Genomic DNA, 57051 nt, shown 5'->3' on the forward strand with positions numbered 1-57051 from the left:
CGCGGGCGGGATGGCGCGCGAGCGCGGGCGCGCCTGCGCGGCGGCCCTCGAGATTCTCGCGGCGGTCGAGTCCTTCAACGCCGCCCGGCCGGACGGGGGCATCCCCATCCGCATCGGTCTGCACTTCGGCGAGGTCTGTCTGGGCGACGTGGGCGCCGACGAGCACTTCGAATACCGGGCGGTCGGCGACGTGGTCAACACCGCCACGCGCATCGAGCAGGCGAGCAAGCGGCTCGGCACCCGGATCCTGGTGTCGGGGGAGGTTCGGGAGGGTCTGGAGGGCTTCGCGATCCGCGATCTCGGATGGTTCGGGCTCGCCGGGAAGCGGACCCCGGTCCGTCTCTTCGAGCTCATGGGGCGCGCGGACGACGGCGACAGGGAGACCCCGGACTTCGTCAGGGCGTTCGAGGATGCACTGGCCGCCATGCAGCGCGGCGACTGGTCAGGTGCCGGCGAAGGGTTCGCCTCACTGGCCCAACGCCACCCGCACGACGGACCAACACGCTTCTTCGCCGAGCTTTGCGAGGACTCCGGGACGCACCCGCAGTTCGAGGACGGACGCCGTATCGTCCGCTTCGACGTCAGATGAGGCATTGCGGACGCGCTTGAGCACGAGGGAGGAAGAGACGACACGCCGGGCAGCGCATGAACAAAGGGCCCAGCCGCCTGGCGATGCTATGGCACAGGATCGGCTAGCATTCGGTCTTGGACAGGTGGCAATCGTAGGAATCTTTTCCGACCGAAAAAGTGCCGACCCCCTTCCAATCATCGTCGATGACAAAGCTCGCCTTGAACGAAGTCAGATAGAATCTGATATCCGGAGGCGGGAAACAGACTATCGCCTGCCCTTCGACCCCGGCCACCTTGGTCGCCGAGGTCAACCCGGTGCTGTACACGTTTCCGGAGGCGTCGGCCGAGAAACGCGGACCCTGGACTTTCCCTTCGCGAATGGTCCCTTCGGCCCGACCGCTCAGAGCACCGCGCGCCGGATCCACCGCAAGCTGAAGCGTCATCGAACTAACGCCAACGTCTTCCGGCCGGAAGTCGAGTCTGACAAGGTACTGATCAGTTTGCATTTCTCTCACCTTCGCCCTTCAGGGATCGAAAACTACGCCACGCCATGATCGGGGCGCCTGCGGGATCTCCGCGACGAGGGCAACAATCGCCACCAGCTTGTCTCGTCGTACGTCACGTCCAGGGTCCTGTCGAAGACCGTCATGGGGCCGCAAAGGCCGACGATACAGCGCGCCAGAACATGGCTGTATTCGCAAGCACTGGATCACCATCCGCATTTTCATCGGCACGCAGCTCCGCAACTCGCCACTTTTCTTACGCGTGGATCGCGAAAATTCGACAGACAGGCCCCCGAACCACTGAACGGCCGTGCCGACGGTGGGAGGAGACAGGCGTTCGGGAAGCGGCCAGGGGGAATCGCTGGTCGGGGTCAGACCAGCTCGCGATAGACGGCCAGGTTGGCCTCGACCATGGCGTCGATGGAGAACTCGCGCACCATGAGCGCACGGCCCGCTGCGCCCAGTTCGCGACGACGCTCCGGATCGAACAGCAGGCTGCCAATGGCCTCGCGCAGCGCAGCCGGATCGCCCGGCGGAACCAGCAGGCCATTCTCGCCATGCCGGACCGCCTCCGGGATGCCGCCGGCGCGACTCGCGACGATGGGTACCCCGGCGCTCGCGGCCTGAAGCAGCGAAACGCCGAGCCCCTCCATCAGGGCCGGATGCACGATGAGATCGAAACCGGGCAGCAGCACGTCCAGATCGTCGCGGAATCCGGCCAGTACGACACGGTCGGCCAGACCCTCGCCGGCGATGCGCTCGCGCAGCGGCTCGGCCAAGGGACCCTGACCGAGAAAGACGACCCGCAGATCGGGATAGGTCTCGAACAACGGCGGCAGCGCATCGAGCAGAACGGCATGTCCCTTGCGCTGAATCAGCTGAGCGACGACCCCGACCAACAATGCATCCGGCGCGACACCGAGCCGCTCGGCGACCAGAGACCGATCGCGGGGACGGGCATAGCTCTCGAAGTCGACCGCGCTGCGCGCCAGACGCAGCTTGGCGGGCGGCAGCCCCTCCCCGACCAGAACCCGTCCGATGCCTTCGGAGATGGCGATCACCCGGTCGTGCAGCCGGTATTTGAGCGCGACCAGCCAGCGCGGTTCGGGGTTGTCGACCCGCCGGGTATGGATCACCGGGACACCGGCCAACCGCGCCGCCAGACCGCCCATGACGTCCGCGCCGATACGGCTGTGCAGATGGACCAGATCCGGTCGAGACGCCCGAATCAGACGATGGAGCCGAGCCGCCATCAGCAGATCGGCATCACCGTGCATGGGCATATCGTGCACCTCGGCGACCGGCTCGGCGGCTGCGGCAAGCGGGCAGCCTCGCGGACAGGCGAGCAGATTCTCATGTCCGCGCGCGGCCAGCCCGCGCAGCAGATGCAGCACCTGAAATGAGCCGCCGTAGAGATGGCGCCCGCCCTCGACGTGCAAAATCCTCACCGGGCCACCCGCAGTACCTGACGCGCATTTTCGACGATCTCCTCAGAGGTGATGGCGCGCATGCAGTCGAAACGGCCCTCGCAGATCGGACGGCGCTTGCAGGGCGAGCAGGGCTGCGCGTGATAGAGCACCCTGGCGTTGTCCCGCGTCGTGTCGGTGTAGGGACAGGTGGAACCGAACAGCAGCAGGCTCGGGGTATCGAAGGCGATGCCCATGTGACCGAGCCCGGTATCCACGGCGATCAGCAGATCGGCCCGATCGATCATGGCGGCCGCCTCGGTGAGACTGGTCTGACCGGTGAGATCGACCAGATCCGCCTCGGCCGCGTCGGTGATGCGCTGGGCCGAGGCTTGATCGGCCGGCCCGCCGAGCAGCACCGGAGTCAGTCCCAGCTCGGCGCGGATGCGCGGCGCGAGCCGTGCCCAACGGTCCTCGATCCAATGCTTCTGAGGGCGGGTGGTGAAGGGACAGAAGACGGCATAACCGCCACCGAGCCCTTTGCGCTCGATCGTCTCTTCCACGAAGGCCGCATCCGCCGGGGCATAGTGGACGGCCATGCGGAAATCGTCGGTCGGTAGCCCAAGCTGTTCGGCCAGATAGAGATATTCCGATCCGATCCGCTCCGGGTCACCGCCGCGCGGTAGACGGCGGGTCATGAGCCACTGACTGCCTTCGCGTGAGCCCAGTCCAATGCGCTCCCGCGCGCTCGAGAGCCAGGTCAGCAGACCGCTCTTGAGCAGCCCCTGGAGATCGAGGGCCAGATCGAAATCGCGCGCGATCAGGTTCTCGCGCAGGGTCAGGATGCAATTTCGGAGTTCGCCGAAGCGGCGCTCGCGCAAGAGCTGCTGCCACCGGCGCAGGGGACAGACGATTACCTCGTCCAAGTCGGGATGGCGGTCGAGCAGGGTCGCGCATTCGGGCTGCACCAGCCAGGTGATTCGCGCCCGAGGCCATTTGCGTCTCAAGGCCGCGATCAACGGGGAGGCGAAGACGATGTCCCCAATGGCGCTGAGTCGAACGATGAGGATGGAATTCATGCGAGTCGCATCTGGCGTGGCAATCGAGGTCTCACGGTGCGGCACGACCGTCGGAAACCGGAAAGAATGGTCGGCAGTATAAACCAGCGTCCCAGGCACCGGCCGACGGCGAACGGCGCTCGCGATCTCCCCGAATCCTGCGCGACGACATGATAGGATCGCCGGCCAACGACTAGAGGCGACGCGACCGGCCTTTTCTCCGGGAGGCCCAGCATCAGCCGCCCGCACGACAATCGACAGTCTTCACTGGGGTGACACAGGTGGCCAAGCTTCCGGCTTTTCTGACGCGGATCGATGTGGAACAGCTCATCCTCCACCTGACCCCGGCACTGCTCGCGGCCAGTGCTGCGACGATCACGGCGGCCTACTACCAACTGCATGGCCCGATCCTGCACGGGATCATGCTGTTCAGTCTCCTCTGGTGGGTGCTGCGGCTGAGGTCCGGACGCGGCATCGGTGCCGACGGGGCAACCCGTGTCCTGGCCGGCATTTTCCTCCTCTATGCGATCGTGGCCGTCATCTCGGCCGGGCGGGTCGGCTTCAATCCGGATGCGGTCGACCGACTGGAGAACTTCGTCTATTTCCTCGCCGCCGCCCTGATGCTTCCCTTTCTGGTCCAGGTGCGTCCGCACCCCGCCTGGTTCTGGGTGGCCGTGGCCATGACCTCCGCACTCTCGGGGATCTATGCGCTCTGGGAGATGCCCACCTTCGCCCATGCCTACGAGCAGGCGACCGGCCTGGTCTATCGCGCGGGCGGCAGCAAGGGCAAGCCGATCCCCTTCGGTGACATCGCGACCCTGAGCTCCGTGCTCTGTCTACTCGGGGCCAGCACCTTCCAAGGACGTCGACACCTCTGGACGATCCTCTTTCTGATCGCAGCCGGACTCGGTCTCTATGCAAGCCTGGTCTCGGGCACCCGAGCGGCCTGGCTCGTCTTGCCGACGGGCCTGCTCATTATCGTGCTGCATCTGATCCACGCATATCCGAAGAGACGCCGTGCCATTCTGCTCGGACTGCTATGTCTCGCGCTGGTCGGCACGGGTCTCATAGCGCAATCGGACCAGATCCGCGAGCGCTTGAGCGCGGCGGTGAGCGAGATTCGCGACTATCGGCCGGGGGCGAACGTCGAGGCCGGTAATTCGCTCGGCGAGCGCTTCGAGATGTGGCGCGCTGCCTGGCAGGCCTACGAGGGACACCCGCTGATCGGAATCGGCGTCGGACAGCTCAACGCCTATTTCAAGCAGGACGCCAATGAAGGACGCATCTCGCAGGCGATCGTCGAGTTCGACCACGGCAACGGACACACCCATGCCCACAACGACTATATCCATGCCCTGGCGACACGCGGTCTGCTTGGACTGGGATCGCTCCTGCTCCTCTATCTGGTCCCGCTCGCCTTCTTCGTCCGCAACGCCATCCTGGGCGCCGAGATGTCCGAGCGCGCGCTGGGCTATGCCGGCGTGCTCGTCATCCTGAGCTTCATGCAATACTCGCTCACCGATTCCATCCTGCTGATGCGCTTCACCGCCGGCTATTTCGTGTTGCTGACCTGCTGGCTGCTGGCGATGAACCTGAACCGGCGGCGCCCAGACTGAGCGACGATCGGCCCAGTGCTCCTGACATGAAGGCGTCCTCGGACGCGCTGCGAGCGCCAGTACTGAATGGGCGGGACTTGGACGCTGGACAGCCCCCAAACGGACACCCCTCATGACACCCAACAGCATCGCCTTCATCGAGCCCGGACCCAATCTGGTCCAGTTTCTCGCGGCGGTCGGCGAACGGCTGGCCCCGACGCACCGAGCGGTCTTCTTCTCGACCCGAGTCAAGAGCCGCAGTCTGCTGCGCCGGCTCGGCCAGGAGGTCCTGCCGCAATCGGTCTCGGCACGCACGGCCAAGCCCGCCCTGGAGCTGGATACCGAGGCGCTGCTCGCGCGGCTGCGTAAAACAGGCGACCGAGCGCTGGTCGAACGCCAGTCACCCGCCCTCTTCCAACTAGCGGGCAAAATCGACGCCTTCCTCGATCAGGTCGAGCCGGCAGGCATCTTCCTTTGGAACGGCTCGGGCCTGACCGCCGCCATCGCCGACCAACTGGCGAGTCGACGCGGCATTCCGCGACTCTTCGCCGAGAACGGCTATCTGCCGAATACGCTCCAGATCGATCCAGAGGGGGTCAATGCCTTCGCCTCGATCGGACGCGAGCTGGATCTGGACGAAATCCGTGCACAGATCTACAGCCAGGATCAGATCCAGGAATTCGAGATCCTGCTCGCCGACTATCGCGGCGGCCGGCCGCCGCGCCGGAGCCCACCGCCAGGGGGTCGGGTGCGCCCGTCTCCCCTCGCCTATCTGATCCAGGCGTGGAACGATTGGGGCGAGCGCGACGCCCGTATCCAGGCCAATCGGCTGATCCCGCGCGAGATCCCGTCGCTACCCGAGCGTTTCGTCTTCTTCCCGCTCCAGGTGCGCAGCGACAGCCAGCTCACCATCCACTCGCCCATCTACGCCAACCGACTCGACCAGGCCATCGCCGACGTCAGAGCGGCGCTCTCCAGGGTCGCACCCCAGCTGAGACTGGTCGTCAAGCTCCACCCAGCCGATCTGGACAAGACCGACTACGACCCGCTGGCCGAGTCCTATCCCGATCTGATCTGGGTCGGCGGCGGCGACGTTCGCCCGCTCCTCCAGCGGGCCGAGTGCGTCGTTACCGTCAACTCGACGGTCGGAATCGAGGGACTCATCTTCGACACACCGGTCGTCACCCTGGGCAACAACTTCTATGTGCGCCAGGGATTGGTCCATCCGGTAACCGAGCGCGACCAACTCGCCAGCCGGCTGACCCAGGCACTGACCCAGCCCCCGGACCGCGAGCTGATTCAACAGTACCTGCGCTATCTCTACTTCCACGCCTTCGTCCGCGCCCACTGGCGCGACTACTCTCCCGCATCCCTCGACAACCTCGCGCAACGCATCCAACGAATGGTTGAGGGTTGAGGCAGCTACCAGCTACCAGCTACCAGCTACCAGCTACCAGCTACCAGCGGATCATAACTGCGACCTCATTCTCCCCTTCACCCATCCCCACGTCCTCCTGGTGACAAAGCCCCGCTTCGTCATCTATTCCCTCGACGCTCCGCTTCGCGAGTTGTCCCAAGAGGCAAGCGAACAGCCTCTGAGCTATTTCCACAGCAAAATGCTGCGAAATGACCACCTATTGAACATGGTATTCATTGACGTTTCTGCAAACGCATCTATCTTGATAACCGTAAGCGGTCGAACGGGTGCAATCCGGAAGAGTTAAGAGAGACGCGACGAACAGGTTTTGTTCGACCACCCCTTGCAACATCCGACAATCAAGGTGATCGATATGACCCAGGAAACAGTGCGTACCAATGAACGTCGGGCATTCTGGCTGGCGCTTGCCATCTGTCTGGTTCCGCTGATCCCTTACGCCCTGCGCGGCGGCGCCTGAGGATCCGAGACACCGTCTCGAAACCAACCCGCAACCACAACAGTGAAGCCAATCAACGAGGTGACCGACATGACCCAGGAAACAGTGCGTACCAATGAACGCCGGGCATTCTGGCTGGCGCTTGCCATCTGTCTGGTTCCGCTGATCCCCTACGCCCTGCGCGGCGGGTCCTGATCGCTGACGCGAGCCGGTCCAACCGGTCCGCAAGCATCGTTCAGATCCCAATCAACGCATCCTCGACGGGGCCACTGGCCCCGTTCTCGCGTTCAGCTTCAGCAATCGGTCCGTTCCAGCTCCTCGCGGCGAAGACCTTCAGCCGGATATCGATGCGGCAGACCCATGGCATCCAGATAGGCGTCCGCACTCGCCTCGATCTCATAGGGACGCGCGGCCTGACGCAGGAAATCCACTTCGAGCGGGGCGTCCAGGGTCTCCGCCATCGCCACGGCCAACCCCGCGTCATCACCCACCGCAACCAAGGGACCATAGCGTCCAGACCCCAGGATCTCGTCCGGGCCGCTCGGGCAATCGGTGGAAACCACCGGCGTACCGACCGCAAGCGCCTCGATCAACACGAATCCCAGCCCCTCCCAGCGCGAGGTGAAGGCGAAGAGATCGGCGTGGGCCATGTAGGCGTAGGGATTGGGCACATAGCCGGGCAGATCGAAATCCTGCGCAACCCCGAGCTGCTCGGCCAGGACCAGCAGACGCTCGCGCGCGGCCCCCTTGCCGAGGATCATCAGCCGGCAGGGACGGTCGGCCCGCAGTCGCGCAAAGGCCCGGATCAGGGTCTCGAAGTCCTTGCGGCTGCAAAGCTCGCCCGCGCTCAGGATGAGCGGAGAGCCCGGCTGACCGAACCAGGGGTGATCCGGAATCGGCTGAATCGCCTCAAACAGATTGGCCGGGACCACCGGCGGCGGCACCACACGGATGTGCGAGCGTGCCAGCCCCGTATAGTCGGCCATGTCGTCCGCAACGCCCTCGCTGGCAACGATGACCTGATCCGCGAAGGTATAGAGGTGTCCCATCGACCAGCGCTGAACCCAACGCTCCAAGACGCTCCGGCTCGCCAGATCGATCGAAATCGTGGTCCCCGATCGCAGCACCAGACGCGTCGGCACCCGTGAAATAAAACGCGCGAAAAGGGCGATTCGGTTCACCCGGTCCTTGTCCGAAAGCATGGCCGCCGGCCGATAACGTCGAAGATAGCGCACCACCGCTGGGAGACAGGCCAGTGTGTGACGCGATCCCAGATCGATCACCCGTACACCGTCCGGGATCGCGTCCAGGACCGGCCCGTGCCGACGCACCTTGAGCAGATCGACCCGATAGCCGCGCCCCGCGAGCGCCGGAATCAGATGCCGAGCTGCGCGGTCCACGCCGCTGTGACCGGAGGTGGAAAAGAAGCAGGCGATGCGATTCGGATCGGGCATGGGACGCTCGTCGGTAGGGTGGCCTGATTGAGGAGTGATACCGGGTGAACTCGGCGAACGGGCAATCTTAACCCTTGAGCCTGCCTCCAGCCTCCAGCAATCAGCACGATTCCCGGATGGATGCCGGATCCGTGACCTAATCATCGGTGCGACCGTGAGGAGCCTGTACCATAGAGCCTGATGAGACCGAGCGAGGGTCAGGGGCTCTTGAAACGCTATTCACTGATGCTATCCGGCGAGCTGCATCCAGGGACACCACGTCACCAAGCCGTCGCCGCCTTCGCCGAACTGCTGCGACTGACCTTGCCGCAGGCCGATGCGGCACTCAACGGACGCCCCCGCAAACTCAAGGGCGACCTCACCCTGGAGCGGGCGCAAGCCGCCCAAACACGCTTCGAGGCAGCCGGAATCGAGTGCCTCATCCGTGAGGAAACGACCGAGGCGCCCCAGAGCGCGGCGGCCGTCTTCGCGCAGCCCAGCGATCTGGACCTACAGAAGGGCGGTATGCGCTGTCCCAACTGCGGAGAGGAACAACCGCCCGGCGACATCTGCCGCCGCTGCGGCATTGCCTTCGCCAAGTTCGTGCATGCCCGATCGCCATCCGAGACGCCCGAGCGCGCCACCCTCCTCCGTCAAGCCGACACCAGCGCCTTCCCATACCGACTGGTCAACCAGCTGACCCTGCTCCTCTTCCTCTCAAGCCTCGGACTGTTGCTCTGGAGCCATTGGCAGAAGGACCAGCTGCCGCCCGCGAGCTTCTACGACAGCGCCCGACTGGTCGAGCCGCGCCAGACCCCGACCGCCAGCGAACCCTTCCAGATCGAGGCCGAGGGCATTCAATACCGCATCGAACCGCTGTTCGACTACGAACTCGACGGCGTTGTGGTCAGCCTGCACGACAGCGACGTCTTCTGGGACATCTACCACACCAAGGACTGGAAGGACTTCATCAACATCCGCGACCTCTGCGTCGTCTGGGGCGACAACGTCAGCAGCGGTGTCTTCCGCGACATGGCCTACAAGAACACCACCTGGACCTGCTGGGTCTCCAGCGACGACTCCGCCACCGCCCAGCGCTTTGCCTGGAACCAGCTCTCCAACAACCATCTGCTGACCCACAGCGGCTATCTCTACCGCGCAATCAAGTCGGCCGAGATCGGCGACCAGATCCACTTCAGCGGCAAACTGGCCAACTACTCGCACGCCGGCGGATTCAGTCGCGGAACCAGCACCAGCCGCAACGACACCGGCAACGGCGCCTGCGAGACCGTCTATGTCGAAGACTTCCAGATCACCCGCAAATCCAACCCCGGCTGGCGCCTGGTCAACCGCCTCTCCTTCTGGCTCACACTACTCTCGCTGCTCGGACTGACGATCCTCTTCTTTGTCGCCCCCTATAGGCCCCGGCGTTAGCAACCAACGACAACAGAGACCGGGCCTTCCGAGACCGGCGGCTTGCATGAGACATCGGTGCGAATGCATTCGCATCGACGGGCGAGATGCGCGTGTCCGACGCTTAGACCGCCAACCCTCGGCACGCAATCGCCGAACGCTCAATCAGCGCCCAGATAGGCCGCCTTTTTGGCTGCGTAACGGTCGACCAATCCCTGTAGCGACTCCCGATCCAGATCGCGCAGGCCGCTCAGGATCAGCGTCTTGGCGCCGTGCCCGATCGGCTCGCCCGCGCTGCTGACCTGGAACTCCAGACGCGCATCGCCGCGGCGGCCATTCACCTCGAGCCGGCTGCCGACCAGGGTCAACTCCAGATCCGGCGCATCCAGTCGGTCCAGATCGAACGACATGCGCTCGTAGATCACCAGCGGACGATCGGTGTTGATCATCACGCCCTGCTCCTCCATCAGCGGCACCAGGATGTGCGGAAAATTCTGGCCGGAGAAGGCGACGTAGCGCCGCACCAGAGACTCGATGAAATGCGCATCCCGGCTCAGCTCGCCGCTCGCTGACACCTCCAGACAGGACTTCCCCGCTGCGTCCGAAACCAGCAGGCCACCATCCACCGGCGCAAAGGTGAGCGCCGTCGCCGCGCCCACCATGCCGGTGAAGCGAAACGCCATCTGTCGCGCGATCCCGTGCCGGCTCAGGGCGAGCGCGAACAGCAGGTCGCCCGGCGCGCAGAAGCGGGGATTGTCGGCATCGTGGATCGGATTGAAATCGCCAGCGATGTCCTTGGCGAAGGCGCTGCCTTGGGCGGGGGAGATGCGGACAATGCCGGCATCCTCGGTGAAGAAGGGTGACAGGAACATAGGCTGGCGCTCGATGGGTCGGTCGTAAAAGTGCGCGATTGTATACCCGTCACGTGTGGGATTTCCGGTCTTGGAGTGTGTCCATCGTGCGTCAGGGCAAGGCGCCGAGACGCGTCGTGGCGGCCCCCACGGCAAAGAGCGGCAACGCGGCACTGGCGCGCGAGGGACGTGCTCCAGAGCGAAAAACCCGCGTGTGACGGGTATCACCATGATCGGCGTTTCAAGACGGCCTTAGCGAGTCTTGATCCACTGTCGACGAGATCCAGACATCGACGATCGATCCATGCTCAGTCGTCCGGCGAGTGGACGTCATCCGCCGCCGTAACGCGTCGGGGTAGCAGCCAGGCGTCGAGAACGATGATCAAGGTGTCATCGGGCGGATGTCCTACACACGCCAGGGCGCGCACGCAGGCCAGACCCTGGCGGGCCGCCAGCAGCGGCGGCAAGGGTCGGAGGTCGCTGGTGGGGAGACGCCAGTGGATGACCGGCTCGTCCACCCGCAGGCTGTGCGGCCCATCGGGATGGTCGAATTCCAGCAGGCGCCCAAGGGAAGCGGCCGGCGCCGCCGATTCCTGCATCTGGAGCAGGTCGGCCAGACTCGGGGCGAGCGGATCCTGGGTTTCGCACATGCCGAGCACCTTGGCCCGTTCCACGGCCAGCGTCAGGGTACCGACGCGAAATCGCACCAAGTCGATTCCGCTCGCATCGGTCGCTTGCTGGTCCATCGTCCTGGACATCAACGCAGTGCGCGGCGGTAGTCTTGAAACAGCCGCTCCAGATCCAGTGCGATGACCGCTTGGCCATGGTGTTGGAAGATACCGGTGGCCAGACCGCGCAGTTGCTCCGGCAGGGTGTCCGTCGGCGGAAGAATGGATTCCTCGATGACATCCAGGACATCCTCCACCCGATCGACGCGCAGGCCGCTGCGCATCGGGGCATCATCCGTGCCGCGACTCTGTCCCAGCAGGATCGCCGCACGCCGACTGTCAGGCGCGTGCCTGCATCCCAGCAGGTCGCCAAGACGAATCACCGAGGTGATATCGCCGCGCACGTTAATCACCCCCTCCAGCGAGGGTGGACAGCCCGGCACGTAATGAATGGTCGTCAGCGGTAGGATTTCGGCAACATTGCCGCCAGGAAAGGCGAAGAGCGCCTCATCGATGGCAAAGATGACGTGCTTGACGGTCGCGGCCTCGACAATGCTCTGATCGGCAGAGTGACTCTGGTCCAGAGCCGATGCCAACGGATCTTTTTCGCCGACCTCGCTCTTGATGCTAGTGCTCATTGCGCATTCCCCCAGGAGGTACTGGCTTGGCGGACACATCCGTCATGGTCGTGGCGATCTCGACCCGATTTCGGCCATTACGCTTGGCCCGATAGAGCGCCCGGTCCGCAGCATCGACCAACGCCGATGCCGTACCGAATTGCGGGTAGGCAGCGATGCCACCGCTGAAGGCGCAATGAAATTCGAAGCCATCGGCGAAAAAGGACACCTCGGCGAAATCGGCCCTCAATTCGTCGATGATCGACTTCGCATACGCGGCATCCACGCCGACCAGGATGATCGCGAACTCCTCCCCACCATAGCGCCCCACCAGATCGACCTCGCGCAGTCGCAACCGCAGCGTGCGGCTCAGGGCCATCAGCACCTGATCGCCGACCGGATGCCCATAGGTATCGTTGATGGACTTGAAGTGATCCACATCGATCATGGCCATACAGAGGCTGGTCTGGGTCCGACGGCACGCGGCCTCGGTGACCTCCAGCAACTGGAGGATGGCGTTGTGATTGAAGAGCCCGGTCAGGCCGTCGCGAATCATCAGCGAGCGCAGGGTGCGCATGCGCTCCGCACGCAGTTTGACCTCGGCAATCAGTCTCTCGGGGGCGAGCGGCTTGGTGAGAAAACCATCGGCGCCGACTTCCAATGCCTTGAACTGACGCTCGGCGTTGGTCTCCGAGGAGACATAGATGATCGGCAGGCTGAGATAGCCGGGCATCTGGCGCAACACCCTGGCCAGGTCCGGACCCGAACATTTGGGCATGTAAAGGTCCATCAGCACCAGGTCGGCATCGAAACCATCGAGCGTATCGGGCACGCGCTCGGGCTCATTCGTCACTCGGGTGACCATCCCCGCCTCTTCCAGCACCATGGAAAAGAACTGGGCCACGTCCGGGTCGTCATCCACGATGAGAATATGGTAGGGCTCGGGGGGGCTGCGGTTGGTCAGCTGGTCGAGAATCTCCGCCATCTCGACCGCATTGACGGGCTTGGGACAGTAGGCGTTTCCACCGGACTGAACCGCCTGCAACCGGGCACTGAAGTCGTTGCGGCTCGATATGAAGACGCAGGGAACCGGCCGATCGATGGTGGCATTCAGTTCCGCGATGACAGCAGGACCCGCATCCTGACCTTCCGGGAAGATCACGTCCATGATGATCGCGCTTGGACGTTCGCTCTGAAAGGCCCGACGCAGTGCATCCAGGGTCACGAAGGGGATAACCTGATAGCCGAAGCAGCTCAGTTGACCAGACAGCTCCTGGGCGATGACCGAATCGTCGTCGCACAGATAGACCAACCGTTGAAGCCGCCCACTGGTACAGCCATCGACCGACTGCCGGGCGGGAATCTCGAAGCTCGGCCCCGGGTCGGGACCGGCGGCGGCATCGAGCGCGAGGTCGAGTGCCTCCAATGTCCGCAGTCTCTGATCCAGATCGAGGATCAAGCGCTCCGTCACCCGCGCGTCCTGGTCCAGCACCTCGCGCAGCACCTGCTCGGCGGCCTTGGCCGATGCGTTGATGGAATCAAAGCCAAAGGAGGCGCCGGAACCCTTGATGGTGTGGAACAGGAGATGGAGCGTCTCAAGTTCTGCGCGCTGGTCGCTCCCCAGGGTCAAGCCAGCGAGCAGTTCGCGCGCACCGGCAAGCCGTCCCGGAAACTGCTCGATAAAGGACTGACGCAGCCGCTGTTTGCGCTCCCTGAAGGATTCGGTCTTGCCGCTGGCCATGTTCCGATACTCGTGCGCTAACGCTGCGCGATGACTCGAGGAAGATCCGTCTCCATCGAACTGTCCTTCATCAGGCAAGCCAGAAGCCCTGGCTGTTGCGCCGCCAGCGGCTGCGGATCGTCACCGGTGAGCAGCACGAAGGGCATCATCAGCCCTTGACTGCGCATCTCATCGAAGAGTTCCAGCCCGTTCATCAGCGGCATGTGCATATCCGCAACCACGAGTTCAAAGGTTGCGGTGCCGCTGAGCGCCTCCAATGCCTCCAGTCCCTGTTCGACGAGCCGGCATTCATGTCCGGCGTCCTCTAGGACGGCCACCGTCATCTCCCCGGCCAATGGATCGTCATCGACGACAAGAATATGCATCGGCTTCCAACTCTCTATATTGGTCAAGGTTAGGTAGACAGGTCGTGCGGATAAACCACGCACTCCAAACACATAGCGTCGGCTGGTCGGATCGCTATGACGCGGTTCACCCTAGCAGATTGTGTAGTGTCTCAACCAGACTGGACTGATTGAAATCGCCCTTCACGATGTAGGCATCGGCCCCGACCTGAATTCCGCGCTGTTTGTCCTCTTCCTTCTGACGGGAGGTCACGATGACGATCGGAATTCCGTGATAGCGATCGTTCTCCCGCAGCCGGGCGGTCAGGGAAAAACCGTCCATGTTGGGCATGTCGACATCGGTCATTATTGCGTCGAAGTGACCGCCCAATGCCTTCTGCCAACCATCCAGCCCGTCCTCGGCCAGGGTGACGCGATAGCCATGGGCCTCCAGGATCTCTTTCTCGATCTCGCGGGTGTTCCGCGAATCGTCGACGACCAGGATCTGCTGGCCCATCGGGGGCTCGTCGATCGTGCGCGCAGGCTCCGTCCCGGTCAACGTCTCGCCACGGACGCGGCGGGCGGCGGCCAGCAGTGCCGGGGCCTGAAGGACACTGACCAGTTCGTTGGTCCCAGTGACAACCATACCGGCCACCATGCCCAGACCGTGCAGGTGTTCGGGCAGGGGTTTGATCACCATGTCGCGCTCATCGAGGAGCCGGTCCACGACCAACCCCAGCGTGGACTGATGGACCTTGATCACCACCACGAGATGGGATTCGCCGCCAGTGTCTCGATCGGATCCAGCGCCGTCCGAAGCTCCCATGGATTCCTGTAACCGCAGGAGTTCCGCCAGGGGGATCAGGGGCAAGAATTCGTTGCGCAGAATGACAGCCGGACGATCGGCGACCTGGATGGTCTCGTCGCTGGGGATACGGATCAGCTCCGCGACATGCTGGGCGGTCAGCCCGAACGACTGGCCCCCAGCCTGGAACAGGAGGATCCGCATCATGGCGAGTGACAGCGGAAGCTGGATGCGCATGAGCGTTCCGCCCCCCGGACGCGAGGAGACCGACAGGGCACCCTGGAGATCGTCGACGATGGTGCGCTTGACCACGTCCATCCCTACACCGCGACCGGAGACATCGGTGATGATGGCGCTGGTGCTGAAGCCGGGCTGAAAGATCAGCTCCGCGACCTGATCGTCGCTGATCAGGGTCGCGCTGGCGGAGTCGATCAAACCCTTCTGCACCGCCTTTGCGAGAATCTTGTCGCGATCCAGCCCGCGACCGTCATCCTCGATCTCGATCAGGATCCCCACCCCCTCCTGGCGCGCCGACAGACGGATTCGGCCGAGCGACGGCTTGCCGGCGGCCTGGCGCTCTTGAGGAGACTCGATCCCGTGATCGATGGCGTTGCGCAGCAGGTGCACCAGGACATCGCTCAGACGGTCGATGAGGTGGCGATCCAGCTCGATCTCGCCACCGCTGATCTCGCAATGCACCTCCTTGCCCAAGTCGCGGCCCAGTTCGCGGGAAACCCTGGCGATGGGATCGAAGACGATAGCCAGGGGCAGCATGCGCATGATCAAGGCCCGATCGTTGAGGTCGCCGGTCAGCAGCTCCTCTTCCATAATCAGGTCACGCAGGCTCAGGGTAAAACGATGCAAGGCCGCCGCCTGTTCGGTCAGCCGCGTCGCATCGACACCCGACACAGCGCAGGTGTCACTCAGGAGTGACTGAAAGGCGGCATCCAAGGCCCTCGCCTCCAGGAGCTTCTGGCGGAACTTGGCCTGGCTGGAGACGACCTCGCCCATCAGCTTGATGAGTTCGTCGAGCTTCTCCATGCGCACGCGCACGGTCTCTGGGGCGCGAACGCACGCGGACGACGTGGCGATGGGAGCGGATGGCGGTGTATCCGGCTCGGGATCCGGTGGATTGGCCACGCCCGGATTCTCGGTCTCGGCGGTGGAGCTTGTGCCGGCGGCGGCCTGGGCGAGCGCGGCGCACAGCGCCTGGTCTGGCGACGGGAGCTGTCCGCCGGTCGGCTCCACCTGCTCGACGAGTGCGCTGATGGCATCCACCGCGCGCATCAAGAGACCGCCAAGCTCGGAGGACTGTTGGAGCTTGCCATCGCGTAGCGCCCCCAGCACCTCCTCCAATTGATGGGCGGTATCCGCGATGCTGTCCAGCTTGAGCATGCGCGCTGAGCCCTTGATGGTATGGGCGGCGCGAAAGAGTCCGTTGATGCTTTCGCCGTCGAGCGTACCGCCGGCGGACAGGGTCGCCAGCCCGGTCTCGAGTCGAGCTAGATGATCGCGTGCCTCACCAGTGAAACGACCGAGGAATTTCTTGATATCGAGGGCCATGGCCGCGCCTCAGACCTGCGTCGCGCCGAGTCGGGACAATCGGGTCTCGCAGAGCAGACGTAGATCCCGAAGCGAGTAAGGCAATGGCAGTGGACCGACGTCTTGTGCGCTGTCGACACACTCGCCGGACTGGACGGGGCTCGTCATGTCCAAACGCTCCAATTGATGCAGGACGATCCGATACTCGCGCCGCGCCAGATCCGACTGCCCGCCCTCGTGGTAGATCTCGGCGAGCTGAAAGTGGGCCCGCCAGGCATCCGGACGATGGTAGATCGCCCGGCGCAGATGGCCGATCGCCCCAGCCATGTCACCCTGCTCCTGGGCGGTACGACCCAACAGCAGCAAGGTCCCGAGAGACCAGGGATCGATCGCGAGCGCCCGCTCCGCCGCAGCGGTCGCTCCAAGCCTGTCGCCCCGTTCCAGTAGGATGTGCGCCAGAAGCGTCAGGTCTTGGATGCGAGGGACACGGTCGGCGCACAACGGGGCAAGCCGATCCAAGGCATCGTCGAAGCGCTCGGCCTGGGTCAAGGCCAATGCCTCTTGATAGACGGCCTCTGCAGACGTGGAAACCGGAGCCTCGACCCTTGCTCCAACGGGCGGCGCAACGATCGGTTTCTCTACGAGCGGCCGCTCGAAGACGGGATGTTCGCCCATCGCTCGAATCGGCTCCAGACCCGGCGCTCGCCCGTCCGGGTCGCCGCTCAAAGCTAGACCACCGAGCATTGCCGGAACGGCCTCCGGGATAGCGTTCGGTTGCCGGGTGGAGACGCGCGATGGCGCAAACTCCAACGCCGACCCCATCTCGGGTCCAAGACCGGATTCAAGCGATGGTTGGAGGATGGGTTCATCCGGACGCGCATTCGCGAAGAAAAACACCCCGTCCAGCTCACGCAGCGTCAGAACCCCGAGATCGTTGGCCAGCGTCTCCGAGATCCCGACGATAAGATACCCGCCTGGATTGAGCAGCGACTTGAGCCGCCCCAGAACAAGCGCCCGTGTCTGCGCGTCGAAATAGATGGAGACGTTGCGAAAAAACAGCACGTCCTGTCCCCCCAAATCCGCCGGGTACTCGGGCGCCAACAGGTTGAGTGGCTGAAAGGAGACCTGGCGGCGGATGTCCTCATCGATTCGACGCGAGGTTCCTTCGGCGGCCGTGAAATAGCGCTCGATCAAAACCGGTGACAGGGTGCGAAATGAAAAGCGATTGTAGATACCCGCGCACGCGCGCTTCAGCGCGGCCTGATCGACGTCCCCGGCATTGAGATCGAAGAGGCGGTCGGCCAGTTCGCCATAGCGTTCGCGCAACGCCATCAGGATGGAATAGGGCTCCTCTCCGGTGGAACAGCCGACCGACAGGATCCGGATCGGCCGACCGGGTTGCATGCGGGCGATCAGCTCGGGACACAGACGCTCGGTCAACAGATCGAGGTGCTGAGGCTCGCGGTAGAAGTAGGTCTCGTTGATGGTCAGCAGACTGGTGAGCGTCTGCAGTTCATCCTCATCGGAACGCAAACACTCCAGGTAGGCATCGGCCGAATCTGCGCCAACGCGGGCGATCCGATTGACGAGCATGGCACGCCATGCGTCGTCGGACTCTTCGCTCAAATGCAGTCCAAGTCGTTCCTTGATGAAGGATTGAATCGATTGGAAATTCATGGCGTCGCGGCCCGTCGCGCCACCGGCGGGGTACGCGCGAGCCAGCCAAGCTCGTTGGCGATGGCATTCAGCGGGAGCACCGATTGCACGGCGCCGGCCAGGATGGCCTCCCGATTCATGCCAAAAATCACCGAGCTGTCTTCGTCCTGACCGATGGTGATTCCGCCCGCGCGACGAATATCGAGCATGCCCCGTGCCCCGTCGCGCCCCATACCGGTGAGAATCACCCCCACCGCGCAGCGACCGCAAACCTCGGCCACCGAAGCGAGCAGACGGTCGCAGCTGGGATGATAGATATCCGACTCGGCACAAGGCGTCAGCTGGATGCGGTTGTCGCTGGTGAGTGTCGTGTGGGAGGAGGAATCGGCCAGATAGATCCATCCCGGTCGCAGCGATTCGCCCGCCCGAGCCAGCGTGACGGTCAGTGGACAAAGATCGTTCAGCCACGTGGCCATGGCCTCGGCAAAGCCCTCGGAGATGTGCTGCGCGATCAGGACGGGTGACGGGAAGTCCGCAGGCAGCGCGGGCAGCAGGCTGGCCAGTGCCTGGGGGCCGCCCGTCGATGAGGCGATCGCGAAGACCCGCCGCTGAGCGGCGCTCGCCTCGTTGCAGCCGCTGACTTCGGATGCATAGGACGCGCGTGCGACAACGCCTGTCACGCTCGGGGCGACAGACGATTGAGGCGAGATGTGCGTCGGAGCGACCGCTTGTCCCCGGCGAATATGGCGGATCACGGGCACACCAGCGAGCATCTTGAGACGGGCTGCCAGTAAGCAACCGTCGTCGATGGTCGGCTTGGAGGTCGCCTCCAGGGCGCCGCGCTCGACCGCCAACATGGCGTTGCGCGCGTCGGCGAGGTCGGACAGCACCAGGATGGGCGTCGCACGGACGGCCATGATCTCCTCGATGGCCGCCATGCCGTCCATCTCGGGCATCTGTAGATCCATGGTGACGATGCTCGGTTTGAGCGACAGCACCTTCTCGACCGCCTCGCGGCCGTTTTCGGCTTCGCCGCAGACCCGCAGTCCCGGCTCCTCTTCCAGCAGAGCGCGAATCAGCGCCCGCGCCGAGCCACTATCGTCGACCACCAGCACGCTGATCGGATCCACGGCGGTTGGCTCCATCAATCGGTCCGCGCGGCGGCGTCGGCCGAATCGGGCGCCGCCGTCATCTCATTCAGGGTGAAGTGGTCCATCTGGATCTTGAGATTGGCGGAGAGCTGGGTCATCTCCTGGGCCACCTCGGAGATCCGCCGGACCGACTTTGCGGTGTCGGAGCTGGCGGTCACGATCTCCCTGAGCGCCACCACGACCTGACTGCTCGCGGTCCGCTGCTGCTGGGTCGAGAGGCTGATCTGCTGGGCGGAACTGGTGGCCTCGCTCGCCGCTTGAACCAGGTCCTGGAGGAAGGAGGCGGTGCGCGAAGAGGCCTCCATCCCCTGATCGATCCCGACCGAACCCTTTTCGGAGGTGATCACGAGACGGCTGATGGATTCCTGGATCTCGCCGACCTTGCGCGCGATCTCGCTGGTAGACTCGGTGACCGAATCGGCCAACCGACGGATCTCCGCCGCCACCACCCCGAAGCGTTTACCCGCCTCGCCCGCCGAGGCGGCCTCCAGCGCGGCGTTGAAGGCGATCAGCTTGGTCTGATCCGCGACCGTGTCGATGATCTCCATGATCCTGGAGATCTCCTTCGATTTGCTGCCGAGGTCGACGATCTCCTTGAGCGAGTGCTGATTGTCGCGGCGGATCTCCTCCATTTTTCCGACCAACTGCTGCATGGCCTCCGAACCCTGACGGCTGCCATCGTAGGTGCGGCGGGCGACCTCGACCACGGACCCAGAGTACTCGGCAATCTGGCCGGAGGACGCGGAAAGCTCCTCCATGGTCGAGGTGATCTCCGACACCGAGGTCGACATCTGGCTGGAGGTCGCCGCCTGACCGTCGACCGCCTGGGAGATCTCGCGCGCGGCGGTCAGCACCGAGGCGGCATCGGCCTCGACCTGGGACACGAGCCCATGCAGTCGATGGCGCATCCGATTGGTAACCTGGGCCAGTTCGGCCAGTTCGTCCCGTCCTTGCAGCTCGATCTCGCCGGTCAGGTTGCCCCCGGCCACGCGGTTCAGGCCATCGGAGACCCGGAGGATCCGTCGTGCCAGCACGCGTGCAGTCAGGATCGCAATCATCAGACTGAACAGCAGCATCAGAGCGCCGATCAACCAGGCTTGCTGGGTCGCCCGAGCCTCGACATCAAGGTAATGCAGGCGATCCTTGGCCACCTCCAGGACACCGAGTGGAGCGCCGGCATAGTCCTCGAGCCGCTCGGCATACACCACCATGGGGAGGCCATCGATCTCGACTCGCTTGTATTGCGGAGTCCCGTCGAAGGCGGCCTGCAGGCTGGCAGTATCCAAGAACGGCTTATCGCCCTTGGTCATTGCAAAGGTTTCGATCGCCCCGTCGCGAACCACATGGAGCCCAGCCTCCACCCCATGAGCCTTCTTGAAGGCGGCAAAGAAGTCCGGACCGAAAGACATGCCGAATTCGACCGAACCGAGGTGGCGTCCCTGATCGAACACCGGCACCACGCCGCGAGCACCCAGTCCGGCGACCCCGGACTCCAGGCCGCGCTGAGGCTTGAGCTTGGTATTGGTATCCACGACCGAATGGCGAAAACTGGAAAGATCGTCCCCGTATTTCTCGACCTTGTGCAGCCGCAGAAAGGAGGTCGCAGGCGGTGTGTGGAACTGGAACTGGACGGCTCCGTAGTCGCGCTCCAGGACCTTGAAGGGCGGAAGCAATTGCGCTTGCAGCCAGTCCCGATCGCCCGCTGCGAAATGCTGCTGGACCTCGGGGATATTGGCGACGAGCGCACTCATCGCCCCGGCGAGACGGGTCTCAGCCGCAACGTCGTCCTGAATGGCCTCGAAATATTGCTGCAGTTCGGTCCGCTCCGCTTCCAGGAGCACATTGTCCAGACCGCGCAGATTGAAGAAGGTCAGCACCGAAACGGCGAGGAGGATCGCGGCCCCGACACCGATGAGATTGTTGGCCCAAAGACGGAGGTTCGTGAACATCGCGGGACTCTTAGTTGTGACGGATACGCTCGCCGAGCGGCCACCAAAGGACCTTGGCGATCTCCAAAAAAGAATCTCCCCGTAGGATAGCGGTGAGCGTGCGAACCGCATCTTTCGCGATCGATGCGGTTCGTTTCTCACCACATCCTACGTATAGGTGCAGTCTTTCGCGGAGATCGCCTTAGGTATTGGCAACCGAACGCTCATAGCGAGAAGCAACCCCAGAGGATGAAGGCGTGCTCTTGCGGGGAAGCCACCTCTGAGCCAGACAGCCCGGACGCTAGCCGTAAGTTCGCCTGGGGTCAAGGCGCGACGGGGCAGGACGCCGATGAGCGTCCGAACGGCACGTGAGGCATTCAATGGTATCCTGGGAATCACGACAGGAAACAGCCCACATCACGGAACCCTCGCGCATGAATCTGTTGTTCGTCGTGCTCATCCCCCTGATGGGCGCTGGTTTGACCGCCTGGATGTCTCGTTTCGGCCGGCTATGGTCCGCTTGGACGGCCGGTCTGGTGGCATTGGGCGCGCTGGGCACCCTATCCCCGTCAATGCTGATCGCATTCTCTGGCGAAACGGTGATCCAGCGCTGGCCCTGGATCCCTGACCTGGGACTGGACCTGGCCTTTCGACTGGATGGGTTGGGCCTGGTCTTCACCTCAATGGTGCTGGGCATCGGGCTGCTGGTCATCCTCTATGCCCGTTACTATCTATCCGCAACCGACTGCATGGGGCGCTTCTACGCCTATCTGCTGCTCTTCATGGGATCCATGTTGGGCGTGGTGCTGGCGGAGAATCTCATCCTGCTGCTGGTCTTCTGGGAGCTGACGAGTCTCTCGTCCTTTCTGCTCATCAGCTATTGGCGTCACGAGGAAGAGGCCCGCAACGGGGCACGCATGGCGCTCGCCGTGACCGGCCTGGGCGGACTGGCGATGCTGGGCGGTTTCCTGCTGCTGGGCGAGATAGTCGGCAGTTACGATCTGTCTGTGATTCTGGCGGCCGGCGATCAGGTCCGCGCCGATCCGCTCTATACGCCCATGCTGGTGCTGATCCTGCTCGGGGCCTTCACCAAGTCGGCGCAGTTCCCCTTCCATTTCTGGCTGCCGCACGCCATGTCGGCGCCGACGCCGGTATCGGCCTATCTGCATTCGGCAACGCTGGTGAAGGCCGGAATCTTTATCATGGCCAGGCTCTTTCCGGTGCTCTCGGGCACGTTCGAATGGAACCTGCTGGTCATCGGAACCGGACTGACGACCCTACTGGTCGGCGCCTGGATCGCACTCTTCAAGCACGATCTCAAGGGACTGCTGGCCTATTCGACCATCAGCCACCTGGGGCTCATCACGCTGCTGTTCGGACTGGGGACACCCTTGGCGGCCGTGGCCGGGATCTTCCACGTTATCAATCATGCGACCTTCAAGGCATCGCTGTTCATGGCGGCCGGCATCATCGATCACGAATGCGGCACGCGCGACATGCGACGGATCAACGGGCTCTGGCGCTACATGCCCTATACCGCCAGCCTAGCCATGGTGGCGGCGTCGGCGATGGCCGGCGTTCCGCTGTTCAACGGCTTTCTCTCCAAGGAGATGTTCTTCGCCGAGACGGCCGATTTCTTCTCCGAGCATCCCTGGGGCTGGCTGCTTCCGGTGGCGGTGGCCTTCGCGGGCATCATGGCCGTCGCCTATTCGCTGCGATTCATCCATGACGTCTTCTTCAATGGCGACCCGGTCAATCTGCCGCGCAAACCCCATGAACCGCCCTTTTGGATGAAGGTGCCAGTCGAAATCCTGGTCGCCATCTGTCTAGTGGTCGGCATCCTGCCCGCGCTGACCGTGGCGCCCTTGCTCAAGGTCGCGGTCACCAGTCTGCTCCAAACGCCGCCGCCCGAGTATGACTTGGCAATCTGGCATGGATTCGGCCTGCCGGTCGTCATGAGCGCCGTCGCACTCGTCGGCGGAATCGTGGTCTACGCCGGTCGCCAGCCGCTATTCGAGATGGCCAATCAGATATCGGGCCGATTTGGCGGCCGGGCGGCCTTCGACCGGCTGCTCGGCGGCCTATTCGCCCTCGCCCGCCTGACGACCCGGACGCTGGATACCGGATCGCTGCAGCGTCTGATTCTGCTGTTCCTGGTCTCGGCGCTCGGATTGGGTCTGGCCGGGGCCATCGGCAGCGGCTCGCCGCTGACGGGCGAACGCGGTCTATTGACGCCGGACGGCGTGAGCATCTTCATCGCCCTGGCTCTGTCCTTGGTGGCCGTCGCCACCCTGCTGCTGCACCGACTGCGGCTCACGGCGCTCATCGTCATGGGGGCGCTAGGTCTGCTGGTGTCGCTCATCTTCGTCAAATTCTCCGCCCCTGACCTGGCCCTGACCCAGCTCACGGTGGAGGTGGTCACCATCGTGTTGCTGCTCCTAGCGCTCTATGTTCTGCCACCGCGCAGCCCGGCCGAATCGACAGGTTGGCAGCGTCTGCGCGACCTGACGCTGGCCCTGCTAGCCGGTGGTGGTGCCGGAACCCTCACCTGGTCGATCCTGACCCGCCCCTATACGCCCATCTCGGAATACTTCCTGACCAACAGCGTGCCTGGGGGCGGCGGACACAACGTGGTCAACGTCATCCTGGTCGACTTCCGAGGCTTCGATACGCTGGGCGAAATATCGGTGCTCGCCCTGGCCGGATTGGGAATCTACGCCATGCTCCACAAACTGCATCTGCCAGGACCGACGTCCAATCCTCAAGGCCGTCCATGGAACTGGGACAGACATCCCGCCATCATGGCCGCCCTGGCTCGATTGCTGCTGCCGCTGGCCCTGCTGGTCTCGGTCTTCATCTTCCTGCGCGGACACAACCAGCCCGGCGGCGGCTTCATCGCCGGACTGGTGACGGCTGCAGCACTCATCATGCAATACCTAACCAATGGGGTTGAATGGACCCATCGACGTCTCTCGGCCAACATGCACCCCCTGATCGGCGTCGGTCTGCTCATCGCCACCGGGACCGGGCTGGCGAGTCTGGCATTCGGATACCCCTTCCTGACCTCGACCTTCACGCACATCCACTGGCCGCTGTTGGGCGACTTCGAGCTGGCCTCGGCGATGGCCTTCGACCTGGGGGTCTATCTGGTGGTGGTTGGCGCGACTCTGCTGATCCTGGTGCATCTGGGTCTGATGCACCGGGTCAGTCACATCCCAATCGGCACGGCAACGGAGGGCTCGTCATGGAAATTCTGATGAGCGTCATCATCGGCGTCCTAACCACCATCGGGGTCTATCTGACCTTGCGCGCCCGAACCTTCCCGCTGGTGATGGGGCTGACTCTGATGTCCTACGCGGTAAACCTCTTTCTATTCGCCACCGGGCGGCTTTCCATCGGCCAGCCGGCGATTATCACGGACACCGCTAGCGGTTATACGGATCCGCTGCCGCAGGCGCTGGTCCTGACGGCGATCGTCATCAGTTTCGCCATGACCGCCTTCGTCATCATGCTCTCGCTCAAGGCCCATGCAGAACTGGGTACGGATCAGGTCGACGGCCACCGCGATGAGGAGAACGTCGCTTGAGCCATCTACTCATCCTGCCTCTCGTTCTGCCGCTCCTGGCGGGCACGCTCCTGCTGCTTACGCGCCGCTGGCTGTCGCTCGACGTGCGGCGCGCAATGAACCTGACCGCCACCCTGGCTCAGGTGGCGCTCGCCATCCTGGTGCTGATTCAAGTCGACTCGGGCGAGATCCTGGTCTACGCACTGGGTAACTGGCCCGCGCCCTATGGCATCGTACTGGTCGGGGATCGGCTGGCGGCGTGGATGCTCCTCGTCACCTCGGCGCTGTCCAGCTTCGCGCTCCTCTACGCAATCCAGGGAACCGATCGCGGTAGCCGTCATTTCCATCCACTGTTCCAGCTACAGCTCTTCGGGCTCAACGGCGCCTTTCTCACGGGCGATCTGTTCAACCTCTTCGTCTTTTTCGAGGTCCTGCTGCTGGCCTCCTACGGCCTGCTGCTGCACAGAGGCGGGGCCGAGCGCACCCGTGCCGGGCTGCATTTCGTGGCGCTGAATCTGGTCGGATCGACGCTCTTCCTATTCGCCGCCGGCACCCTCTACGGAACCCTGGGCACTCTCAATCTGGCCGACATGGCGGTCAAGGTGGCCGAGACGCCGACCGAAAATCTGGGGCTGGTACGCGTTGGCGGGCTGCTGTTGTTCGGCGTCTTCGCCCTCAAGGCGGCAGTGGCTCCGCTGCATCTGTGGTTGCCGGCCACCTATGCGGCGACCTCGGCACCGGTCGCGGCCCTGTTCGCCATCATGACCAAGGTCGGCGTCTACTGTCTGCTGCGAATCGGTACGCTGGTGTTCGGTACCGACGCCGGTCCAGTGGCCGGGCTCTATGCCGACTGGCTGCTGCCCCTGGCGCTGGCGACGCTGATCCTGGCCACCCTGGGCACGCTGGCGGCGACCGGATTGCGACGCCAGATCGGTTATCTGGTGCTGGTCTCGGTTGGTCTGCTGCTGACCGCGCTGGCCCTGGGGAGCCCGGACGCCACAGCGGCCGGACTCTATTATCTGGCCCACACCACCTTCGCGACGGCGGCGTTCTTCCTGCTCGCCGACCTGATCGCGAATGGACGCGGCAGCCATGCGGATCGTCTGACGCCCGGACCGGTGATCCCGGCAGCGGGATTGATCGGCGGACTCTTTTTCGTCGTCGCGCTGCTGGTGGCTGGCCTGCCTCCGCTGTCCGGCTTCGTCGGCAAGCTGCTGGTGCTGCGCGCAACACTGGAGACACCCATTTGGCCTGGGCTGATGGCGATCATCCTGATCTCATCGCTGCTCGGCATCATCGCGCTCGCGCGCTCGGGCAGCCTGCTCTTCCTGCGCGCAGAGGGCGAATGTTCGACAGAGCCCTCGGCCCGCCCCAGTGCATCCAGAATCGCGCCGATCATGGGACTCATGGGGCTCTGCTTGGCACTGACGATCTGGGCCGATCCCATACTGAGATTCGTGACCGAGACTGCCGAGCAGCTCCTGCGCCCTGGGTACTACATCCAGGCGGTTCTCGCACCCGACGCCGGAAGGGCTCCATCATGAAGCTGCGACTGCTGCCCCACCCCATCCTGACACCCGTGCTGACGCTCATCTGGATCTTGCTGTCCAATAGCTTCGACCCAGGAAATCTGCTGCTCGGACTGCTGCTCGGCTGGGCCATCCCTATCTTCACCCTGCGCTTCTGGCCCGAGCGCATCCGTATCCATCGGCCGCTGACGCTGTTGCGCTTCATCGCCATGCTCCTCCACGACATTCTCACGGCCAACCTCACCGTCGCCTGGCTCATCCTGCGCGGGCCGCGGCGGGTCGCGCCCGGGTTCGTAGTGGTTCCGCTCGACCTGCGCTCGGACCTCGGAATCAGCCTGCTGGCGAACACCATCTCGCTCACGCCAGGGACGGTCTCGGCCTGGCTCGATCCGGAGCGGCGCAATCTGGTCGTGCACGGACTGAACGTGCGCAATCCGGAAGCACTGGTCGAGAGCATCAAACAGCGTTACGAGACGCCACTGTTGGAGATCTTCGAACCATGCTGAATCCCGCGAGCCTTCTCGATCTCTCCATCTCGATCGCCTTCGGGTTGGTGACGGCCGCACTGGCACTGACGCTCTGGCGACTGCTGTTCGGACCGGACAAGCCGGATCGCATCCTGGCGCTCGACACACTCTATGTGAACGCCATCGCCCTGCTGGTGCTGGTCGGCATCCATTTGAACTCATCGCTCTATTTCGAGGCAGCGCTGCTGATCGCCATGATGGGATTCGTGGGAACGGTCGCTCTCTGCAAATATCTGTTGCGCGGCGACATCATCGAATAAAGGGGAATAGCAGCGAATGGCCGATTCCGTGCTCGACATCCTGCTCGCCGTGCTCATCCTGCTCGGCGGGCTCTTCACCTTCATCGGCTCGCTCGGACTGGTGCGGCTACGCGACTTCTACAGCCGGCTGCATGGTCCGACCAAGGCCACCACGCTGGGCGTCGGTAGCCTGCTGATCGCCTCCATGGTCCATTTCAGCCTTCGTGGAGAGGGCCTGAGCCTGCATGAGCTGCTGGTCACCTTCTTCCTCTTCATCACGGCACCTGTCAGCGCGCACCTGCTGTCCAAGGCGGCGCTCCATCTGCGGGTGCAGTCGGTGGCGAAGATGCCGGCGATCATTGAGGAGGTGGAGGAGGCATCGACGCGGACAGAGCCTCACCGTTAAACGAAAGACTCGGGTGCATGCCCCAACAAACCGAGCAAATCAAAGACCTTCAGTGCGCAACGGGAGGTCATACAGCCAAATCTCGGAATCTCCACAGACAATCGATCGAGACGGATCGCCGAAACGAGCGCGAAGCTTATTGGGATCAAGATTTTTTGTAATGATGAAATCAGGGCTAAAAGGCGCTTTGTTATCAGAGCGTACGCTGAACCACCGACGGTTGTAATTCCACCGAAAAAAATAACCATCCTCCCTCACTTGAACGATGTGTATTTCTCGACGAGTCATGAACATGAGTAGCTTGGCCGTCCAGTAATCACCTATTCCGGTCGTTCTTTTTTCTTGTCTTAGACATATCTCGACTGGTGTCGGAGATTGGAGCCTCTTAACTGAGGCGATAGCATCCTCGGATACTGTCATGGCCGACACAGCAATTAGGACGCCTGCCCCCAATCCGGCGACGACATTTACTATCCTGATGGACCCGATCACATTGGATATAAAATAAACAATCCATACCATGATCAGAATATGAATGACGATAAAATAACGCCAGTCACCAACAACCTTGTAATTTCCGGTGGCAAGAGGAGTTAGCAATGCCGAAAAACAACTCATCGCAATAAATAGTTCTATATAGTTCCCGACTGTCTGCGGCTGCCGCCCCAATAAATCGAAACAAATTTTTATTGCTCTAGCGCCTATCGGAATTAAAACACCTACAGTAATTAGAGCCGGATAGTCATTCATTTTTACGGCTCGAATCAATTCTTGTGAAAAACTTAACACAGAATCAATGGGATTAATAGGGCTCATATAACCTGAAAACACATCAAGCTCTGATGAAAAAAGCACATTTCTAATCAATCTTTCGGATATCAGAGCCGATATCGTGGCAACAATCAGCGTTACGGCGTATATGTAACTGCGTCTACCTCCGATAGAAATCCCATGCAATATTGCTATGATCGATGCTGGAACAACGAACCAGACTACGAAGAGCAGATCGGAAAAGCTTGAAAGATAAACCGTCACACCTAACACAACCAGCCATCGCAAGCGTGCTTGATTGGTCAACAGATTTATGAATATTGCGGCGGATACCAGCGTCATCAATACAGCCCCAGTATGAATGGATGCACTGGCCAACCAAACATATGAGAGAGGGCTAATGGGTCCCTTGACTGCATAAGAAAAGCTCATCAGCCCAACAAGAAGGATTATTGCTGCAATCAAATTGGTTGCGGTAACGAAGCTGACCCGCATATTTGAGGAAATCAATATCCCGCCAGCACCACTATAGAGCGTAAACAGTAATGCACCATAGATAATGGGCAAAACCGCGTTGGGAATTGGGAGCACTACGAGAAAGACGGAAAAGATCAAGTCTGGAAAAAAATACAACGCCGGAGAAAAGTACCAATCGTTGAACCGAGAAGGCTCCTGCAATAAATCACGAGCCTGCATGAATGGTTGAACCAAGTCGCTATTGTAGTTGAGATTCGAATATCCCACCCCAAGAAAATAGCTAAAAAAAATAGTGAACGAGAAAAACAAGAACAAAATATTTGCCAAATTTAACAATCCCGACTTCCAGCCGTCGCTAATATTACGAGCCGAACTTTCACATTGGATCTTATTGGAATTTTTCATGCTATAGTAAAAAATTAATTCTAATTTTTTGTTGGGCTCTAGCAAATTGATACTTGACATCAAATATCCAATCGCTTGAACAGCCTCTCCGGCAGCAGGTGGATGATGGTCATTGCAAACCACCAACGCCGCTTGACATAGATGGCAGTAGACATACGTTTGACGGAGCGCAGGGCTTCACGCCCTGCGACGCGCCGCAGAGCCACGAACAGGTACTGCAGGAAACCGCAGCGTCTGTAGATCCGGTATCCACCGCTGGATACCGTTGAGGGTATAGAAGAAGGCTTCGTAATCGACGACGGAGGTAAGGATAACCTCCGCCAGTGCCAGGACCGAGACCTCCCGCGCGAACAGCGTATTGGAGTCACTCGAGATCTCCTTATCAGATGGCCGCGACCAAAACGGTCAGCGCCGCCAATCCAAAACCCAGACTAATCCGGTCGGTGACGGCGAAAACGACGGGGGTCGTAATGCATGACACCTCAGTGCGAAATCATCGTCATCCAACTAATCCAGTACAAGAGCAGAGGACACGACCAATCATAACCAGTCCTGTCCGGATGGGAATAGAGTCGATTCACGTCCTCGCTGTTGACCTAGAACCCATCTCGTTACACACATCTCTGCTGCCTTCCCTAAGCTGCTGATTTATAAAGACAGGCACTTTTGGGGGATCACACTAAATCAATCACTTACAGACTTGTGTGTAATGGGATGCCTAGAACCCCATCACCAGCACTGCCACATAGCTGGAAGATCTGGCTAAAGATGTCCTCGAACACTCCGAAATGGTCTGCGATCGCCTTCGCCTGACGCGGGTTCGCATCGACCACCAGCATTGCGACATGGAAACACAATCCGCCGCTAATCTCAGCTTCTCGATCCCTCGAAATCGGCTAATAAAACAGCCTACCAACGGTCGGCAGATTCCTGATCCCTGGTCCGTGCCTCGACCCAGCGTTCGCCCGCGTCGGTAACTTCCTTCTTCCAGAATGGTGCGCGGGTTTTGAGGTAGTCGATCAGGAATTCGCAGGCGCGGAAGGCGTCGCCGCGATGCTGGCTGACGACACCGACGAAGACGATCGGATCCCTAGGTTCCAGGATTCCGACACGATGAACGATACGGATTCCCTCCAATTCCCAGCGCTCGGCGGCCTCATCGGCGATGGCCGCGAGCGCCTTCTCGGTCATCCCCGGATAGTGTTCGAGCCGCATGCGCGAGACGCCGAGTCCGGCGTTGAGATCGCGCATGAGCCCGACGAAGCTGACCAGCGCACCGATCCGGGCATTGTCCCCGACCAGCGCCGCCTGCTCGGCGGCGCTGTCGAAGGGCGCGCTCTGAACCCGGATTTGATACATGACCCGGTCAGCCAATGGGTGCGACACCGATCAGCGCCTTGTGCAGCCAGAACATGAAGAGCAGATAGAACAACAGACCGCCGACGATGGCGATGGCGTCGTTTAGGGGACTCGGTGGCGCGCCCTGGACCGGCGGACCGACCCGGTGCTTGAGCGAGATGCGATCGGCGACGGCCCAGGCCAGGAAGGCGCCGAACAGCAGGATGTCGGCCAGGGTGCCGTTGGCCAACAGATGGGCAAAGGCCCAGATCTTCACTGCGAGCAGCATGGGGTGCTTGACCGCGGTCTGGATACGGCCCGGCAGATAGGCGGCGAACAGCAATGGAAAAACAGGCAACATCAGCAGCAAGGTGATATGACGCATCCAGGCTGCGGGATCGTAGACCAGGATGGGGGATTGGCCCGCCATGCCGAAACCGGAGAGGATCAGCATGAAGCCGATCAGCGACAGGATCGCGTAGACTGCCTGCCAGGGCACGACCCCGAAGCGGGCGACGATGTTGCCCCTGAGATCGGGTTTTATGATGGAGATGGAGTGCGTCCCCAGGAAGAGGATCAGACCCAGTATGAGTACGGCCATTGGATGACTCCTTTATCGAGGGCTAGCGATTGCTTGCGTCCAGGGCTCCAATTGGTCAATGAGCACCCTGTTTGGCGAGAAATGCGTCCAGGGCATTGGCGAAGGCCTGCTTGTCGCGCGGTCCGAGGCTCCCGGGTCCACCGGTATCGACTCCAGTCGAGCGCAGCGTCTCCATGAAATCGCGCATATTCAGTCGCTCGCGAATGTTCTCCTTGGTATAGATCTGTCCACGCGGATTCAAGGCGTGACCACCCTTGGCGATGACCTCGGCGGCCAGGGGGATGTCCGCAGTGATGACCAGATCGTCCGCCTCCAGACGGCGAACGATCTCATTGTCGGCAACATCGAATCCGGCCGAAACCTGGATAGCGCGGATCAGACGCGACGGCGGCACGCTCATCGGCTGATTGGCGACCAGCGTCATGCCGATTCCGACACGCTCCACCGCACGGAAGAGGATGTCCTTGATTATCCTTGGGCAGGCGTCTGCGTCGACCCAGATGTGCATCGCGTTTCCTGTACCAAAATCCAAGGTTTGACGACCACGGCCCAGAGACTGGATTGAGACTCGAACCAGCCTCTGGCCTGATCGTCGCTGACGCGGGAGAGCGTGCCCCGTGTCATCTCGGCTTCGATGGCGGCGGCATCGTCCAGGGTAAACCGCAGCGCCATCTCGACCAGGTCCAGATCGTCATGCACCCAGATCAGATAGCCCTGCGCAAAGAAGCGCTGAAGCTCGGCCCAGGGGATGCGCGCCGTCTCCTGATTGAGCCGGATCCGCTGGAGTTCGATCGGATCCACGTCCAGTTCGGACGCCAGTTCTGTCTCAAGCGTCGACATCGCTGGGCTCCGCTGGGGTATCTGCAGCTTCGGCGGCATTCTCGGACGGGATCTCGTCCGCCTCCGTCTCCGAGAGCTCGTGAACCAGGATGATGCCGGCGAGCGGCGGTAGCGAGATCATCAGCGAATGAGGCCGCCCCATCCAGCTCACGGGTTCGGATTTGACGCCACCCTGATTGCCGACATTGCTGCCACCATAGATCTCGGCGTCCGAGTTGATCGCCTCGCGGTAGAAACCGGCCTCGGGAACGCCGATACGATAGTCGTTACGAGGAACCGGGGTGAAATTGAACGCGGCTGCGACGATCTCTTTCCCGGACTGAGACTTGCGAATATAGCTGAGCACGGACTGGGAGCTGTCGTGGCAATCGATCCATTCGAACCCCGAGGCATCGAAATCCACATCGTGCAGCGGCACCTGCTCGCAATAAAGCCGATTGAGATCGGCCACCAGACGCTGCATGCCCTGATGCGGCGCGCGCTCCAGGAGTTCCCAGTCGAGCGATTCGTCGAACTTCCATTCCTGGCCCTGAGCGAACTCGCACCCCTGAAAGAGCAGCTTCTTGCCGGGATAGCTGAACATGAAGGTATAGAGCAGTCGCAGGGTGGCGAACTTCTGCCAGGCGTCACCCGGCATCTTGTCGATCATGGACTTTTTGCCGTGCACCACCTCGTCGTGCGAGAAGGGCAGGACGAAGTTCTCGGTAAAGGCGTAGAGCAGCCCGAAGGTCAGCAGATCATGGTGGAAATGGCGGTAGATGGGATCCTTCTGCATATAGGACAGGGTGTCGTGCATCCAGCCCATGTTCCATTTCATGCTGAAACCGAGACCACCCAGATAGGTCGGACGCGACACCGCCGGCCAGGCGGTCGACTCCTCGGCGACCATGAGGCTGCCCGGATGCTGCTCGTGGGTGACGCTGTTCAGCTCGCGAATGAAGTCCACGGCCTCCAGGTTCTCGTTGCCGCCGTATTTGTTGGGGATCCACTCGCCCGGATTACGCGAATAGTCGAGATAGAGCATGGAGGCGACCGCATCCACGCGCAGCCCGTCGATGTGGAATTCGTCCAGCCAGTAGAGTGCGCTGGAGAGCAGGAAATTCTTCACCTCGTTGCGACCGAAGTTGAAGATGAGCGTCCCCCAGTCCTTGTGCTCGCCGAGACGCGGGTCGGCATGCTCGTAGAGCGCGGTGCCGTCGAATCGAGCTAGGGCGTAAATATCCTTGGGGAAGTGCGCGGGCACCCAATCCAGAAGCACGCCGATCCCCAAATGATGGAAATAATCGACGAAGAAGCGGAAGTCGTCGGGGGAGCCGAAGCGGGCGGTCGGGGCGAAATAGCCGGTGCACTGGTAGCCCCAGGAGGCGTCGAGCGGATGCTCGGTGATGGGCAGCAGCTCAATGTGGGTGAAGCCCATCTTCTCGACGTAGTCGCCGATCTCCTTGGCCAGGGTACGGTAGTTGAGGAAACTACCGTCGGACGCCTGGCGCCAGGAGCCGAGATGCACCTCGTAGACCGACATGGGTTGATGCTGCCAGTCGACCGTGGACCTCAGACGCATCCATTCCTCGTCCGTCCAGCGGAAATGGCTCTCGGGCGAGATCAGGCCGGCGGTTTGGGGACGCACCTGGAACGCCTGGGCATAGGGGTCGATCTTCACATGAAGATTGGTGTGTTGGTCGCGGATCTCGTATTTGTAGAAACCGCCGCACTCAAGCCCCGGGATGAAGAGTTCCCAGACACCATGACCGCCGCGCACCCGCATAGGATGGGCGCGTCCGTCCCAGGCGTTGAAGTCTCCGACCACGCTGACGCGCTCGGCGTTGGGAGCCCAAACCGCGAACTGAATGCCAGGAATACCCTCGACCTCGGTCGCGTGCGATCCAAGCAGACGATAGGCATGCCAGTGACGGCCCTCGCCGAACAGATGCAGATCGAAATCCGAGAGCTGCAACGGAAAACAGTAGGGATCGTATGCGCGATGCGACATCCCGCTCTGATCCTCCCATTCGACCTGATAGCGGTCCGGAACCTGATCGGCCGCGCCCTCCCAGACAAAGAGGTCGGTCCCATCGATTCGCTTCATGGGGGCGGCGGGCTCGACCAAAGCTGCCCGTTCGGCTAGAGGCAAAAAGGCCCGCACGATCGCCCGGCCACCGTCCTCGTGTCGCCCCAACACTTCAAAGGGGTCATGGTGGCGCGCCTCGACGATGCGCAGCAGAGATTCGGGAAGCTTGGGTGAGGAGCCATGTGCGGTTGCCATGTCGTTCGTGTTCCTCTGGTATCAGAAATCGGGCCACCCAGGAATAGTCCTGGAGACCAGTCCTAGTGCGGACAGGGTGCGGCGACGCACCCTTAGGGGCATGATGCATCCTAGACTGATTCGTTCACGCCCATGGCGTGAAGCGGGGGGCCAGGAAACCGTCGCCGATTCGAATCGAAATCGAGCCGCTCCAGGACTCCGAAGCCGGAATCTAGGAGGGTTGAAATGCGCTTGATGGTACCATACGGGCGCTCTCATATATGCTGCAGCGTCAACTAGACAGGAGGATTTATGCCCCACACAAACCCCAGATTCATCAGTCGCCTGACGAGAAACACACTGGCGCTGATTCTGGCAGGGGGTCGGGGCTCCCGACTGAAGCACCTGACCGCCTGGCGCTCCAAACCAGCCGTTCCCTTCGGCGGTAAATTCAGGATCATCGATTTCCCTCTCTCCAACTGCATCAATTCGGGCATCCGCCGCATTGGCGTACTGACCCAGTACAAGGCCCACTCGCTCATCCTGCACATCCAGAAGGGATGGGGTTTCCTGCGCGGCGAATTCGGCGAGTTCGTCGAGCTGTGGCCAGCCCAGCAACGCGTCGCCGAAACGGCCTGGTATGCCGGGACCGCCGATGCCGTCTTCCAGAACCTGGATATCATCCGGGATCACGATCCAGACTACATCCTGGTGCTGGCCGGCGACCACATCTACAAGATGGACTACGGCGCCATGATCGCCTACCACGTCGAAACTGGAGCCGATATGACCGTCGGTTGTCTGGAAGTCGAGGTGGATCGGGCGCGCGAGTTCGGCGTCATGTCCGTCGACGAGGAGGGTCGCGTGTGCCGCTTCGCCGAGAAGCCGGAGAATCCAGAAACCATTCCAGGCTCGTCGGATCGCTGCCTGGCCTCGATGGGCATCTACGTCTTCAACAAGGGCTTCCTCTTCGAGCAACTGTACAAGGACGCCGATACGTCCACCTCTAGCCACGACTTTGGTAAGGACATCATCCCTGCGGTCATCAATCTCTATCGCGTGATGGCCCATACCTTCCGCGACCCCAAGAGCGGCGAACAGGCCTATTGGCGCGACGTGGGCACCCTGGACGCCTTCTGGGAGGCCAATCTTGAACTGATCGGCATTACTCCGCCGCTCAACCTCTACGACAAGAACTGGCCGATCTGGACCTACCAGGAACAGTTGCCTCCGGCCAAGTTCGTCTTCGACGACGAGGACCGCCGCGGCATGGCGGTGGATTCCATGGTCTCGGGCGGTTGCGTCATCTCGGGTGCGACGGTCAGACATTCGCTGCTGTTCTCGAGTGTTCGCGTGAACTCCTACGCCTATGTCGCCGACTCGGTCATCCTGCCGGACGTGGACATCGGGCGGAACTGCACCATTCGCAACGCGGTCCTAGACCGCTACTGCCAGGTCCCGGAAGGAACCGTTATCGGCATGGATCCTGAGGCCGACCGCAAGGCGGGCTTTTATGTCAGCGAGGGCGGCATCACATTGGTGACGCCGGAGATGTTGGGCCAGGAGGCCAATCACGTCCGCTGAGGCCCCTATCCGCATTCTGAGCGAGGGCCGCCCACGCGGCCCTATTCGCAGTACGACCGGAGTCGAGATGAACATCCTTCTCAACGGAGAACACAGAGAGATCGCCGAGGGCAGTCTCATGTCGGATCTCCTGGAGCAACTGGCGCTCGGCGGCCAGCGGTTCGCGGTGGAGGTCAACGCCGAATTGGTCCCACGCAGCCGTTTCGCCGAGCATCGGCTCAATCCCGAGGACAAGGTGGAGATCATCCAGGCAGTCGGCGGAGGCTGACCCTCCCGAAGAGTCCACGCTTGCGGCCCGCTTCATTACCCCTCATTGCACAGTCAACACCAGCGCAGGAACTCCATGTCTCAAGACAACCAGATCACCGACCCTCTCCTGATCGCGGGCCGTGAATACCGCTCGCGGCTCCTGGTCGGCACGGGCAAGTACAAGGATATGGACGAGACGTCCCGGGCCATCGAGGCCAGCGGGGCCGAGATCGTCACCGTGGCCGTGCGGCGTACCAACCTGGGCCAAAATCCGGGCGAACCCAACATCCTCGACGTGCTGCCGCCCGATCGCTACACCATTCTGCCCAACACCGCCGGCTGCTACGACGCCGAAACCGCCGTGCGCACCTGCAAGCTGGCGCGCGAACTGCTCGACGGCCACACGCTGGTCAAGCTGGAGGTCCTGGGCGACGAGAAAACGCTGTTCCCGGACATCATGGCCACGCTCAAGGCGGCGGAGGAACTGGTCAAGGACGGCTTCGACGTCATGGTCTACACCAACGACGACCCCATCGTGGCGCGCGAGCTGGAGTCCATGGGCTGTGTCGCCGTAATGCCGCTGGCCGCACCGATCGGCTCGGGTCTCGGCATCCGCAATCCGCTCAACATCCTGACCATTGTCGAGAACGCCAAGGTACCGGTTCTGGTCGACGCGGGCGTGGGCACCGCCTCCCATGCCGCCGAGGCGATGGAACTCGGCTGCGACGGCGTGCTCATGAACACGGCCATTGCGGCGGCCCGCAATCCCGTGCTGATGGCCAGCGCCATGCGCAAGGGGATCGAGGCCGGACGCGAGGCCTTTCTCGCCGGACGCATGCAGGCCAAGCGCTTCGCCTCGGCCTCTTCGCCGATCGAGGGGCTGTTCTTCCGATGATCGCGCCTCGCATCCCTGTCATCCATGCAGTCCGATGAACCGACCGTGAATCCCTCTCAACCACCACACAGCCCCTCGCGTCTGCGCGCCATCCGCAGTTTCGTGCTGCGCGAGGGGCGTCTCACCAGTGCCCAGGAGCGCGCCTTCGCGGAACTCTGGCCGCGCTTCGGTCTGGACTGGCGAGCGGACCAGCAACTCGATTTCGCCGACCTGTTCGACAACGCACGACCGGTCGTACTGGAGATCGGCTTCGGCAACGGCGAGTCGCTGGCCCAGATGGCCGCGCAAGATCCCGAGCGCAACTGGCTCGGCATCGAGGTCCATCGCCCGGGCGTCGGCCATCTGTTGCTCGAAATCGAGCGGCTCGGACTGACCAACCTGCGCGTCATACGCCACGACGCAGTCGAAGTGCTGACCCACTCGATCCCGGCGTCCAGCCTAGACGCGGTCCAGCTCTTCTTCCCGGATCCCTGGCCCAAGCGCAAGCATCACAAGCGGCGTATCCTCTCGCCCGAGTTGGTCGGGCTGCTGTCCAGGACCATCCGTCCAGGGGGCATCTTCCACGCGGCGACCGACTGGGAACCCTATGCCGAGCAAATGCTGGAGATCCTGGAATCGGCGCGGGAGACCTTCGTCAATACCGCCGGTCCCGGGCACTACGCGCCTCGCCCCGAGTCGCGTCCGCTGACCAAATTCGAGCAACGTGGCGAGCGGCTCGGCCACCCCGTCCACGACCTCGTCTATCGACGGCTCTGATGACCGCCCTGCGCATCGACGGGATTCGCCATCGCGTTCTCTCCCCCGTCGATCTGACGCTGATTCCAGGCGAGCAGGTCTTTCTCTCCGGTCCCTCGGGCTCGGGCAAGAGCCTGCTGCTGCGCGCCATTGCCGACCTGGATCCAAACGAGGGCGAGGTCTGGCTGGGCGATGAAGCGCGTTCGTCCATGCCGGCCCCGCTCTGGCGACGCCGTGTCGGGCTGCTGCCGGCCGAGTCCTTCTGGTGGGCCGAGACCGTCGGCGAGCATCTACCCGAAAACACGCGAGGGATCACCGACGTTCTGGAGCGGCTCGGTTTCGACGCGGGAGTGCTCGGCTGGTCGATCTCCCGACTCTCGACCGGCGAGCGCCAGCGGCTCGCGCTCGTCCGTCTTCTGGCGCAACGCCCCGAAGCCCTGCTGCTCGACGAGGCAACCGCTAACCTGGATCCGGCCAACCGCGACTGCGTCGAGTCGCTGATCGCGCACTATCGAGAGACTGCTTCAGCCAGCGTGCTCTGGGTCAGTCATGACCCGGAACAGCGCCAACGTCTCGGCGGGCGCTCCTACCGGATTCGCGACGGACGTCTGGAACCCGAGTCATGACCCTGATCCATCTGACGCCCTGGGACTTGGCGCTCGCGGCGGCGCTGGTACTGCTGCTGGCGGGCATGTCCTGGTGGCTGCGTCTGGGAGTCGAGCGACGCATCTTGATCGCCGCCGTGCGCAGCACGATTCAACTCATGCTCGTCGGACTGGTGCTGAAGATTCTCTTCAACCAGACCCATCCGGCACTCATTGGTCTCATGTCCATGGTGATGCTGTCGGCGGCTGGCTTCGAGGTGATGCAGCGTCAGAAACGACGCTATCGCGGGATCTGGAGCTATGGAATCGGTGCCTTCTCGATGTTCCTCTCCTCCTTCACCGTCATCTTTCTGGCCCTCACGGTCGTCATCCGGGTCGATCCCTGGTACGAGCCCCAGTATCTGATTCCGCTCCTCGGCATGATGCTGGGCAATACCATGAATGGCGTGGCGATCGCGCTCGACAGCCTCACGCGCCAGGCCTGGGAGGCACGCGGACAGATCGAGGCCAGACTGCTGGCCGGAGGCAACTGGGAGCAAGCGATCGAGGAAATCCGCCGCGACGCGCTACGCTCGGGCCTCATCCCCATCGTCAATGCAATGGGAACCGCCGGGCTGGTCAGCCTTCCCGGCATGATGACCGGTCAGATTCTGGCCGGCGGCCCTCCGTTGGAGGCGGCCAAATATCAGCTGCTGATCATGTTCCTGCTTTCGGGTGGGACCGGGCTCGGTTCAGTCGCAGCGGTCTGGCTCGGTTCCAAACGATTGTTCGATCGACGCGAACGACTGCGGCTGGACCGACTTCGGATCCCGTAAAACCCTGTTTCGGCCCCCGATTACCACAGGTATTTCGCGGCAATTACCGCCTTGAGGATCCCATCCCCCCCTGCCGCACCCGCCAGGCATCAGGCGTGGAGCGATTTCAATGCCTGAATAATTGACTAAATCAATCTATTAAATCTGTATCCCAGCATTTTATCTATGCTCAACATCGTCTAGTGTGAGGCATTGTTGCGCCGCACAAGCGCTGCTGCGATCGGCCTTAGGCCGTTCTAAGGAGACAGAAAAGATGCCCGCTTCGACTCACTACGATGTCCTCATCGTCGGTGCCGGTGTCACCGGCACGGCCCTGCTCTACGAATTGGCCAAGTTCACCGACCTCAACCGCCTCTGTCTGGTCGAGAAGTACGACAGCGTCGCCAAGGTCAATTCGCACGCCCACAGCAACAGCCAGACCATCCACTGTGGCGACATCGAGACCAACTACACCCTGGACAAGGCCCGGGCGGTCAAACGCACGGCCTACATGGTGATCAACTACGCGACCAAGCTGGCACCCAGCGAGCGCGACGGTATCGTTCACACGATGCCCAAGATGCTGCTCGGCGTCGGTCGCGACGAATGTCAGCTCGTTCGCCAGCGCTATGAGACCTTCAAGGATCTCTTTCCGCGCATGCAGTTGCTCGAACGCGAGCAGATCGCCGATCTGGAACCCAATGTGGCCTTGACGAACGGAAGCTGGCGCAATGAGGAGATCGTTGCGACCGGAACTCCGAACGACTATTGCGCGGTCGATTTCCAGGCCCTGGCACAATCGTTCTCGCAGGCCTGCACGCGCATGGATCGTACCAACGGCAAGCAGATCAGCCAGCTCTTCTCGACCAAGGTCGACTGGATCCGCAAGGAGAACGACCTCTACGTTCTTTCGACCAACCGAGGTCTGCTACAGGCGCGTGCCGTGGTCGTCTGCGCGGGCGGACACTCGCTGCTGATGGCCCAGGCGATGGGGCTGGGTCTGAACTACTCCTGCCTGCCGGTCGCCGGGTCTTTCTATTTCGCCCCGGAAGCGCTGAACGGCAAGGTCTATACGGTACAGAACCCCAACCTGCCCTTCGCTGCGGTACATGGCGATCACGACGTCAAGGAGCGTGGCAAGACCCGCTTCGGACCCACCGCGCTCATGCTGCCCATGCTCGAACGCTACGACCGCTCGTCGATCGCCGAATTCTTCAAGGTGCTGCGCTTCGATCGGCGGGTCGCGGCCGTGCTCTGGGATCAGATCAAGGTTCCAGACATCCGTCGCTACATCCTGCGCAACTTCCTCTACGAGGTCCCCAAACTCAACCGCCATCTGTTCGCGAAGGAGATCCGCAAGATCGTCCCCTCGATCTCGGTGTCGGATATCAGCTATGCCGAGGGATTCGGCGGCATCCGTCCACAGCTGATCGACAAGGAGACCAAGAAGCTGCGCATGGGCGAGGCCAAGATCACCGATGGAGCAGGCATCATCTTCAACATGACCCCCTCCCCCGGCGGCACCAGCTGTCTCGGTAGCGGAGAGGCGGATATGCGGGCCATCGCCCGCTATCTTGGAGCGCACATCGACGAAGACGCCTTCGAGCGCGAGATGCTGATGGGGCTCGAAGATACCCGTGGCACGGAAACCCGGATCGCCGCGAGCACGATCGACAAAGGCCCGATGGCCACGGCGGTCTGATCCGTTCGAGATCGACCAATACAGAAACGAAAAAAGGGGTCGCAAGGACCCCTTTTTTCGTTCCGGACGGCGCGACTCCAAGCGAGGAGACCGCCGCCGTTCCGATCCCGATCAAGCGTGATAGGGCCGGCTCAATTCATGGACGGCCGCAACCATCGCAGCCGGGATCTCCGGATCCACGTCAGGGGTGATGCCGTGTCCGAGGTTGAAGACATGGCCAGGGCCCTTTCCGTAGCTCGCCAGGACACGCGCGACCTCCTCGCGGACGCGCTCCGGTGAGGCGTACAGCGTGCAAGGATCCATATTGCCCTGCAGCGCCACTCGATCCTCCACCATGCGGCGGGCATCGGCGAGATCGGTCGTCCAGTCGAGACCGAGCGCGTCGCAGCCCGTCTTGGACATATCGCCCAGCCACTGACCGCCGTTCTTGGTGAAGAGAATCACCGGAACCTTGCGTCCCTCCGCCTCGCGGGTCAGCCCCTCGACGATGCGCTGCATATAGGCCAGCGAGAACTCGCGATAGTGGGCAGGCGCCAATGAGCCACCCCAAGTATCGAAGATCATGGTAGCCTGCGCGCCCCGGGCGACTTGAGCGTTGAGATATGCGGTCACCGCATCCGCCGTCTTGGCCAGCAAGGTATGCAGCAAGTCTGGGCGGTCGAACATCATCCCCTTGATTTTGGAGAAGTTCTTGGAACCTCCGCCTTCCACCATGTAGGTGGCCAGTGTCCAAGGGCTACCCGAGAACCCGATGAGAGGCACCCGGCCATTCAGCTCGCGACGAATGGTCGAGACCGCATCCATGACATATTTCAGCTCACCTTCCGGATCGGGCACGACGATCCGTTCCACATCCGCCTGCGTGCGCACAGGGCGCTCGAAGTGCGGACCTTCGCCTTCCGCGAAGTAGAGACCCAGGCCCATCGCGTCGGGCACCGTGAGGATGTCTGAGAACAGGATGGCGGCATCCAGCGGATAGCGCTCAAGCGGCTGCAGCGTCACTTCACAGGCAAGCTCAGGATTCTTACACAGATCCATGAAGCTCCCGGCCTTGGCTCGGGTCGCGCGGTATTCGGGGAGATATCGGCCTGCCTGGCGCATCATCCAAACCGGCGTGTAGTCGACTGGTTCGCGCATCAAGGCGCGGAGAAAGGTGTCATTGGTCAGTTGCGTCATGAAGCAGTGCCCGAAATGTGTGTAGTGAAAAGACCCGAATGGTCGAGTCGAGCCGCGCATTCTACTACGGGGCCGCTGTTTCGGGCGCGGGTCGGGCCGAAAGGGACATAGCGCTCCCCCTCTTCTTCCGGACGAAAATCCCACCGTATTAAAAATCAACGACTTAAGTCGTTGGTTGCGTTGTTCACAAACCTGTTTGCAAGCCTGTTAATATCATGTGGATATTTCTTGCGTCCAATTTTATCCACAACTTATATACAGGATTAGCGGTTATTTATAACCTTATAAAGGCATGTTTAATATGTAAAAAAACGATTTTGCAACTTATCCACAGGGTTTATTATTACAATTTTTATATTTATTTAAGTTATAAAAAGCGGCCTTTTAAGCACATCGAAACCCCTTTCCACCGAAACCAAATTTCTAGGCGATGGCAGCAGATCGGTTAGGGCTCGGCCGCAGAGATTGCTAGAATCCGCCGATGGACGTCTCTCCTCTCCTCGATTCACTCAACGAACCCCAACGACAGGCGGTTTCCGCCAGTTCGGGCAACCTCTTGGTCCTGGCCGGTGCCGGCTCAGGAAAAACCAGGGTTCTGGTCCATCGCATCGCCTGGTTGCTTCAGGTCGAGCAGGTACCTCAATGGAGCGTGCTGGCAGTGACCTTCACCAATAAGGCGGCGCGCGAGATGCGCAGCCGGATTGAGGAGATGCTTGGTACCCCGGTGGGGGGCATGTGGGTGGGAACCTTTCATGGCCTGACGCATCGCTTCCTGCGTGCGCACTGGCAGGACGCCAAATTGCCGCAACATTTCCAGATCATGGATTCGGACGATCAGTTCAGGTCGATCAAACGCATCCTGAAGGCGATGCAACTCGATGAGTCGCGCTGGCCGCCGCGCCAGGTTCAGGGCTTCATCAATAAGCAGAAGGACGAAGGTCTGAGACCGGCCCACCTGGATCCGGCCGGCGACTTCTTCATGGAGAAGATGGTCGAGGTCTATCGCCAATACGAAACCGCGCGGATCCAGGCCGGACTGTTGGATTTTGCCGACCTGCTGCTGACCGCACTCGAACTGTTGCGCGATCGACCGGACATCCTGCATCACTATCAGCAGCGCTTTCGTCACATCCTGGTCGACGAGTTCCAGGACACCAACGCGATCCAGTACGCCTGGCTCCGATTGCTCGCGGGGACGAACGACAATCTCTTCGCCGTGGGCGACGACGACCAGTCCATCTACGGCTGGCGCGGGGCGCGGGTGGAGAATATCCAATCGTTCCAGCAGGACTATCCCAATACGCAAACGGTGCGCCTGGAACAGAACTATCGCTCGACCGGCAACATTCTCGCTGCGGCCAATGCGCTGATCGCGAACAATCCGAACCGCTTGGGTAAGAACCTCTGGACCGACGGCTTAAATGGCGAGCCGATCCGTCGCTATACCGCCTTCAACGAGGTGGACGAGGCCCGATTCGTCGTCGAGCGGATCCACCGCTTCGTGCAGAGCGAGGGCATACGGCGCGACGCGTGCGCGATCCTCTATCGCACGACGGCCCAGTCGCGGCTCTTCGAGGAATCGCTGATGCAGGCCGGGATCCCCTATCGGGTCTATGGCGGACTGCGATTCTTCGAACGAGCCGAGATTCGCGATGCGCTGGCCTATCTGCGGCTCGTCGCCAATCCGGACGACGATGTGGCCTTCGAGCGGGTGGTGAATACGCCAACCCGTGGCATTGGCGAACGCACGCTGGAGATCGTCCGCCAGCAGTCGCGCGAATCGCACGTCTCGCTGTGGAAATCGGCCCATGACCTGATCCGCGCAGGCGGACTCGGGCCGCGCGCGAGCGGCGCATTGCGCCAGTTCCTCGAACTGATCCTGGGACAACGTCAGGCCAGGGAGGACATGGATCTGGCCGCAACCGCCAATGCACTGATCGAGGCGACCGGGCTTCGAGACTTCTATCTCAAGAACAAGGACGGCAAGGGACAGGACCGAGTCGAGAACCTGGAACAGCTGGTCGATACGGTCGGCCGCTTTGAACAGGACCTGGATCAGGAGGAAGGCGACCCGCTGGGTGCCTTCCTCGCCCATGCCGCACTGGAGGCCGGCGAGACACAGGCCGACGCGAACGAAGACAGCGTCCAGCTCATGACGCTGCATAGCGCCAAGGGATTGGAGTTTCCCGTCGTCTTTCTGGTCGGGCTCGAAGAGGGACTCTTTCCGCACAGTCTGTCGGCGGAGGATCCCGACCGGCTCGAAGAGGAGCGGCGTCTCTGCTATGTCGGCATGACCCGCGCCATGCGGCAGCTCTTCGTCACCCATGCCGAGAGCCGTCGTCTCTATGGACGCGAAGACCATCCGGCTCCCTCGCGCTTCCTGCGCGAGTTGCCCGTCCATCTGCTGGAGGAGGTCCGCGCCGCTGGCATGGCTCGGCGCAATCCGGCACCGGCCGCCAAACTGGCCGGTCAGCCCGGCGCTGCGGCGGCGGGTGGCTTCCAGCTCGGTCAGCGTGTGCGTCATCCCAAGTTCGGCGAGGGCGTGGTCCTCAACAGCGAGGGCAGCGGGACCAACGCTCGAATCCAGGTCAATTTTCAGAATGCCGGAGCCAAATGGCTGGTGCTCGCCTATGCTCGATTGGAGTCCGCCAGCGTTTGAGGAAGGCGTTTTACTGAAGGCGGTGCAGGATCCCGCCGACACTTCATTGGATCCCGATCGATGCGCGGCCCCGTTTGTGGGTCGATCGATCGAGGATTTTTTCGATCAACAACCCTGCGGCGTTCGCCTAAATCATGTCCAACCCTGAAAACTTCGAAGATCTACTGAAAGAATTCGACCAAACCCATCCAGGCTCACAGCAGGCCGAACCGGCGCCGGGCGAGAAGGTGCGTGGCGCATTGATCGCGATCGGCGAGGACTATGCGTTCGTGAACCTCGGCGCCAAATCGGAGGGTCGGATCGACCTCTCGGAGCTCAAGGATGCCGAGGGCGAACTCAAGTATGGGGTCGGCGACGAAATCGAGACCCTGGTAACCGGCAAGGATGAAGAGAGCGGCATGTTGCTGCTCGGCAATCAGCATGGACACAAGTTCCACGGCATTCATGAGGTCGAGCAGGCATTTCGTCAGGGATTGCCCGTGCAAGGGAATGTCAGCGCGGCCGTCAAGGGTGGGCTGGAGGTTCTCATCGCCGGGGTACGGGCCTTCTGCCCCGCCTCTCAGGCGGATCTGCGCTTCATTGAAGATCTGAGCGAATTCGTCGGCCAGAAGCTGGACTTCAAGGTCACCAAGTTCGAGGGCGGACGCCGGCCCAATCTCGTCGTGTCGCGCCGCGCATTGCTTGAGGAACAGCAGCAGATCCTGGCCGAGCAGACCCGTGCCCAGCTCAAGGAAGGGGTTGTCATGTCCGGTGTGATCACCTCGCTCAAGGACTATGGCGCCTTCGTCGATCTCGGCGGTCTGGAAGGCATGATCCATATCAGCGAGCTGGCCTTCGGTCACGTCAGACACCCCAAGGAGATCTTGCAGGTTGGCCAAACGGTCGAGGTCAGCGTGCTGCGGATCGAACCGGCGACCGATGCCAAGAAGCGCGAAAAGATCGCGCTCTCCATTCGCGCCTTGAGCCGCGATCCTTGGCTCGACGCGGTGGAATCGTTTCCGGTCGGGACTCGGGTCAAGGGCAAGGTCTCGCGTTTGCAGACCTTTGGTGCCTTCGTCGAGCTGGCACCCGGCATCGACGGACTGGTCCATATCAGCGAGCTGGGCGCCGGACGCCGCGTCAATCATCCGAGCGAGGTGCTCAATCCGGGCGACGAGGTGCTGGCCACGGTTCTCGGCGTCGACCTCGAACGCCACCGTATCAGCCTGAGCCTCGATGAAAACCGCGAGTCGGGTGAGGTGCAAGAGTCTATCGCCGCGTCGGTTCGCAAGACTCAAGAGCCGGCGCCCGAAAAGACGCTCGGCAGCTTCGGCGAGTTGCTGAAGGAGACCCTGCGGCAACAGCGTTGATCGATGCGATTTGAGCGCAGCCAGGGTGTGGCCGCTCGGATCGCGGTGTCTGGGGCGCGAGATGCGACGCCGTGATTTCATCCGAGGAATGGGTGCCGGTTCCCTAACCCTGGGAGCCGCCGCAACCACCCTGAGCACGCCTCTGGGCGAGCCGCAGTTCCATTGGACGATGGTCACCACCTGGCCGAGGAATTTCCCCGGCCTCGGTACGGGGGCCAATCGGCTGGCCGAGAGCATCGTCGCCATGAGCGGCGGACGGATCGCGATCAGCGTCCATGGGGCGGGCGATTTAGTGCCGGCCTATGACGTGTTCGAAGCGGTCTCCAAAGGCAAAGCGGACATGGGACATGGGTCCGCCATTTACTGGAAAGACAAGAGCCCCGCGATTCCCTTCTTCTCCAGCATCCCATTTGGGATGACGGCCTCCCAGGCCAATGGCTGGCTCTATCATGGTGGCGGTCTGGATCTTTGGACAGAGGTTTACGACCCATTCGGCCTGATTCCAATGCCGGTTGGCAATACGGGAATCCAGATGGGCGGATGGTTCAACAAGGAGATCCGCACGACCGCCGATTTCGACGGGTTGAAGATGCGTATCCCTGGATTGGGCGCCGAGGTCTTGGCACGCGCTGGCGGACACCCCATAGATCTGCCCGGCAAGGCCTTGCTCGGAGCCTTGAAGGACGGCTCGCTCGATGCCGCAGAATGGGTTGGTCCCTACAATGACCTGGCCTTCGGACTCTACAAGGCCGCCAAGTATTATTACTACCCGAGCTGGCAGGAGCCGGCCACCGTCATGGAGGCCATTATCAACCGACGCAGTTACGAGGCCCTGTCGCCCGATCTCCAGGCGATCGTCATGCATGCCTGCAAGGCAGCGAATCAGGATATGCTGGCTGAGTACAGCGCCCGGAATCCAGTTGCGCTACAGACGCTGGTGAGCCGGTTCGGGGTCGAGTTGAGACGTTTCCCGGATGCGGTTATCGACAGGCTTCGCTCACTGTCCGCGAAGGTCTTGGAGGAACGCGTCTCCAAGGACGAACTTGCCGCGCGGGTACATGCCTCCTATCGCAAGTTCCAGCTCCAATCGTTGGAATGGGCTGCGATTGACGATGCGACCCGCAGCATGAGGGATGGTCTTCTGTGACCAGTTCGGAACCGGGCCTGACTCGGGAGCTTCCGCCGCTCGCACTCTATGTCCATGTCCCCTGGTGTCTTCGCAAGTGTCCTTACTGCGACTTCAATTCACATGCAGCGGGCCGAAATCCCCCCTTCGATCGCTATGTGGACCGGCTGCTCGCCGATCTCGATCGGGAACTCGAGCGCCTGTCCGATTCACGTCGTCTGGCATCCATCTTCATCGGAGGAGGAACGCCAAGCCTGCTGCCGGGGGGGCTGGTTCAACGTCTGCTGGACGGGGTTCGAGCGCGAATCGCATTGGACGAAGCGGTCGAGATCACGCTGGAGGCGAATCCTGGAACCACGGACGCCGCCCATTTCGCCCGCTACGGCGAGGCGGGCGTCAACCGACTGTCCATCGGTGTCCAGAGTCTGTCTGCCATTCAGTTGAACCGACTCGGGCGCATCCACGATCCGCAACAGGCCAGGGACACGGTCGCCTTGGCACGTCGAGCGGGCTTTCGCAACCTCAATCTGGATATGATGTTCGCCCTGCCAGACCAGGGGCTTGCCGAGGCCGCAACCGATCTGGAGGCACTGATCGATCTGGGTCCAGATCACATCTCCTACTATCAGCTGACGCTTGAGCCGCATACGGGATTCCATGCGGATCCACCGTCGCTTCCCGAGTCGGATCTTGCGGCCGACATGGCGGAGCAGGGAGCCGAGCGTCTCGAAACGGCAGGGTTCGGGCGCTACGAGGTCTCCGCCTATGCCCAGCCAGGGAAACGCTGCCGCCACAACCTGAACTACTGGGAGTTCGGCGACTATCTGGGAATCGGGGCCGGTGCCCATGGCAAGATTTCGCGGCGATCGAGCAAGGGTCTCGCGATTCGGCGCAACGAGAAGATTTCCGATCCTCGATGCTATGTGGACGAGGCCCCAGACGCCATGCTCGCCTCGGAGCGCGAACTCTCGGATGCGGATCGTATCTTCGAATTCGCGCTCAATGCCTTCCGTCTCACTCAGGGGTTTCCGCGTGCATCGTTCGCCCAACGAACCGGGATCGATTGGTCGCGATGCGCTGCATTGATGGATGAGGCGGTTGGCAAAGGCTTGGTCGAACTGGACTCGGACAGGGTTCGTCCAACCCCCAGGGGATGCGCTTTCCTGGATGATTTGATCGCACTCTTCACACCTGTAACGGAATAAGTCATACGCGAATGTCAACAGGGAGTTGCAGCCGGGTGCTGGCAGTGGTAGCTTTGCGGGTTTTACAAGAATTCCACAGCCTAAGTGGCAAAAGGTCATCATGAAAGAAGGCATCCACCCGCAGTATTCCGAGGTGAAGGTGGTCTGCAGCTGCGGTAACGAGTTCACGACTTGTTCCACCAAAGCCGAGGGCATGCACGTGGAGGTTTGCTCCGCGTGTCACCCCTTTTACACCGGTAAGCAAAAGGTCCTGGACACCGCTGGTCGCGTCGACAAATTCCGTCGCAAGTACGCCCGCTAAACCAGCCCGGCGGACAGCGCCTCGGCAGGACGTGCGGCGGTTCCGTTCCATCGGAGCCCCGCGCATAGACTGGCGATAGAATCGCCCTCCCCAATACGCACGTCGTCTTGGGTCCATCCCTCAGTGGAGCCCCATCGTTTGACTCGCCGAATCCGGTGAGCGGATGATCGGAGCCTGCTGAGTTTTGCGTGCGCGAAAGATCCTGTACCGAACCCCAGGGTTTCGCAGCATGCCAGGCGGATGAACCCTTCGTCCCCGATCGCTCGCCGGCCAGCCGGCGATTGCCCGAGCATCATCAACGGAGATCACCGTGACCGACCCCGAGAGTTTTGCCCACCCAGACGCCGATTTGAACCGCCAGGCATTGGTCTATCACGCCGAGCCTCGCCCCGGGAAGACGGGGATCGCGGTCACCAAGCCGGCGGAGACCCAACGGGATCTGTCGCTCGCCTACACGCCCGGTGTGGCCGAGCCCGTGCGTCAAATCCAGGCGGATCCGCAGAATGCCTATCGCTACACCAACAAGGGCAATCTGGTTGCGGTCATCACCGACGGAACGGCGGTGCTCGGGTTGGGCGATGTCGGCGGACTCGCCGGTAAGCCGGTGATGGAAGGCAAGGCGGTGCTCTTCAAGCACTTCGCCGATATCGACTGCTTCGACATCGAGGTGCACGCGAAGCGTCCGCAGGAGTTCATCGAGACCGTGATGCGCATCGCCCCGACCTTCGGTGGCATCAATCTCGAGGACATCGCCGCTCCGCACTGTTTCGAGATCGAGCAGGCCCTGATCGAGCAGCTCGACATCCCCGTGTTCCACGACGATCAGCACGGCACGGCGATCATCATCGCGGCGGGCCTGTTGAACGCGCTCGAACTCCAGGGCAAATCGATCGAAGAGGCACGCATTGTGGTGCTGGGCGCGGGAGCGGCCGGAATCGCGGCCATTCGACTGTTGATGAGCCTGGGCGCGCATCGCAACAACATCTTCTGTATCGACCGCCAGGGTGTCATTCATTTGGGACGCAAGGATCTCAACCCCTACAAGTTCGGGGTCGCGGCCGACACGGAGAAACGCACCCTCGCGGATGCGATGGACGGTGCCGATGTCTTCATCGGCGTTTCCGGTCCCGATCTGGTCTCGGCCGAGATGTTGGCCTCCATGGCGCCACGTCCTGTAGTGTTCGCGCTCTCCAATCCAGTACCCGAGGTCCGTCCGGACCTGGCCAAGTCGGTGCGCGACGATTTGATTATGGCCACGGGCCGATCCGATTATCCGAATCAGATCAACAATGTTCTGGGGTTCCCCTTCATCTTTCGCGGTGCCCTGGACGTGCGTGCCTCGCGCATCAACGATGATATGCAGATCGCCGCAGTCGAGGCGCTGCGCGCGCTCGCGCACGAACCCGTTCCGGCCGAGGTGCTGGCCGCATACGAGGTCACGGAGCTGAGTTTCGGGCCCGACTACATCATTCCGAAGCCCTTCGATCCGCGTCTGCGCGAGCGGGTGCCGAGCGCCGTTTCGCGTGCCGCCGTCGCCAGTGGTGTTGCCCGGATCCCCTACTCCGGCGCATGATCCGCCACACGTAAAAATAGGACTCGGGGTCGTCGCCGGCCTCCGCAAGCGCAGAAAGATAGGCCCCGGGGTTTCCTTGGCTGTCATTCATCAGAGACCGGAGAAACAGCGACGTGAAGAAGATCACCATCGTAGGCGCTGGCCGGGTCGGCGAGACAACGGCCCAGATTCTGGCGGAAGAGGAACTCTGCCGCGAGGTTGCGCTCTTCGACGTGCGCGAGGATGTGCCCGAGGGAATTGCGCTCGATATCGTCCAGACCGCCCCGTTCTTCGAGTTCGACTGCGCGGTGCATGGGAGCAACGATCCGCGCATACTGAAGGATTCGGACCTGGTCATCGTCGCGGCCGGTTTTCCGCGCAAGCCGGGCATGTCGCGCGCGGACGTGTTGGAAAGCAATATCCGCGTCATCGACGAGGTCACCGACCACATCATGGCCTATGCCCCCGAGACCATGGTGCTCATGGTCTCGAATCCGGTCGATACCCTGACCTATCGTGTCGCTCAGCGCACAGGCTGGAGCCGCAATCGGGTGTTCGGCCAGGCCGGGGTGCTCGATGCCTCGCGGATGGCGAGCTTCATCGCCCAGGAGACGGGCTTCTCTGCCCGGGATATCACCACCATGGTGCTCGGCGGTCACGGCGACACCATGGTGCCGGTTCCGCGTTTCTGCACCATCAACGGGGTTCCTCTTTCCTATTTTCTGCCCGAGGATCGCGTCGAGGCGATCATGGAACGCACCCGTAAAGGCGGCGCCGAGATTCTCGCGCTACGCAAGAATTCGAGCGCCTATGACGCGCCCGGCGCAGCAGTCGCCGCCATGGTCGATGCCATCGTCAACAACCGTCGGCGTCTGCTGCCCTGTGTGGCACTGTTGGAGGGGGAGTATGGCGAGGCGGATATCGCGATGGGTGTTCCCTGCGTCCTCGGCGAAAAGGGCGTGGAATCGATCCTCGAACTCGAACTGAACGAACGCGAACAGGCCGACTTTACCCAATCGGCTAATGCCGTGCGCTCCGAGATCGAGCGTTTGCGCGACATCCAATGACTCGCCAGCCGGCGCACATCAGACTCGAAACCCAACACTACTAGCTGCCGCGCAGGTGCATATGCGTGTGCATCTCCGCCAGCGTGGCCAGGAGCGAGCTTATGTCGAACGAAACCATTACGATCACCAACAATGCCACCGGAGAGCAGCACGAATTCCCGCTGAGGGCCGGAACCCTGGGGCCGATGTCGGTCGACATCTCGTCACTTTACAAAGAGGCGGGCATCTTCACCTACGACCCGGGCTTCATGTCCACGGCGAGTTGCAACAGCGCCATCACCTATATCGATGGCGAAAAGGGGATCCTGCTCTATCGGGGGTATCCGATCGAGCAGCTGGCGACCAAGGCGAGCTTTCTCGAGGTCGCCTATCTGCTGCTCTATGGCGATCTGCCGGACGAAAAGGCGTTGGTCGGGTTCGAGCACCTCATCACCCGCCACACCATGCTCAACGAGAACCTGAAGAATTTCCTCAACGGGTTCCATTACGATGCCCATCCGATGGCGATGCTGGTCGGCGTGGTCGGCTCGCTCTCCGCCTTCTATCATGATTCGCTGAGTGTCAACGATCCGCGTCATCGCGAGATCTCAGCACATCGCCTCATCGCCAAGTTGCCGACGATCGCGGCCGTCGCCTACAAGCACAGCATTGGCGAGCCCATCATGTATCCGCGCAACGATCTGCGGTATTGCGCGAATTTCCTGCACATGATGTTCGCCACGCCCTGCGAGGACTACAAGCCGGGCCTGATCGCCGAAAAGGCGATGAACCTGCTCTTCATCCTCCATGCCGATCACGAGCAGAATGCCAGCACCTCCACTGTCCGTTTGGCTGGCAGTTCCGGGGCCAATCCGTTCGCCTGCATCGCGGCTGGGATCGCCTCGCTGTGGGGGCCGGCCCACGGCGGCGCCAACGAGGCCGTTCTCGACATGTTGCTGGAGATCGGCGACGTCAAGAACGTGCAGCGCTACATCGAGAAGGCCAAGGACAAGGACGATCCATTCCGCCTGATGGGCTTCGGTCACCGGGTCTACAAGAACTACGATCCGCGTGCCAAGATCATCCGCGAGGTCTGCCACCAGGTGCTCGACGAACTCGCCGATGCCAACAACCCCCTGTTCGAATTGGCGATGAAGCTGGAGGAAATCGCGCTCAGCGACGAGTATTTCGTCGAGCGCAAGCTCTATCCGAACGTCGACTTCTATTCAGGCATCATCTATCAGGCGCTCGGCATTCCACGCAACATGTTCACGGTCATGTTCGCCGTCGCGCGTACCGTCGGCTGGGTCTCTCACTGGCTGGAGATGATGTCCGATTCCAACAACCGTATCGGTCGACCCAGACAGATCTATCGTGGGCCGACGCAACGGGACTATTTGCCGATCTCGAAGCGATAGGCCGAGTCTGGCTCGTCGAGCATCCGAGCCACCTCGTCACGTGTGGCCCCACGCTGGGGCCGCTCGGTGATCGGATCGAGCGGCGGATGCCGTTGGGCGCGCCAAGGCAGAATGGCCAGCTCGAAAGGGATGTCGCCGGCCATGAAGCGAAAGACCGGATGCGCGCAACGCAATCCGCCGGGATAGCGGAAGGTGCGCTCGCCCTCCTGCCAGGGAATCTGTTGGTCCATCAGGGCGAACAGCACATCCTCGGGGCGATCCGCGAATAGAAAGAGCTCGACGCCCATCTGCGGGTCCGCCGTTCCAGTCAGTACCGCTCCCACCAGACGAGGAGCAAAGGCATCGAATACCCGCATGGCCTCGATGGCCTCGGTGCGCAGATCACGCGTTGCTCGCGTCTGGCTGGAATTCAGAAAGAGTCGGCGCTGAGTCAGGACCGCTTCGTGAACCGCCTCGTTGGATGGCCAATTGCGACGATCTAGAATCCCCGTGCGCTCGGCGGCTTTGCGCCGCGCGCGGTCGAAATCGGACAGGCCCTGCTCGATCATGATGCGCGCGGCCTCATAGGCCAGGCGTTCCTTCAAGGCACTGGAACGATCACGTCCGGACATAGGCTTCTCCCGAGCGTTGACGAGGCGTAGCAGGCCATCATGATACCCGAGACGCGCGGGTATCGGATGATGTGTCTATTCGAATGCAATCCAGGCGTCTTGGCATCGCGATTCGCGGCCATTCGCGGATGTGTCGCGTTTCCGCTCAATCCTTATATATCAGAGCACTGGTACTCAGCCTGGTCTATATGGCTATAATGCGCGGGGATTTCGAGTAAGGCGGCTGTCTGCGGATGCGGACTCACATTTAGCCCGTTTTTCTGGATCGAGCATTTTGCGAGAGCAACCCCATTGGGCTTCGGCAAGTTGATGTGGCCATCGCCTTCAGGTCGACATCCAGTGGTGCGATGTCTCAACGGGTGTTTGGTCTAGGTTACGCTTCGACTCCGTCCGCGATGATTCTGAGACGGGTTGGCGAAGGGAGGTCTTGATGGATGCTCTTAAAAGCCATTCCTTCGCGCGCAAAGTCCGCTAGATTTGTTATCTTTGGAGCCGGCATGGAAACCCAGGTCACTCACTCGGCGACGGACATCACCCAGCGAGATCACTATGTTTGGCCTCACTCAGCGCAATAAGCCCCTTCTGGGAATCGATATCAGCTCGACCGCGATCAAATTGATCGAGCTGTCCCAGACATCGAGTTCATCGTCGAATCATTACCGTGTCGAACACTACGCCATCGAGCCGCTGAGTCCGAACGCGGTTTCCGAGCAAAAGATCGCCGATCCCGACGCCGTTGGGCAGAGCCTTCGCAAGGCATTGTCGAAGTCGAAAACCAAGACGAAACGTGCGGCCGTCGCAGTGTCCGGGTCTGCCGTGATCACCAAGACGATCAGCTTGTCCGCCAGTCTTAGCGAAGAGGAAATGGATACCCAGATCCAACTCGAGGCGGACCAGTACATCCCGTTCCCCCTCGAAGAGGTCAATCTCGATTTCGACCTGATCGGTCCCACCAAGAATGCGCCTGATATGGTCGACGTGCTTATCGCCGCGTCGCGTCGCGAAAACGTGGACGATCGAGTCAGCGCGCTGGAACTCGCCGGTCTCACGGCCGCCATCGTGGACGTCGAGGCCTATGCCATGGAGAACGCCTGTTCACTGCTGTTGCGAACCCGGCATGAGGAATTGGCGGACAAAACCATCGCGGTCGCGGACGTGGGCGCCGCGACGACCACGCTGCACGTATTGAGCCAGGGACAGATCATCTACACTCGCGAGCAAAACTTCGGCGGCCAACAGCTTCGCGATGAGGTTCAGCGCCGTTATGGGCTTTCGCGCGAGGAGGCCATGCAGAAAATCCTCGACGGCGATGTCGCGGATGACTACGAGGATGGGGTTCTACAGCCCTTCAAGGAGGCATTGGCGCAGCAGATCGGTCGTGCGCTCCAGTTCTTTTACTCGGGTACCACCTTCAGCCGGGTGGATCAGATTTTGTTGGCAGGCGGTCCGGCGAGCATTCGCAAGATCGACGTCCTGATCGAGGAACGACTGAAGGTACCGACCATGGTCGCCAATCCATTCGGTCAGATGTCGTTGTCACCCAGCATCAAGTCCCAGGAACTCATGCGAGAGGCACCCGGAATGATGGTCGCGGTCGGGTTGGCCTTGCGAGGATTCGACTAAATGGCCCGCATCAACCTCCTTCCTTGGCGCGAAGCGGCACGTCAGCAAAGACGCAAGGATTTTTTGACCGCACTGGCTGCCGCGCTGATCGTCAGTTTCGGTGGCGTCGTCCTGGTTCATATGAATTTCGAATCCAGGATCAGCTACCAGCAAGAGCGCAATCAGCTTCTCAATCGTGAAATCGCCTCGCTGAACCGACGCATCGCCGAGATCAAGAGCCTTCAGAAGACCAAGGAGGCACTTTTGGCGCGCATGGAGATCATCCAGCGACTGCAGAAGAGTCGCCCGGAGATCGTGCGCCTTTTCGACGAACTGGTCACGGCGATCCCGGAAGGGGTCTATCTCACCAAGGTCGAGCAGCGAGGACGCTCGATCGTCGTCGAGGGGCGCGCGCAATCCAATGCGCGCGTTTCGGCCTTTATGGGCAAGATCGAGCAATCGCGCTGGATCGGCAATCCGCGACTCATGTTGATCGAAAACAAGGATAAGACTGGAACGGGTCTCAGCCACTTCCGCCTTTCGTTCGATCAGACCACTCCCGCCGAGGGCACCGGAACGGACAAGAAGGCGTAGGTCGCCACCGTCGATTGTTCATTCGGCAGACTCAGGTAAACCTCAAGGGATCTGGTGATGGATCTTAACGAACTGAACGAACTCGATCTCGACAGCTTCGGCGAGTGGCCGACACCGGTCAAGGCGATCGCCATTCTTCTAGCCTGTGCCCTGGTTGGAGGACTCGGCTATTACCTGGATACCAAGGATCAGCTTCTACGGCTCGAACAGGAACGCAATACGGAGGTCGATCTTCGTCGAACCTTCGAGAAGAAGCAGGAGCAAGCGGCGAACCTCAATGCCTACAAGAATCAGCTTGCGGAGATGAAGGAGTCCTTCGGGGCGATGCTGCGTCAGCTGCCGAACAAGACGGAGGTTGGCTCGCTCCTGGTCGAGGTGTCCCAGACAGGGCTGGCCAACGGCCTCGAGTTCGAACTCTTCCAGCCCGACAACGAGCTGAAGCAGGATTTCTATGCGGAACTGCCGATCCGCGTTCGTGTAAACGGCACCTATCACGACTTCGGACGCTTCGTCAGTGGGCTCGCCGCCCTGCCCCGTATCGTCACTGTTCATGATGTGCAGATCGTCGATGCCGGCAAGGGATCGGAAGCCCGGCCAGGCCAGAAGGAAACGAAACTGAATCTGCAGGCGACGCTGAAGACCTATCGCTATCTGGATGAGGAGGCGGCCCAATGAAACAGCGTCAGGATCCGAGGTTTGCGCTGTGCCTGCTTCCTGTCGTCTTCTTGGCCGGATGCGTGAGCCATGACATGACGGACCTCGAGAGCTACGTAGCACGGGTGAAGTCTCAACCGCCCGGACCAATCGAGCCTTTGCCCGAGATACAGCCAATCGACGTCTACGTCTATGAGCCGGGCGATCGGCGCGATCCCTTTACCCCGGACGAGGAAACCGAGCCGACGCAGCAAGCGATCGCCGACAATGGTCTGGCCCCGGATCCGACGCGGCGCAAGGAGGAGTTGGAGTCGCAACCACTGGATTCGCTCCGGATGGTCGGCACCCTGGACCTGGACGACGTTCGCTGGGCCCTTATCCGAACCAATAATGGAATTCTCCACCGCGTGAAGGTAGGCAATTATCTCGGCATGAATAACGGACAGATCACGAGTATCAGCGACGACCAGATCCAACTGACTGAGATCGTTTCCGATGCGCCTGGCCAATGGCGCGAACGCCCGGCCACGATTGCGCTGACCCAATAATCGGTGGAGGGAAGACGGCGATGAAGAGCGCATTTCAGCACGTGTCAAAGGCCAGGCTGCGTTCATTGGCTACCCTGCGGCGCGTCTCTGCGGCACCTGGTTTCGGAATCCTCATGCTTTGGTGCATGTTGGCACCTTCGGTCGAGGCGGCCGACCTTCAGAAGGTCGACTTCGCCGCCTTGCCTGGCAGCCGCGTGGAGGTGGAACTGACGCTATCGGAGCCCATCGCGGTGCCTCAGTCATTTGCGACCGAGTCTCCGGCACGTATCGCACTCGACCTGCCTGGCGTCGTGAGCAAGTTGGACTCCAAGTCCGTTCCGATCGGTGTTGGTGCGGTTCACAGCCTGATCGCCGTCGAAGGCAGCAATAAAACGCGCGTGGTCCTGAATCTAACCGATCCAGTCGCCTACGACGTCAGCACCTCAGGGAATCGCGTCATCATCAAGGTCGATCAACATGGCTCGCTCGCGAACGCGGCTCCGCCGCCGGTCACACCGCCGCCGACGCCCGCGAGCGCCTCGCCGAGATCCGTTGCGACGAATGCGCAGCAAACACCGCCCGCTTGGAGCTAC

The 57051-nt window shown here is 61.7% G+C and carries 51 protein-coding genes (1 of these 51 only partly in view); 30 read left to right on the top strand and 21 right to left on the bottom strand.

Annotation, left to right across the window (positions count from 1 at the left end; genetic code table 11):
• Window positions 1–589: adenylate/guanylate cyclase domain-containing protein (locus THIDRDRAFT_RS16990; RefSeq protein WP_007042123.1), on the top strand; the 589-nt coding region annotated here is incomplete at its 5' end.
• Window positions 590–692: 103 nt separating this feature from the next.
• Here THIDRDRAFT_RS16990 and THIDRDRAFT_RS16995 read toward each other — a convergent pair.
• The 3 genes from THIDRDRAFT_RS16995 to THIDRDRAFT_RS17005 all read right to left on the bottom strand — a co-directional run bounded on the left by THIDRDRAFT_RS16995 (window position 693) and on the right by THIDRDRAFT_RS17005 (window position 3558).
• Complete coding sequence (locus THIDRDRAFT_RS16995) at window positions 693–1076, bottom strand: DUF1842 domain-containing protein (protein ID WP_007042124.1); 384 nt, start codon at window positions 1074–1076, stop codon at window positions 693–695.
• Between the two features lie 368 nt (window positions 1077–1444).
• The gene (locus tag THIDRDRAFT_RS17000) at window positions 1445–2521 is read right to left on the bottom strand and encodes a glycosyltransferase (protein WP_007042125.1); all 1077 of its coding nucleotides are present in this window, start codon (window positions 2519–2521) and stop codon (window positions 1445–1447) included.
• Complete coding sequence (locus tag THIDRDRAFT_RS17005; protein ID WP_007042126.1) at window positions 2518–3558, bottom strand: glycosyltransferase family 9 protein; 1041 nt, start codon at window positions 3556–3558, stop codon at window positions 2518–2520. The genes THIDRDRAFT_RS17000 and THIDRDRAFT_RS17005 overlap by 4 nt, the downstream gene beginning before the upstream one ends.
• A 260-nt stretch (window positions 3559–3818) precedes the next feature.
• On the opposite strand from THIDRDRAFT_RS17005, the gene THIDRDRAFT_RS17010 reads away from it, so the two are divergent.
• Window positions 3819–5153 (top strand): O-antigen ligase family protein, encoded by a 1335-nt coding sequence (locus tag THIDRDRAFT_RS17010; protein WP_139058784.1) that lies wholly within the window; start codon window positions 3819–3821, stop codon window positions 5151–5153.
• A gap of 112 nt (window positions 5154–5265) precedes the next feature.
• Entirely contained in the window at window positions 5266–6549 is a 1284-nt protein-coding gene (locus tag THIDRDRAFT_RS17015) for a capsular polysaccharide export protein, LipB/KpsS family (protein ID WP_007042128.1), read from the top strand.
• A gap of 750 nt (window positions 6550–7299) precedes the next feature.
• On the opposite strand, the gene THIDRDRAFT_RS17020 is transcribed toward THIDRDRAFT_RS17015, so the two are convergent.
• Complete coding sequence (locus THIDRDRAFT_RS17020; RefSeq protein WP_007042131.1) at window positions 7300–8460, bottom strand: glycosyltransferase; 1161 nt, start codon at window positions 8458–8460, stop codon at window positions 7300–7302.
• A 180-nt stretch (window positions 8461–8640) separates the two neighbouring features.
• On the opposite strand from THIDRDRAFT_RS17020, the gene THIDRDRAFT_RS17025 reads away from it, so the two are divergent.
• A complete protein-coding gene (locus tag THIDRDRAFT_RS17025) occupies window positions 8641–9873 on the top strand; it encodes a hypothetical protein (RefSeq protein ID WP_007042132.1) in 1233 nt (410 codons plus the stop codon).
• Window positions 9874–10013: 140 nt separating this feature from the next.
• Here the strand turns inward: THIDRDRAFT_RS17025 and THIDRDRAFT_RS17030 are convergent, their stop codons facing one another.
• From THIDRDRAFT_RS17030 to THIDRDRAFT_RS17070, 9 genes are all read right to left on the bottom strand, one after another.
• The gene (locus THIDRDRAFT_RS17030; protein ID WP_007042133.1) at window positions 10014–10724 is read right to left on the bottom strand and encodes a DUF3581 family protein; all 711 of its coding nucleotides are present in this window, start codon (window positions 10722–10724) and stop codon (window positions 10014–10016) included.
• A gap of 287 nt (window positions 10725–11011) precedes the next feature.
• Window positions 11012–11449, bottom strand: coding sequence for a hypothetical protein (locus tag THIDRDRAFT_RS17035; RefSeq protein WP_040845204.1), 438 nt, complete (start codon window positions 11447–11449; stop codon window positions 11012–11014).
• An 11-nt stretch (window positions 11450–11460) separates the two neighbouring features.
• Window positions 11461–12009, bottom strand: a complete 549-nt coding sequence (locus THIDRDRAFT_RS17040) for a chemotaxis protein CheW (RefSeq protein ID WP_007042135.1) — start codon at window positions 12007–12009, stop codon at window positions 11461–11463.
• Window positions 11999–13729: a diguanylate cyclase gene (locus THIDRDRAFT_RS17045; RefSeq protein WP_007042136.1), complete on the bottom strand. Its 1731-nt coding sequence runs from the start codon at window positions 13727–13729 to the stop codon at window positions 11999–12001. Before THIDRDRAFT_RS17045 ends, THIDRDRAFT_RS17040 begins: the two co-directional genes overlap by 11 nt.
• A gap of 17 nt (window positions 13730–13746) precedes the next feature.
• A complete protein-coding gene (locus THIDRDRAFT_RS17050) occupies window positions 13747–14094 on the bottom strand; it encodes a response regulator (RefSeq protein WP_007042137.1) in 348 nt (115 codons plus the stop codon).
• A 106-nt stretch (window positions 14095–14200) separates the two neighbouring features.
• Window positions 14201–16420 carry a hybrid sensor histidine kinase/response regulator gene (locus THIDRDRAFT_RS17055; protein WP_007042138.1) on the bottom strand — a complete coding sequence of 740 codons (2220 nt, stop codon included), beginning with the start codon at window positions 16418–16420 and terminating at the stop codon, window positions 14201–14203.
• A gap of 9 nt (window positions 16421–16429) precedes the next feature.
• A complete protein-coding gene (locus THIDRDRAFT_RS23985; protein WP_007042139.1) occupies window positions 16430–18076 on the bottom strand; it encodes a CheR family methyltransferase in 1647 nt (548 codons plus the stop codon).
• Window positions 18073–19185 carry a chemotaxis-specific protein-glutamate methyltransferase CheB gene (gene cheB, locus THIDRDRAFT_RS17065; protein ID WP_139058785.1) on the bottom strand — a complete coding sequence of 371 codons (1113 nt, stop codon included), beginning with the start codon at window positions 19183–19185 and terminating at the stop codon, window positions 18073–18075. The genes THIDRDRAFT_RS23985 and cheB overlap by 4 nt, the downstream gene beginning before the upstream one ends.
• A gap of 14 nt (window positions 19186–19199) precedes the next feature.
• Window positions 19200–21155 carry a methyl-accepting chemotaxis protein gene (locus THIDRDRAFT_RS17070; RefSeq protein ID WP_007042141.1) on the bottom strand — a complete coding sequence of 652 codons (1956 nt, stop codon included), beginning with the start codon at window positions 21153–21155 and terminating at the stop codon, window positions 19200–19202.
• Between the two features lie 413 nt (window positions 21156–21568).
• Between THIDRDRAFT_RS17070 and THIDRDRAFT_RS17075 the strand changes: the two genes are divergently transcribed.
• Genes THIDRDRAFT_RS17075 through THIDRDRAFT_RS17100 form a run of 6 tightly spaced genes read left to right on the top strand, consistent with a single transcriptional unit; the run spans window position 21569 to window position 27400 of the window.
• Window positions 21569–24391 (top strand): monovalent cation/H+ antiporter subunit A, encoded by a 2823-nt coding sequence (locus THIDRDRAFT_RS17075; RefSeq protein WP_050984754.1) that lies wholly within the window; start codon window positions 21569–21571, stop codon window positions 24389–24391.
• The gene (locus tag THIDRDRAFT_RS17080; protein WP_007042143.1) at window positions 24379–24720 is read left to right on the top strand and encodes a Na+/H+ antiporter subunit C; all 342 of its coding nucleotides are present in this window, start codon (window positions 24379–24381) and stop codon (window positions 24718–24720) included. Before THIDRDRAFT_RS17075 ends, THIDRDRAFT_RS17080 begins: the two co-directional genes overlap by 13 nt.
• On the top strand, window positions 24717–26243 hold the full coding sequence (locus tag THIDRDRAFT_RS17085) for a monovalent cation/H+ antiporter subunit D (protein WP_007042144.1): 1527 nt from the start codon (window positions 24717–24719) through the stop codon (window positions 26241–26243). The genes THIDRDRAFT_RS17080 and THIDRDRAFT_RS17085 overlap by 4 nt, the downstream gene beginning before the upstream one ends.
• A complete protein-coding gene (locus THIDRDRAFT_RS17090; RefSeq protein WP_007042145.1) occupies window positions 26240–26734 on the top strand; it encodes a Na+/H+ antiporter subunit E in 495 nt (164 codons plus the stop codon). Before THIDRDRAFT_RS17085 ends, THIDRDRAFT_RS17090 begins: the two co-directional genes overlap by 4 nt.
• Window positions 26728–27015 (top strand): K+/H+ antiporter subunit F, encoded by a 288-nt coding sequence (locus tag THIDRDRAFT_RS17095; RefSeq protein WP_007042146.1) that lies wholly within the window; start codon window positions 26728–26730, stop codon window positions 27013–27015. Before THIDRDRAFT_RS17090 ends, THIDRDRAFT_RS17095 begins: the two co-directional genes overlap by 7 nt.
• 16 nt (window positions 27016–27031) lie before the next feature.
• Complete coding sequence (locus THIDRDRAFT_RS17100) at window positions 27032–27400, top strand: Na+/H+ antiporter subunit G (RefSeq protein ID WP_007042147.1); 369 nt, start codon at window positions 27032–27034, stop codon at window positions 27398–27400.
• Window positions 27401–27439: 39 nt separating this feature from the next.
• Here the strand turns inward: THIDRDRAFT_RS17100 and THIDRDRAFT_RS17105 are convergent, their stop codons facing one another.
• The 6 genes from THIDRDRAFT_RS17105 to glgB form a co-directional block, all read right to left on the bottom strand.
• On the bottom strand, window positions 27440–29113 hold the full coding sequence (locus THIDRDRAFT_RS17105) for a hypothetical protein (protein ID WP_007042148.1): 1674 nt from the start codon (window positions 29111–29113) through the stop codon (window positions 27440–27442).
• Between the two features lie 849 nt (window positions 29114–29962).
• Complete coding sequence (moaE, locus tag THIDRDRAFT_RS17110; RefSeq protein ID WP_007042149.1) at window positions 29963–30412, bottom strand: molybdopterin synthase catalytic subunit MoaE; 450 nt, start codon at window positions 30410–30412, stop codon at window positions 29963–29965.
• 7 nt (window positions 30413–30419) lie between these two features.
• A complete protein-coding gene (locus THIDRDRAFT_RS17115; protein WP_007042150.1) occupies window positions 30420–30992 on the bottom strand; it encodes an NnrU family protein in 573 nt (190 codons plus the stop codon).
• Between the two features lie 55 nt (window positions 30993–31047).
• Complete coding sequence (locus THIDRDRAFT_RS17120; RefSeq protein ID WP_007042151.1) at window positions 31048–31500, bottom strand: YaiI/YqxD family protein; 453 nt, start codon at window positions 31498–31500, stop codon at window positions 31048–31050.
• Complete coding sequence (locus THIDRDRAFT_RS17125; RefSeq protein WP_007042152.1) at window positions 31461–31832, bottom strand: DUF2288 domain-containing protein; 372 nt, start codon at window positions 31830–31832, stop codon at window positions 31461–31463. The genes THIDRDRAFT_RS17120 and THIDRDRAFT_RS17125 overlap by 40 nt, the downstream gene beginning before the upstream one ends.
• Window positions 31819–34095: a 1,4-alpha-glucan branching protein GlgB gene (gene glgB / locus THIDRDRAFT_RS17130; RefSeq protein WP_007042153.1), complete on the bottom strand. Its 2277-nt coding sequence runs from the start codon at window positions 34093–34095 to the stop codon at window positions 31819–31821. The genes THIDRDRAFT_RS17125 and glgB overlap by 14 nt, the downstream gene beginning before the upstream one ends.
• Window positions 34096–34386: 291 nt before the next feature.
• On the opposite strand from glgB, the gene glgC reads away from it, so the two are divergent.
• The 7 genes from glgC to THIDRDRAFT_RS17165 all read left to right on the top strand — a co-directional run bounded on the left by glgC (window position 34387) and on the right by THIDRDRAFT_RS17165 (window position 40638).
• A complete protein-coding gene (gene glgC / locus THIDRDRAFT_RS17135) occupies window positions 34387–35658 on the top strand; it encodes a glucose-1-phosphate adenylyltransferase (RefSeq protein ID WP_007042154.1) in 1272 nt (423 codons plus the stop codon).
• 67 nt (window positions 35659–35725) lie between these two features.
• Window positions 35726–35926: a sulfur carrier protein ThiS gene (thiS, locus tag THIDRDRAFT_RS17140; RefSeq protein WP_007042155.1), complete on the top strand. Its 201-nt coding sequence runs from the start codon at window positions 35726–35728 to the stop codon at window positions 35924–35926.
• 75 nt (window positions 35927–36001) lie between these two features.
• A complete protein-coding gene (locus THIDRDRAFT_RS17145; RefSeq protein ID WP_007042156.1) occupies window positions 36002–36802 on the top strand; it encodes a thiazole synthase in 801 nt (266 codons plus the stop codon).
• A 24-nt stretch (window positions 36803–36826) separates the two neighbouring features.
• Window positions 36827–37558, top strand: coding sequence for a tRNA (guanosine(46)-N7)-methyltransferase TrmB (gene trmB, locus THIDRDRAFT_RS17150; protein WP_007042157.1), 732 nt, complete (start codon window positions 36827–36829; stop codon window positions 37556–37558).
• Window positions 37558–38163, top strand: coding sequence for an ABC transporter ATP-binding protein (locus tag THIDRDRAFT_RS17155; protein WP_007042158.1), 606 nt, complete (start codon window positions 37558–37560; stop codon window positions 38161–38163). The genes trmB and THIDRDRAFT_RS17155 overlap by 1 nt, the downstream gene beginning before the upstream one ends.
• On the top strand, window positions 38160–38957 hold the full coding sequence (locus tag THIDRDRAFT_RS17160) for an ABC transporter permease (protein ID WP_007042159.1): 798 nt from the start codon (window positions 38160–38162) through the stop codon (window positions 38955–38957). The genes THIDRDRAFT_RS17155 and THIDRDRAFT_RS17160 overlap by 4 nt, the downstream gene beginning before the upstream one ends.
• Window positions 38958–39210: 253 nt before the next feature.
• Complete coding sequence (locus THIDRDRAFT_RS17165) at window positions 39211–40638, top strand: FAD-dependent oxidoreductase (protein ID WP_007042160.1); 1428 nt, start codon at window positions 39211–39213, stop codon at window positions 40636–40638.
• Window positions 40639–40749: 111 nt separating this feature from the next.
• Here THIDRDRAFT_RS17165 and hemE read toward each other — a convergent pair whose 3' ends face one another.
• A complete protein-coding gene (hemE, locus tag THIDRDRAFT_RS17170; RefSeq protein WP_007042161.1) occupies window positions 40750–41814 on the bottom strand; it encodes a uroporphyrinogen decarboxylase in 1065 nt (354 codons plus the stop codon).
• Window positions 41815–42295: 481 nt separating this feature from the next.
• On the opposite strand from hemE, the gene uvrD reads away from it, so the two are divergent.
• The 8 genes from uvrD (at window position 42296) to THIDRDRAFT_RS17210 (ending at window position 52470) form a co-directional block, all read left to right on the top strand.
• A complete protein-coding gene (gene uvrD, locus THIDRDRAFT_RS17175) occupies window positions 42296–44473 on the top strand; it encodes a DNA helicase II (RefSeq protein WP_007042162.1) in 2178 nt (725 codons plus the stop codon).
• Window positions 44474–44607: 134 nt separating this feature from the next.
• Window positions 44608–45822, top strand: coding sequence for a 30S ribosomal protein S1 (locus THIDRDRAFT_RS17180; protein ID WP_007042163.1), 1215 nt, complete (start codon window positions 44608–44610; stop codon window positions 45820–45822).
• 61 nt (window positions 45823–45883) lie between these two features.
• Window positions 45884–46969, top strand: a complete 1086-nt coding sequence (locus THIDRDRAFT_RS17185) for a TRAP transporter substrate-binding protein (protein WP_040845216.1) — start codon at window positions 45884–45886, stop codon at window positions 46967–46969.
• Window positions 46966–48153: a radical SAM family heme chaperone HemW gene (hemW, locus tag THIDRDRAFT_RS17190; protein ID WP_007042165.1), complete on the top strand. Its 1188-nt coding sequence runs from the start codon at window positions 46966–46968 to the stop codon at window positions 48151–48153. Before THIDRDRAFT_RS17185 ends, hemW begins: the two co-directional genes overlap by 4 nt.
• 100 nt (window positions 48154–48253) lie before the next feature.
• Complete coding sequence (rpmE, locus tag THIDRDRAFT_RS17195; protein ID WP_007042166.1) at window positions 48254–48454, top strand: 50S ribosomal protein L31; 201 nt, start codon at window positions 48254–48256, stop codon at window positions 48452–48454.
• Between the two features lie 310 nt (window positions 48455–48764).
• The gene (locus THIDRDRAFT_RS17200; protein WP_007042167.1) at window positions 48765–50027 is read left to right on the top strand and encodes a malic enzyme-like NAD(P)-binding protein; all 1263 of its coding nucleotides are present in this window, start codon (window positions 48765–48767) and stop codon (window positions 50025–50027) included.
• A 113-nt stretch (window positions 50028–50140) separates the two neighbouring features.
• On the top strand, window positions 50141–51073 hold the full coding sequence (mdh, locus tag THIDRDRAFT_RS17205; RefSeq protein WP_007042168.1) for a malate dehydrogenase: 933 nt from the start codon (window positions 50141–50143) through the stop codon (window positions 51071–51073).
• A 101-nt stretch (window positions 51074–51174) separates the two neighbouring features.
• On the top strand, window positions 51175–52470 hold the full coding sequence (locus tag THIDRDRAFT_RS17210; RefSeq protein WP_007042169.1) for a citrate synthase: 1296 nt from the start codon (window positions 51175–51177) through the stop codon (window positions 52468–52470).
• On the opposite strand, the gene THIDRDRAFT_RS17215 is transcribed toward THIDRDRAFT_RS17210, so the two are convergent.
• Complete coding sequence (locus THIDRDRAFT_RS17215; RefSeq protein WP_007042170.1) at window positions 52446–53081, bottom strand: hypothetical protein; 636 nt, start codon at window positions 53079–53081, stop codon at window positions 52446–52448. The genes THIDRDRAFT_RS17210 and THIDRDRAFT_RS17215 overlap by 25 nt on opposite strands.
• Window positions 53082–53630: 549 nt before the next feature.
• On the opposite strand from THIDRDRAFT_RS17215, the gene THIDRDRAFT_RS17220 reads away from it, so the two are divergent.
• The 5 genes in view from THIDRDRAFT_RS17220 to THIDRDRAFT_RS17240 are tightly spaced (at most 57 nt apart) and all read left to right on the top strand, a layout consistent with a single transcriptional unit that may run on beyond the window.
• Entirely contained in the window at window positions 53631–54704 is a 1074-nt protein-coding gene (locus tag THIDRDRAFT_RS17220; protein ID WP_007042171.1) for a pilus assembly protein PilM, read from the top strand.
• On the top strand, window positions 54705–55277 hold the full coding sequence (locus THIDRDRAFT_RS17225; RefSeq protein WP_007042172.1) for a PilN domain-containing protein: 573 nt from the start codon (window positions 54705–54707) through the stop codon (window positions 55275–55277).
• Between the two features lie 57 nt (window positions 55278–55334).
• The gene (locus THIDRDRAFT_RS17230; RefSeq protein ID WP_007042173.1) at window positions 55335–55952 is read left to right on the top strand and encodes a type IV pilus inner membrane component PilO; all 618 of its coding nucleotides are present in this window, start codon (window positions 55335–55337) and stop codon (window positions 55950–55952) included.
• Window positions 55949–56479: a pilus assembly protein PilP gene (locus THIDRDRAFT_RS17235; RefSeq protein WP_007042174.1), complete on the top strand. Its 531-nt coding sequence runs from the start codon at window positions 55949–55951 to the stop codon at window positions 56477–56479. The genes THIDRDRAFT_RS17230 and THIDRDRAFT_RS17235 overlap by 4 nt, the downstream gene beginning before the upstream one ends.
• 20 nt (window positions 56480–56499) lie before the next feature.
• On the top strand, window positions 56500–57051 hold the 5' portion of the coding sequence (locus tag THIDRDRAFT_RS17240; protein ID WP_007042175.1) for a type IV pilus secretin PilQ. It continues 1197 nt past the right edge of the window; only the first 552 of its 1749 coding nucleotides appear in the window; the start codon lies at window positions 56500–56502; its stop codon lies off the right edge, out of view.

The organism is Thiorhodococcus drewsii AZ1 (assembly GCF_000224065.1).
GTDB lineage: Bacteria > Pseudomonadota > Gammaproteobacteria > Chromatiales > Chromatiaceae > Imhoffiella > Imhoffiella drewsii.

What these genes read in the sequence shown, in the direction of transcription:
- THIDRDRAFT_RS17095 (WP_007042146.1), top strand. Translation starts at nt 26,728, where the DNA reads ATGCTGAATCCCGCGAGCCTTCTCGATCTCTCCATCTCGATCGCCTTC.
- THIDRDRAFT_RS17120 (WP_007042151.1), bottom strand. Translation starts at nt 31,500, where the DNA reads ATGCACATCTGGGTCGACGCAGACGCCTGCCCAAGGATAATCAAGGAC.
- THIDRDRAFT_RS17015 (WP_007042128.1), top strand. Translation starts at nt 5,266, where the DNA reads ATGACACCCAACAGCATCGCCTTCATCGAGCCCGGACCCAATCTGGTC.
- THIDRDRAFT_RS17220 (WP_007042171.1), top strand. Translation starts at nt 53,631, where the DNA reads ATGTTTGGCCTCACTCAGCGCAATAAGCCCCTTCTGGGAATCGATATC.
- THIDRDRAFT_RS17165 (WP_007042160.1), top strand. Translation starts at nt 39,211, where the DNA reads ATGCCCGCTTCGACTCACTACGATGTCCTCATCGTCGGTGCCGGTGTC.
- THIDRDRAFT_RS17100 (WP_007042147.1), top strand. Translation starts at nt 27,032, where the DNA reads ATGGCCGATTCCGTGCTCGACATCCTGCTCGCCGTGCTCATCCTGCTC.
- THIDRDRAFT_RS17080 (WP_007042143.1), top strand. Translation starts at nt 24,379, where the DNA reads ATGGAAATTCTGATGAGCGTCATCATCGGCGTCCTAACCACCATCGGG.
- THIDRDRAFT_RS17025 (WP_007042132.1), top strand. Translation starts at nt 8,641, where the DNA reads ATGAGACCGAGCGAGGGTCAGGGGCTCTTGAAACGCTATTCACTGATG.
- hemE (WP_007042161.1), bottom strand. Translation starts at nt 41,814, where the DNA reads ATGACGCAACTGACCAATGACACCTTTCTCCGCGCCTTGATGCGCGAA.
- THIDRDRAFT_RS17035 (WP_040845204.1), bottom strand. Translation starts at nt 11,449, where the DNA reads ATGGACCAGCAAGCGACCGATGCGAGCGGAATCGACTTGGTGCGATTT.
- THIDRDRAFT_RS17225 (WP_007042172.1), top strand. Translation starts at nt 54,705, where the DNA reads ATGGCCCGCATCAACCTCCTTCCTTGGCGCGAAGCGGCACGTCAGCAA.
- trmB (WP_007042157.1), top strand. Translation starts at nt 36,827, where the DNA reads ATGCAGTCCGATGAACCGACCGTGAATCCCTCTCAACCACCACACAGC.
- THIDRDRAFT_RS17070 (WP_007042141.1), bottom strand. Translation starts at nt 21,155, where the DNA reads ATGTTCACGAACCTCCGTCTTTGGGCCAACAATCTCATCGGTGTCGGG.
- THIDRDRAFT_RS17185 (WP_040845216.1), top strand. Translation starts at nt 45,884, where the DNA reads ATGCGACGCCGTGATTTCATCCGAGGAATGGGTGCCGGTTCCCTAACC.
- THIDRDRAFT_RS17180 (WP_007042163.1), top strand. Translation starts at nt 44,608, where the DNA reads ATGTCCAACCCTGAAAACTTCGAAGATCTACTGAAAGAATTCGACCAA.
- THIDRDRAFT_RS23985 (WP_007042139.1), bottom strand. Translation starts at nt 18,076, where the DNA reads ATGAATTTCCAATCGATTCAATCCTTCATCAAGGAACGACTTGGACTG.
- THIDRDRAFT_RS16995 (WP_007042124.1), bottom strand. Translation starts at nt 1,076, where the DNA reads ATGCAAACTGATCAGTACCTTGTCAGACTCGACTTCCGGCCGGAAGAC.
- THIDRDRAFT_RS17235 (WP_007042174.1), top strand. Translation starts at nt 55,949, where the DNA reads ATGAAACAGCGTCAGGATCCGAGGTTTGCGCTGTGCCTGCTTCCTGTC.
- THIDRDRAFT_RS17075 (WP_050984754.1), top strand. Translation starts at nt 21,569, where the DNA reads ATGAATCTGTTGTTCGTCGTGCTCATCCCCCTGATGGGCGCTGGTTTG.
- THIDRDRAFT_RS17145 (WP_007042156.1), top strand. Translation starts at nt 36,002, where the DNA reads ATGTCTCAAGACAACCAGATCACCGACCCTCTCCTGATCGCGGGCCGT.
- THIDRDRAFT_RS17020 (WP_007042131.1), bottom strand. Translation starts at nt 8,460, where the DNA reads ATGCCCGATCCGAATCGCATCGCCTGCTTCTTTTCCACCTCCGGTCAC.
- THIDRDRAFT_RS17045 (WP_007042136.1), bottom strand. Translation starts at nt 13,729, where the DNA reads ATGGCCAGCGGCAAGACCGAATCCTTCAGGGAGCGCAAACAGCGGCTG.
- THIDRDRAFT_RS17105 (WP_007042148.1), bottom strand. Translation starts at nt 29,113, where the DNA reads ATGTCAAGTATCAATTTGCTAGAGCCCAACAAAAAATTAGAATTAATT.
- THIDRDRAFT_RS17005 (WP_007042126.1), bottom strand. Translation starts at nt 3,558, where the DNA reads ATGAATTCCATCCTCATCGTTCGACTCAGCGCCATTGGGGACATCGTC.
- THIDRDRAFT_RS17215 (WP_007042170.1), bottom strand. Translation starts at nt 53,081, where the DNA reads ATGTCCGGACGTGATCGTTCCAGTGCCTTGAAGGAACGCCTGGCCTAT.
- THIDRDRAFT_RS17230 (WP_007042173.1), top strand. Translation starts at nt 55,335, where the DNA reads ATGGATCTTAACGAACTGAACGAACTCGATCTCGACAGCTTCGGCGAG.
- glgC (WP_007042154.1), top strand. Translation starts at nt 34,387, where the DNA reads ATGCCCCACACAAACCCCAGATTCATCAGTCGCCTGACGAGAAACACA.
- moaE (WP_007042149.1), bottom strand. Translation starts at nt 30,412, where the DNA reads ATGTATCAAATCCGGGTTCAGAGCGCGCCCTTCGACAGCGCCGCCGAG.
- THIDRDRAFT_RS17155 (WP_007042158.1), top strand. Translation starts at nt 37,558, where the DNA reads ATGACCGCCCTGCGCATCGACGGGATTCGCCATCGCGTTCTCTCCCCC.
- THIDRDRAFT_RS17210 (WP_007042169.1), top strand. Translation starts at nt 51,175, where the DNA reads ATGTCGAACGAAACCATTACGATCACCAACAATGCCACCGGAGAGCAG.
- glgB (WP_007042153.1), bottom strand. Translation starts at nt 34,095, where the DNA reads ATGGCAACCGCACATGGCTCCTCACCCAAGCTTCCCGAATCTCTGCTG.
- THIDRDRAFT_RS17160 (WP_007042159.1), top strand. Translation starts at nt 38,160, where the DNA reads ATGACCCTGATCCATCTGACGCCCTGGGACTTGGCGCTCGCGGCGGCG.
- uvrD (WP_007042162.1), top strand. Translation starts at nt 42,296, where the DNA reads ATGGACGTCTCTCCTCTCCTCGATTCACTCAACGAACCCCAACGACAG.
- THIDRDRAFT_RS17090 (WP_007042145.1), top strand. Translation starts at nt 26,240, where the DNA reads ATGAAGCTGCGACTGCTGCCCCACCCCATCCTGACACCCGTGCTGACG.
- THIDRDRAFT_RS17055 (WP_007042138.1), bottom strand. Translation starts at nt 16,420, where the DNA reads ATGGCCCTCGATATCAAGAAATTCCTCGGTCGTTTCACTGGTGAGGCA.
- thiS (WP_007042155.1), top strand. Translation starts at nt 35,726, where the DNA reads ATGAACATCCTTCTCAACGGAGAACACAGAGAGATCGCCGAGGGCAGT.
- THIDRDRAFT_RS17115 (WP_007042150.1), bottom strand. Translation starts at nt 30,992, where the DNA reads ATGGCCGTACTCATACTGGGTCTGATCCTCTTCCTGGGGACGCACTCC.
- rpmE (WP_007042166.1), top strand. Translation starts at nt 48,254, where the DNA reads ATGAAAGAAGGCATCCACCCGCAGTATTCCGAGGTGAAGGTGGTCTGC.
- THIDRDRAFT_RS17040 (WP_007042135.1), bottom strand. Translation starts at nt 12,009, where the DNA reads ATGAGCACTAGCATCAAGAGCGAGGTCGGCGAAAAAGATCCGTTGGCA.
- THIDRDRAFT_RS17030 (WP_007042133.1), bottom strand. Translation starts at nt 10,724, where the DNA reads ATGTTCCTGTCACCCTTCTTCACCGAGGATGCCGGCATTGTCCGCATC.
- THIDRDRAFT_RS17125 (WP_007042152.1), bottom strand. Translation starts at nt 31,832, where the DNA reads ATGTCGACGCTTGAGACAGAACTGGCGTCCGAACTGGACGTGGATCCG.
- THIDRDRAFT_RS17050 (WP_007042137.1), bottom strand. Translation starts at nt 14,094, where the DNA reads ATGCATATTCTTGTCGTCGATGACGATCCATTGGCCGGGGAGATGACG.